Genomic DNA, 41,932 nt, shown 5'->3' on the forward strand with positions numbered 1-41,932 from the left:
GTCTGACGCGGGTTTCAGTCACACCGGCAACTCTGGCACCGAGACCGGCCCAATAGGCGTTGTCGCAAATCGACACCACCGGCGATATCACCGGCCCGGCGAATGACGCCGTGATATCGCATGTGGTCACAAAACGAAAAAGGAGAGCCCCTGCGGCGAGCGCTAGGCCCGCAGCCGCTCGCGGCGCAGCAATTCCACTTCGGGCAGATCCAGCGGCGCCATCTCGCCCACCACCTTGCTCAGCAGCAGGTCGGCGAACTCGGGATTGCGGGCCAAACACGGCCCATGCATGTATGTCGCGAACACGCTGCCCTGCACCGCACCGTCGATGCCGTCGCCGGCGCGGTTGCCCGCGCCCTTCTCCACCGCGCCGAGCGGTGACGCGGCATCACCGAGAACTGTTCCGCCGCGGTGGTTTTCGAAGCCGGTCAACGGCGCGGTCAACCCGATCAGCCGCGGCGCGGTGACGAGCTCGCCGATCGTGCGCGCCGACTGCGGCGCGGTGGTCAGGTCGAGCATTCCCACGCCGTCGACTCGTTCACCCGCCGACGTCTCGTACCACTGGCCGAGCACCTGGATGGCCGCGCAGATCGCCAGCACCGGTGCGCCGCGGCCGGCAGCCCGCTGCAGACCCGGGTACTGGATCAGGTGCTTGGTGGCCAGCCGCTGCGCATAGTCCTCGGCCCCGCCCAGCGTGTACAGGTCGAGGCTGTCGGGCACCGCATCGGCCAGCGTGATCTCGACGATCTCCGCGGCGATGCCCCGCAGCCGCAGGCGTTGCCGCAGCACCGCCGCATTGCCGCCGTCGCCGTAGGTGCCCATCACGTCCGGCAGCACCAACCCGATCCGCACCGCCGACTCAGCCATGACGGGCTAATCGACGTTGCAACTGCAGGAACGCGGTGTAGTTGGCAACCACCTCGACGGGTCCGGGCGGGCACGACGCGATCGCGGCCACCGTGTCGTGCACCAGGGTGTGCTGTACGTCGGCGTATCCGAGCCGCACCGCGAGGTCGGTGCCGCGTTCGCCGGCCGCCACGACGGCGGCGTTCTCGCGGTGCTGTTGCTCGCCGGATTCCCCTCGTGCCTCACGAGGCTCACCGGCGAGATGCTCGAAGCGAACATCCCACAGCCAGGACAGGTCCTCGCCGTCGGGCACCTGTCCGTTGACTGCGATCACCACCCCGGACGCATCCTTGTTCACCATCGACAGTGCTTCCTGCCAGCCGGCCGGGTTCTTGGCCAACAGCATTCGCACGGTGTGCCCGTCGACCTGGATGGTCCGGTATCGCCCGGCGACCTCGTCCACGCCGGACACCGCGGCCACCGCGGCGACCGGATCGGCGCCCAGCGCGACGGCGGCCGCCACCGCCTGGGCGGCGTTGCCCCGGTTCACCGCGCCGGGCAGCGCCAGACGCATCGGCAGCGCCAGGCCGTCCGGGCCGTAGAGCGTGTCCTTGTCGAACCACCACTGCGGGCTGGGCCGTTTGAAGTCGGCCCCGGTGGAATACCAGTGGCCCTGGTCGCGGACGATCACCTCGCCGCTGCGCGGGCAGCTGACCGAGTCGGCCGCCCAGCTGCCGCCGGCGGCCACCCAGACCACGTTGGTGTGGTCGTAGGCGGCCGAGGTCATCAGCACGTCGTCGCAGTTGGCGACGACGGCCACGTACGGGTGTACGGCCAGCCCGGCCCGCAGTCTGCGCTCGATCACGTTGATCTCACCGACGCGATCCAGCTGGTCGCGGGACAGGTTGAGCAGGATGACGACCGAAGGCTCGACGGCGTCTGCCACGTGCGGCACGTGCATTTCGTCGACCTCGAGAACCGCAAGCGCCGCGTCGCGGTCAGCGGCCAGCGCCGCAACCAGACCGGCGTCCATGTTCGCGCCCTCGGTGTTGGTGGCCACGCCGCCCAGCGTGCGCAGGGCCGCCGCGGTCATCCGGGTCGTCGTCGATTTGCCGTTGGTGCCGGTGACGACGACCGTGCGCCGACCCGTCCCGAGCTGGCTCAGAATCGACCGATCCAGGGTCATCGCCACCAGGCCGCCGATCATCGCGCCGGCCCCCCGGCCGGTCACCCGCGAGGCCCATCGCGCGCCGGCTCCGGCGGCCAGGGCGAGTCGTCCTCGGGCGGAGATCACCCGAGGAAGGTTATCTGCACGACACGACACGCAGCGACCCGGCGATGTCGGCTCGGCGTGAAATCCTCGCTTCATGCGGGACACCTCGACCACGATGCCGTGGGGTCGGCCGTCCACTGAGCCTGAGACCGGCTGGGCCGTCATCGACGTCGAGACCTCCGGTTTCCGGCCCGGCAGCGCCCGCGTCATCAGCCTTGCGGTGCTCGCACTCGACGCCGAAGGGCACGTCGAACAGTCCGTGGTCAGCCTGCTCAATCCGGGGGTCGATCCCGGACCTACCCACATCCACGGGCTGACCACGGAGATGCTCGAGGATCAGCCGCAATTCAGCGACATCGTCGGCGACGTCGTCGACCTCGTGCGCGGACGCACGCTGGTCGCCCACAACGTCGCCTTCGACTACGGGTTCTTGACTGCGGAGGCCGAGATGGCCGACGTCGAGCTGCCGATCGACAGCGTCATGTGCACGGTGGAGCTGGCTCGACGGCTGGAACTCGGTATCGACAACATGCGGTTGGAGACGCTGGCCGCGCACTGGGGCGTGACGCAGCGGCGGGCACACGACGCCTTCGATGACGCGGTCGTGCTGACCAACGTGCTGGCGGCCGCGTTGCAGCGGGCCCGCGAACGCGACGTCTGGCTGCCGGTGCGACCGGTCACCCGCCGGCACTGGCCCAGCGGCAGGGTCACCCACGACGAGCTGAGACCGCTGAAAGTGCTGGCCTCCCGGATGCGGTGCCCGTACCGCAATCCTGGCCCCTGGGTTCGCGGCGGACCGTTGGTGCAGGGCATGCGGATCGCGCTGGCGGCCGAGGTGCAGCGGACCCACGAAGAACTGGTCGAGCGGATCCTGCACGCCGGACTGGCCTATGCCGACCTGGTCGACCAAGAAACGTCGCTGGTGATCTGCAACGAACACCGCCCGGCCCAGGGCAAGGGCCGGCTGGCTGACCAGCTCGGCGTGCCGCTGGTTTCCGACGCGAAGTTCATGGATTGCATCGGGGCCGTGGTCGACGGCACGGGTGCCGACGACATAGTCGACGTGGCGTGCGCGGGCGAACAGTTCGCGCTGTTTTGATTGCCCGGCGCGTGTCGTCACGGCGGACGTGGGTCGCAGTCGCGGCTGCGGTCTTGGCGACGAGTGGATGCTCACACAACGGCGACACCGGCTCATCGGCCAAGCCCGGCGGCGTGCACGTTCCGGAGAATTTCTGCAGCTTGCTCAGCGCAGCCGAGATCAGTCGAGTGATGGGCAGCGCGTTTCCTGCGGCCGAAGGCAGCCAGTCTCCCAGCGAAGCGCAATGCACGTCGATCCCGACGGCGGGCAACGACGTCAGCTTCAAGCTGTACCGCAACAACGAGTACTGCATCGACGACAAACCCCCCGACAAGGAGTGCTTTGATTCGCAGTCCAAAGGGTTCCTCGCCAACAAGCAGTCCGCCGGCGAGGTCCAGAACATCCCGGGTCTGGGTGACCAGGCGTTCTGTTTTGTGGCGCCGCCCGCGACCGTTGACGTGCTCAAGGGGTGGATCTATCTGATTGTCGGCGCCGGCACCTGCGTGCAGGCCCAGACCTTGGCCGCAATGCTGTTGGCCAAGATCTCGGCTTGACGCCTCAGGTCCGTGCGGCCCTGTTGACCGCCGACACCACGGCGCGCAGCGACGCCGTGGTGATCGACGGCGCGATACCGACACCCCACACCGTCTTGCCGCCAACGGACGCCTCGACATACGCCGCGGCCTGGGCGTCCTCGCCGCCGCTCATTGCGTGCTCGGAGTAGTCCAGCACGGCCACGTCGAAGCCGATAGTTGCCAGCGCGTCGACGAACGCGGCGACAGGCCCATTGCCCGAGCCGCTGATCTCGGTCTCGACACCGTCGACCTTGACCGTCGCGGCGATCCGGGTGACGCCGCTGTCTTCTTCGGAGGCGTCGACCCGCTGCTTCATCCGTTCCAGCGGCCGGATCGGTGCCAGGTACTCGTCGTTGAACGCGTCCCACATTTCCTTGGAGCTGACCTCGCCGCCTTCGCCGGCTGTGCCCTCTGCAATCGTTTGGATCACTCCGGAGAACTCGATCTGCAGCCGCCGCGGCAGCGCCAGGCCGTGGTCGGCCTTCATGATGTAAGCCACCCCGCCCTTGCCGGACTGTGAGTTGACCCGGATCACCGCCTCGTAGGTGCGGCCCACGTCGCGCGGGTCGATCGGCAGATACGGGACCTGCCAGAGCATCTCGTCGACATCCGAATCCGCTTCGTCCGCAGCGACTTTCATCGCGTCCAGGCCCTTGTTGATTGCGTCCTGGTGGCTGCCGGAGAACGCGGTGTACACCAGATCGCCGCCATAGGGGTGGCGCTCGGGCACCGGCAGCTGGTTGCAGTACTCGACGGTGCGACGAATCTCGTCGATGTTGGAGAAATCGATCTGCGGATCGACGCCGCGGGAGAACTGGTTGAGCCCCAACGTCACCAGGCAGACGTTTCCGGTGCGTTCACCGTTGCCGAACAGGCAGCCCTCGATCCGGTCGGCGCCGGCCTGGTAGCCCAATTCGGCTGCGGCGACGGCAGTTCCACGGTCGTTGTGCGGATGCAGACTCAGGATGACCGAGTCGCGCCGGGCCAGGTTGCGGCTCATCCACTCGATCGAATCGGCGTAGACGTTCGGCGTGGCCATCTCGACGGTGGCCGGCAGGTTGAAGATGATCGGGTTGTCCGGTGTCGGCTTGATGATGTCACCGACCGCGTCGCACACCTGCTTGGCGTATTCGAGTTCGGTGCCGGTGTAGGACTCCGGGGAGTACTCGAAACGCCACTGCGTGCCCGGGTACTTGGCGGCCTCCTCGACGCACTTGCGGGCACCGTCGGTGGCGATCGCCTGTACGGCAGCCCGGTCGGCGCGAAACACCACGCGGCGCTGCAGGATTGACGTCGAGTTGTAGAAGTGCACGATCGCCCGGTGCACACCCGCACACGCCACGAACGTCCGCTCGATCAGCTCGGGCCGGCACTGGGTCAGTACCTGGATGGTCACGTCGTCGGGAATCGTGCCCTCGGTGACGATTTCGCGAACGAAGTCGAAGTCGGTTTGGCTGGCCGACGGGAATCCGACCTCGATCTCCTTGTAGCCCATCCGCACCAGCAGGTCGAACATGCGGCGCTTGCGCGCCGGGCTCATCGGGTCGATCAGCGCCTGGTTACCGTCGCGCAGGTCGACCGCGCACCACAGCGGGGCGCTTCGGATGACCCGCTCGGGCCAGGTGCGATCGGCCAGCCGGATCGGCTCGACCTCGTCGGCGAATGAGCGGTACCGGCCGACCGGCATCGACGACCCGCGCTGGGTGTTCCATGCGGGCTGGCCGTCGTTGGGCGGGCCCGCCGGTTTGGTAATCGTCCGGCTGGAGGTGAATGCATCGGGGTAGTCGCCCGACGGTTTGGAATAGCTGGTCACGGTGATTGCTCCGGGATTTCAGAAGGGCGCCCATGCGAGGCGGCGACCGGCGCATCGCGAACACCCGCGACGGGAAGCCGGCCTGGATCAGACCCCGTCGCGGCGTCCGAGAAGGAGCACCCGCTGCACGTTGAGTACTGTACCGCGCCTGCGGGGTTGCCCAAAACCCAGCTCGCTAGTTGGTGGCCGGGACGATCCGGACCGGGATGTCGGTGTTCTCGTCGGTGTGGTAGCTCGCGCAGACCCGGTGGTAGCCGTCGGCGATCTGCATCGCCACCCCGGTGTTGAGATCGCCGCGGACGGCCAGGATGGGCGACAGACGCTTGCCCTTCTTGATTTTCTTCAGATCCGCGCTCACGTGCGGGTTGTCTTCCGGCAGCAGCGCCAGGCGCGATGCGCGCAGCAGATCTTTGGCCTTTTTGTGCACGACCGGGGCTTGCTTGAGTGCCGCCACGATCTCGCTGATCTGCGCAGTCGTCGCGAGCAGGGCCAGATAGTCGGCGGCTGCCGGGTAGTCGTGCTCGTCGGGCTCGTCGCCCCACAGCACCCCGCTACCAGCCATCGTTTCCACCTCTCGTCGCCCTGTTTCGGCACCTCTGCATATCAAATGCGGCAAAGCGGCGGGTAAATGTCACCCGCGTATCCCACGTATTCTGTTTGTCGACCTCAAGACAGGCTGGAGCGGACCGGGAAAGGGCAACAGTGGCGCTCGTCGTGCAGAAGTACGGCGGATCGTCGGTGGCCGACGCCGACCGGATCCGCCGGGTCGCCGAACGCATCGTCGAGACCAAAAAACAGGGTAACGACGTCGTCGTGGTCGTCTCGGCGATGGGTGACACCACCGACAACCTGCTGGATCTCGCTCAGCAGGTGTGCCCGGCCCCGCCGGCCCGCGAGCTGGACATGCTGCTGACCGCCGGCGAGCGGATCTCCAACGCGCTGGTCGCGATGGCCATCGAATCGCTCGGGGCTCAGGCGCGCTCCTTCACCGGCTCGCAAGCCGGCGTCATCACCACCGGCACCCACGGCAAGGCCAAGATCATCGACGTCACCCCGGCGCGGCTGCAGTCCGCGCTCGACGAGGGGCGGATCGTGCTGGTCGCCGGATTCCAGGGCGTCAGCCAGGACACCCGCGACGTCACCACGCTGGGCCGCGGCGGCTCGGACACCACCGCGGTGGCGCTGGCCGCAGCATTGGACGCTGACGTCTGCGAGATCTACACCGATGTGGACGGGATCTTCAGCGCCGACCCGCGGATCGTCGCCAACGCCCGACGCCTGGACACCGTCACCTTCGAGGAGATGCTCGAGATGGCGGCCTGCGGCGCCAAGGTGCTGATGCTTCGCTGTGTGGAATACGCCCGCCGCTACAACATTCCGGTGCACGTCCGCTCGTCGTACTCGGACCGGCCGGGCACCGTCGTCACCGGATCGATCAAGGACATACCCATGGAAGAGCCCATTCTGACCGGCGTCGCACACGACCGCAGCGAGGCCAAGGTGACCGTCGTCGGCATCCCCGACCATCCTGGCTACGCCGCCAAGATCTTTCGTGCGGTCGCCGATGCCGATGTCAACATCGACATGGTGCTGCAAAACGTCTCCAAGATCGAGAATGGCAAGACCGACATCACCTTCACCTGCCCCCGCGACAGCGGTCCGGCCGCGGTGGAGAAGCTGGATGCACTCAAGGACGAAATCGGTTTCAGCCAAGTGCTTTACGACGATCACATCGGGAAGGTGTCGCTGATCGGCGCCGGGATGCGCAGCCATCCCGGGGTCACCGCCACGTTCTGCGAGGCGCTGGCGCAAGTCGGGGTCAACATCGATCTGATCTCCACCTCGGAGATCAGGATCTCGGTGCTGTGCCGCGACACTGAACTAGACAAGGCCGTTGTCGCGTTACACGAAGCATTCGGCCTCGGCGGCTCTGAAGAGGCCACAGTGTATGCGGGGACAGGACGATAACGTGGGCGCAACCGGTTTATCCATCGGTGTAGTGGGTGCCACCGGCCAGGTGGGCCAGGTGATGCGCAGGTTGCTGGATGAGCGCGACTTTCCGGCGACCAGCGTGCGGTTTTTCGCGTCGGCACGTTCGCAGGGCCGCAAGTTGGAGTTCCGCGGCCAGGAAATCGAAGTCGAGGATTCCGCGACCGCCGACCCGGCCGGTCTGGACATCGCGGTGTTCTCCGCGGGCGCGACGATGTCGCGAGTTCAGGCGCCGCGGTTCGCCGCGGCCGGGGTGACGGTGATCGACAATTCGTCGGCATGGCGCAAGGACCCCGACGTGCCGCTCGTCGTCTCCGAGGTGAACTTCGCGCGTGACGCGCATCGCCGGCCGAAGGGCATCATCGCCAACCCGAACTGCACGACGATGGCCGCGATGCCGGTGCTCAAGGTGCTACACGACGAGGCGCAACTGGTGCGTCTGGTGGTGTCGAGCTATCAAGCCGTGTCCGGCACCGGCCTGGCCGGGGTGGCCGAGCTGGCCGATCAGGCTCGAGCCGTCATCGACAACGCCGAGCAGTTGGTCCAGGACGGTAGCGCGCTGGAGTTCCCGGCGCCGAAGGCATACGTCGCGCCGATCGCGTTCAACGTGGTGCCGCTGGCCGGCAACCTGGTCGACGACGACTCCGGCGAAACCGACGAAGACCAGAAGCTGCGCAACGAGAGTCGCAAAATTCTGGGCATTCCGGAGTTGTTGGTCAGCGGTACCTGCGTGCGGGTCCCGGTATTCACCGGCCACTCGCTGTCGATCAATGCCGAGTTCGCCCAAGCACTTTCGCCCGAACGCGCCCGCGAGATCCTGGCCGGCGCCCCAGGGGTGAAGCTGGTTGACGTGCCGACGCCGTTGGCCGCCGCCGGTGTCGACGAATCCCTCGTCGGCCGGATCCGGCGCGACCCCGGTGTGCCCGACGGTCGCGGACTGGCGCTGTTCGTCTCGGGCGACAATCTGCGCAAAGGCGCGGCATTGAACACTATTCAGATCGCCGAGCTCCTCGCCGCTGAACTGTGACGCGCGGGTGAGCGCTGCCGGCCGGATCGCGCGTGCGTCACTGATCGCTGGTTTGCTTGCCCGGCAGGGGTTTTCGCCCGCATACGCCGACCCGCCGGCGCCGATGCCGCAGCCGGTCCTGCAGCCGCTGGCGCCCGGTGAGGTGATCCGGATCGGTCCGACGGCGGGCACCGGCACGCCCACCCGCGACTACGGCATCGGAGCCACCGACCTATGCGTGTTCATGGAGTTCCCGACCCAGGTGATGCAGGTCTGCGGAGACAGCTTCGCCGGTCAGGGAGTCGGCTTCGGCGGCTACTACTCGCCGATCGCGTTGCGGGTCGACACGTCGTCGGTCGACGATCCCGACGGTGTGAAATACACCGGGGTCACCGGCGTCAGCGAGCCGCTGCTGGCCGATCCGACGCCGTCGGGTGATTCGCAACTGCCGGCCGGCGTCGTGCGGATCAACCGGCAGAACTACTTGCTGGTCACTACCACCAAAGATCTGGCGCCGCAGAGTTCAAGACTCGTCAAAGCCGATCCGACACAAGGGCTTTGGCAGACGATTCCGGGATCGGTCCGTAACGCCGATTATGCGGGCGGCCAGCAGTCGCAGATCAGCGGCTACTACGACCCGATACCGACCGCGGAGTCGCAGACCGGCTGGGTGTACGTCGTCGCCGACAACTTCGACCGCAGTCAGCCGGCGGTGCTCTATCGCGTCGCGCCCGAGAACTTCGGCGATCGGTCCCGGTGGCAGGGCTGGGCGCCGGGCCCCGACGGCGGCTGGGGGAAACCACCAATACCGTTGTGGGGCGATATGGTTGGTGAGATCAGCTTCACCCAGATCGACGGCAAGGCGGTGCTCTCTTATTTCAACTCCAGCACCGGAAACATGGAGGTTCGGGTGGCCGACGACCCGATCTCGCTGAGCACCGCGCCGGTCACCACGGTCGTCCAGCACGACGAGTGGCCCGAGCCCGCGGAAAGCCTTCCGCCGCCGCACGACAACCGGCTGGCCCAGCCCTACGGCGGGTACATCTCGCCGGGTTCGACGCTGGACGAGTTGCGGGTGTTCGTCAGCCAGTGGCACAACAGCGATCCGCGGGCGCGTTCGCCGTATCGGGTCATCCAGTTCGCGGTCAACCCGTTCAAGCCCTGGTCGGAGCCCTGATCTCCAATCAGCAGATGCCCCTGGCTATGTCGGCATCACCTTGAGTTCTGCTCGGGCCTGGTCGATCTGGTCGTAGGCATAGGTCACCATCTCGGCGATGGTCAGCGCCTCACCCTTGCGGGCCAGCGATTCGTAGGTCGCCTCACCGAGCAGACTGCGAAGGTGCGTCATTGCGGTGACGTACGTTGCCAGGGCGGAGGCGACGGGAAATGCGGTGGCGAACCCGGCGAAGGTCGCCGCCGGCTCGTATCGTCCGAGCCGGTAGAAAACCGCGGCGAGTAAACCGAAGGGGGCGCGGAACATGTAGGTGTTGCCCGAGTCGTGATAGTTGCCGATGGCCACGGTGACGTAATCGAAGAAGGACAGCGCCTCACCATGTTCCGCTTGGACCAGGCACATATTGGCCGAAAGGTGTGTAACGGTGGCGCGGTTGCCGCTGTCGTGGGCGATCGAGATGCCCCGGCGCAGGGCAGCGAGTGACCCGGAGGGATCGGCGTCGTGGACGGCCCAGCCGTAGGAGTGCAGCGCGGATGCGATCACATACGGGTTGCCGGTCGCTTCGGCGGCATCGATCAGACCGTTCGCGGCCTCGATCGCCTGGTCAAAGGAACCGACCGCATCCAGTGCCATGACCAGGCACGACGTGGTGTACGCCTGGGCGTCCGAACCGCGTGCGAGCTGAGCGCGACACCGACTCGCCCACCGTTCCGGCTGGCCGCCGGCAACGTAGGGAGCGCCAACGAGTCCGTCGGCGCCGTACGGGATGTGGTCGCGTCCACCGCTGATCGCCTCCTGGGCGGCCTCGGTGTACCGAATGGCCGGTTCGATCCGTCCGGCCATGTAGCAGTTCGACGCCATCACATACAGGGCCGTGAGCAGGGGGTGGTCGACGGCGCGTGCCGGCTCGATGACCTCCTCGGCCCACGCGATCGGTTCGTAATTCTCGGTCAGATAGCCGAGCCATGCCGCATATGTTGCAATCGAGGCGGCGACGTCCAGATCGCCGTGGTCGGTGGCCCAACGGAATGCGGTGCGCAGGTTGGCCAGCTCGGTGCTGAACCAGTCGTAGGCCTCACGCTGGCGGGGGCCGTCCCACAGGGCCAGGATGTCAGTTTCCCGTCCAGCGAAGTACCGCGAGTGGGCGGCCCGAATCTCGGATGCTTCGCCGCGAGCGACGAGTTGTTCCTCGGCGAACTGGCGGATGGTCTCCAGCATCGAATACCGGGTGCGTCCGGCCGACCGGTCGGCGGCCAGCAGCGACTTGCGTACCAGCGTATCCAGCAGATCCAGGGTGGCGAAGTCATCGGCGTCGGCGAATCCTGCTACGGCACAGGCACTTTGCAGGTCGAATCCACCCGCGAACACCGAACAACGATCTAGCAGCGCCTTCTCCGTGTCGTCGAGGAGGTCATAGGACCACGCGACGGCGTGGCGCAGGGTGTGGTGGCGCTCCAGAGCGCGCCGCGAGCCCACCAGCAGCCGGAACCGCTGATCGAGCCGATCGCGCACCTCGCTGGCGGTCATCGCAGCCATCCGCGAGGCGGCCAGTTCGATGGCTAGCGGGATCCCGTCTAGGCGGCGGCAGATCTCCACCACCGCGGCCACCTCGCCATCGTCGGCTACGGTGAAGCGCGGTGAAACATGCTGCGCGCGTTCGACAAACAAGGCCACCGCGGCCGAGTCAACGCCTGCCCCGACACCCAGAGAGGGCACCGGCCACAGCTGCTCGTCGTTGATACCGAGTCCTTCACGGCTGGTAGCCATAATTTTGGTCGTTATTGACGCCGCGAGGATGGCCTCGATCAGATCTGCGGCGGCGTCGAGCACGTGTTCGCAGTTATCGAACACCAACAGCCGCACCCTGCCCTCCAACGCGGCGGCTACCGACTCGCTCACCGAGTTTCCCGGTTGCTGGGTGATGCCCAGCACCGATGCAACCGCGTCGGACACGGCCGTCGGATCGGCGACGGTGGCCAATTCGAAAACCCAGATACCGTCCGGGAATTCGTCGACCAGCCGCCCGGCCACTTCGAGCGCCAGTCGGGTTTTGCCGACCCCGCCCACCCCGGTCAACGTCACCAATCGATGCGCCTTGACCGCCGCTTGCACCTCGCCGGCCTCAGACTCCCTTCCGATGAAGCTCGTGGGCACCGGGCGCAGATTTCCCGGACTGGCATCCAGGGCGCGCAAGGATGGAAAATCCGTGCGCAGGCCCTCCGCTTGGACCTGCAACACCCCAACCGGCATCGGCAGATCCCGCAATCGCCGCGGCCCGAGATCGACGAGATCGACTCCGCTCAGTAGCCCGGCTGTTGAGTCTGCCAACAGGATTTGCCCGCCGTGACCGGCGGCCATCACACGTGCGGCCCGATTCAAAACCGTTCCGAAATAGTCGCCTTCGCGCAGCTCGGCCTCGCCGGTCGCCAGCCCCATCCGCACCGGCAACTCCAGCTTGCGCTGCGCGGCCACCGCGGCGTCAACCGCGGACTTGGGCGAGGCGAATGCCGCGCACACGCCGTCGCCGGTGTGCTTAAACAACCAGCCCCCGTGCGACTCGATCGCCGCACGCAATACTGCGTCATGTGCCGCCAGCGCCGCCCGCATCGCCTGGGCATCGGCCTCCCACCGACGGGTCGAACCCTCGACGTCGGTAAGCAGAAACGTCACCACTCCCGACGGGGGCACCGTCTGATCAGCGGACACTCCCGCAGAATCTCACAACCGATACCCCTCTACTTCGCACATCGGCGAAATCCGGTCTCCCGAACGCGCGTCGGCACCTCGCTCGTGAGATCGGTTCCAAACGCAGCTACTTCAGGCAGCTGCCCGCGTCGATCGGCAGAGCGACCCCGGTGATGAAGCGGGCTTCGTCGGACGCCAGGAACAGCACCGCGTTGCTGATGTCCTGCGCCTCCACCCACGGGATCGGCAGCGTGTGAAACGTCTGGCAAAACGGGGCTAAATCCTCGGGCCCAGGATTCTCCAGGTCGGGGCGAACCAACTTATAGAGGCCCTCGTTCAACACCATCGGAGTGTTCACAAATGTGGGATGCACCGAGTTGACGCGGACCATGTGCTGGCCCAGTTCGACCGCGAACGCCCGCATAAGTCCGACGACACCATGTTTGGTCGCCACGTAGTGACCGAGACGGGGAAAGGTGTAGGCCTTGAACCCGTTGACCGAGCTCGTCAGCACGATCGAGCCCCCGCGGCCGCCCGACAACATATGAGGCACACCGGCTTTCACGGTCTTCCACACGCCTGAGAGGTTCACGTCGACCATGTCCTGCCAGTCTTTTTCGCTGACTTTATCGAGTGTGTCGCCGTCGCCGCTGCCGGCGTTGCTGATCCCTGCATTGGCCACGATGACGTCCAGCCGGCCCAGCTGCTCAACCCCGCTATCGACTGTTGCTTTGAGGGCTTCGTAGTCACGCACGTCGATCTCGGCGGTGACTACGCGGCGATTGTGGCGCCGCACCAGGTCCGCGGTTTGGGCCAAGTCCTCCGATGTGGACGGCGGATTCAAGAATCCCTCGATCGGCGCACACACATCGATGGCGATGATGTCCGCGCCCTCTTGCGCCAACCGCACCGCATGTGCTCGGCCCTGACCGCGTGCGGCCCCGGTGATGAAAGCGACTTTGCCTTCGACTCGCCCACCCATGACTACTCAAGTCTCTCTTTCCCGCCGCCCCGAGCAGCGGGCGCCGCGCTGTTCAGGACCGATTCGGGCGCGTCTCATAGGTATTTCATAAGTTGTACCCAGCGGACCCTATCTGTAGCCCCCGCATCATTTCAGGTATGAGCGAAACACCTGACACCCCAACAACACCGACCACAGTCGCCACTGAGCCGGCGGCCGTGGCGGTCAAACCTTATTGGCTCTACCGATTCGCGGCCTGGGTCGTGATCGTGGCCGGCATTGTGTTCATCGTCTTGAGCGTCTTCTTTGCCGGCTTCAAAATCGCCCACCTGGGGCATCACGGATGCCATCACCATGGCTGGCATCACCACTCGATGGGTCAAGGAGGCCCGCACCACCACGGTCAGGGCGCCAAATTCCACGAGGGGATCGGCGGTCCGGGACCGTCGCACCTGCCGGAGTCCGTCGCTCCGTCGCTGGCTCCGGCGCACCCGTAGCCTGGAATTTCCTATCAGCCCGGCGTCCCCACGGGGCGCCGGGCTGCCCGTTCCCGGCCCATGTCAGGACGACGGACCGGTCGCGGACACCGCTGACCTGAGGCAGGATGCGGGGTATGAGCGAGACACCCCAGCCGTCTACCCCGCCCTACCCCGCCGCGCCGGTGCCGGTGACAGCCCCTACCCCGCACTCCGACCGGCTTTACCAGGTAGCGGCCTGGGTGGCCATCGTTGCCGGAGTCACGCTCATTGCCGTGGTCATCCTGAAATTCGCGTGGGTGCTCTGGTATTAGCGCACCCGTCGCCCGGGCAAACGCGTGTCGCATCCCGATTCGCGCGGGCATTCGGTTGATGCCCGGACCGTGCCTGGGCATGATCGACACATGAGCCAAGCACCCGAACCCCCGACCCAGACACCTGCGGGCCCGCCTCCGCCCGCCTACGCGGGTGCGCCCACCGACTCGGTCAGGCATTCCCGTCTCTATCGCGCTGCGGCGTGGGTGGTGATCGTGGCGGGCATCGTGTTCGTGCTGGCGGTGGTCTTCTTCGCCGGCGCCCGGTTCGCCGGGCACGGCCAGCCCTATCGCCACCACCATCACGGCATGTTCGGTCCGGACACCCCACCGCCCGACGGCCCGCCGTGGGTGGTGTTCCCCGGTGGACCGTTTGGGCCGGGGGCAGGCCCCGGTGGTCCGCCCTGGGTCGGTCCGTGGGGTCCGGGAATGGGGCCCGGCGGGCCCGGCGGCCCGGGTGGTCACGCGGGTCCCGGCGGCCACGGCGGTCCTGAGGAGCCGCCGCCGACATTCACGCCGTAACCCCGGCCGCGATCGCCATCGGTGCCTCGGTCGGTTGCATCGCGGCCACCTGCGCCGTACCGGTCGCCTGGGCTCGGCCGTCGGATCCCGGCGCGGTGAGCTACGCGGTTCTTGGCAAAGGCTCGGTCGGCAACATCGTCGGGGGGCCGATGCGCGACGAATCGCTGTTCACCCAGCCGTTCCAGGGCTACTTCGTCGACAACCCGGTGTGCAACAACTGGGCCGACGTCGGGTTGCCGGAGGTCTACAACGATCCCGATCTGGCGTCGTTCAACGGGGCGAGCACGCAGACCTCGCCGACCGACCAGACGCATTACGTCAAGCAGGCGGTCGGTGTGTTTGCCACGGCCGGCGCCGCCGGCGCGGCGTTTCACCGTGTAGTCGACCGAACGGTGGGTTGCGCCGGGCAGACCACGCCCATGCATCTGGACAACGGGACGATGCAAGTGTGGTCGTTCGACGGCGGTCCGGCCGCTGCCGCCGATGCGGCGTGGACCAAGCAGGAAGCCGGAACCGACCGACGATGTTTCACCCAGACCCGTCTCCGGGAAAACGTCCTGCTGCAAGCCAAAGTCTGTCAGTCCGGGAACGGTGGTCCGGCGGTGAATGTGCTGGCCGGTGCCATGGAGAACGCGCTGGGGCAATGACGCCCGGAGCCGACGGGAATATGTCGGTGCCGTCTGGAAGATGGAACCTTGTGACTATCGTTGGATAGCCGCGCGCAACCAGCGGTCCGCGACCGCCCGGGCCCGAAGGGATCGGAACATGGCCTTTGCCGTCGCGTCGCAGGTCGATCCCACGTGTATTTCCGACGGTGAACTTGCCGGCGCGTCGGCTGCGGCGCAGTACATCGCGGAGACCTGTTTGGCGCACGGCCCGGTAGGGCGCGTCGGTCTGGAGATCGAAGCGCATTGCTACGACCCGGCCGACCCGCATCGCCGCCCGACCTGGGATGAGATCACCGAGGTCCTGGCGTCGCTTCCGGCCATGCCTGGCGGCAGCGTGGTCACCGTCGAACCCGGTGGCGCAGTGGAGCTCTCCGGCCCGCCGCTACTCGGCGCGACGGCCGCGATCGAAGCGGTCGCCGATGACCAGGCGGTACTGCGCAAAGCCTTCGACGCCGCAGGGCTGGGCCTGGTGGCGCTGGGCGCGGATCCGCTGCGGCCGGCCCAGCGGATCAACCCGGGCCCGCGTTATCGCGCGATGGAACAGTTCTTCACAGCCAGCAACACCGGCGTCGCGGGCGCGGCGATGATGACGTCGACCGCGTCGATCCAGGTGAATCTCGATGCGGGGCCGCAAGCCGGGTGGGCCGACAGGGTGCGGCTGGCGCATGCTCTCGGGCCCGTGATGGTGGCCATCGCCGCGAATTCGCCACTGCTGAGCGGTCGGTTCTCCGGCTGGCGGTCGAGTCGGCAACGGGTGTGGAGTCAGCTCGACTCGGCGCGCTGCGGGCCCATCCTTACCGCCAGCGGCGAGGATCCCGGTACCGACTGGGCGCGTTACGCGCTCAAGGCACCGGTGATGCTGGTGCACACCCCCGCGGGAGGCGCTGCGGTGCCGGTCACTCACCGCGTACCCTTCGCCGATTGGGCCGACGGCCGCGAGCTGCTTGGCGGTCGCCGGCCAAACCGCTACGACCTGGACTACCACCTGACCACGCTGTTCCCGCCGGTGCGTCCACGGCAATGGCTGGAGATCCGCTACCTGGACAGCGTGCCGCGTGAGATCTGGCCGGCGGTGGTCTTCACGCTGGTGACGCTGCTCGACGATCCGGTCGCCGCGGCCATCGCCGCGGAAGCGGTCGAACCCGTCGCCACGGCCTGGGACACCGCGGCCCGGATCGGGCTCAACGATCCGCGAATCTTCACCGCGGCCAATCGGTGCGTGGCCCTCGCGGCCGAATGCGCACCCGCCGGACTCTCCAAGGGGATGCAGCGCCTGGTCGAGGCGGTCGAGCGGGGCCGTTGCCCGGCCGACGACATTTCCGACCGGGTGATCGAAAACGGCATCGCCGCCACCGTGACCGAGCTGGCGCTAGGGGAGCAGTGACCTCACGCGAAGCGCTGGTCCGCGATCTGCACCGGGCACGCGAAAGAACGCTGCGGCTGGTCGATTTCGACGATGCCGAACTCCGTCGCCAATACGACCCGATGATGAGCCCGCTGGTATGGGACTTGGCGCACATCGGCCAGCAGGAAGAACTGTGGCTGTTGCGCGGCGGTGACCCGGACCGGCCGGGACTCCTGTCCGATGCGGTGGAAAACCTCTACGACGCCTTCGTGCACTCCCGCGCCGACCGCGCCGACCTGCCGCTGCTGTCCCCGGCCCAGGCGCGGACCTATTGCCGCACCGTGCGGGCGGCGTCGCTGGATGCGCTCGATCAGCTGCCCGACGATCCGGGCCAGGACTTCGTCTACGGGCTGGTGGTCAGCCACGAGAACCAGCACGACGAAACGATGCTGCAGGCGTTGAATCTGCGCACCGGTGGGCCGCTGCTGCTCGAAACCCGCACACCGCCGCCGGGTCGGGCCGGGCTTGCCGGGACGTCGACCGTGGTACCCGGTGGCCCGTTCGTGTTGGGCGTCGACAGAACCGATGAGCCGTTCTCGCTCGACAACGAACGCCCGGCGCACGTGGTTGACATACCGACGTTCCGCATCGGCCGGGTGCCGGTCACCAACGGCGAATGGCGGCAGTTCATCGACGACGACGGCTACGCGCAGCCGCGATGGTGGTCGGCGCGGGGCTGGGAGCATCGTCAAACGGCGGAGCTGACCGCGCCACAGTTCTGGAACGCCGACGGGCACACCCGCACCCGGTTCGGCCTGGTCGAAGACATCCCCGCCGACGAGCCGGTCCAGCACGTCAGCTATTTCGAGGCGGAGGCCTACGCGGCATGGGCCGGAGCCCGGCTACCCACCGAACGCGAATGGGAGAAGGCGTGCGCGTGGGACCCGCAGCGGGGCGCGCGCCGGCGCTACCCCTGGGGCGCCGAAGAGCCGTCGCCGGCGCGTGCCAACCTCGGCGGCGGCGCGCTGCGGCCGGCGCCCGTCGGCGCGTACCCGTCCGGCGCGTCGGCCTACGGTGTCGAGCAGATGCTCGGCGACGTCTGGGAATGGACCAGCTCCGCACTCGAGCCGTGGCCGGGCTTCACGCCGATGATCTACCAGCGCTATTCACAGCCGTTCTTCGGCGGCGACTACCGGGTGCTGCGCGGCGGCGCGTGGGCGGTCGAGCCGGCCATCGTGCGGCCCAGCTTTCGCAACTGGGACCACCCGTACCGGCGGCAGATCTTCTCCGGTGTCCGGCTGGTGTGGTCCGTCGACAGCGACGCAGGGGGCCGCCGCTGATGTGCCGCCACCTGGGCTGGCTGGGACGAGAAACCTCGGTCTCCTCGCTGGTGCTCGACCCGCCGCACGGCCTGCGGGTGCAGTCGTACGCTCCGCGTCGGCAAAAGCACGGGCTGATGAACGCCGACGGTTGGGGCGTGGGCTTTTTCGACGGTGCGACGCCGCGGCGCTGGCGCAGTGCCGCACCGCTGTGGGGCGATGTCTCGTTCGATTCGGTGGCACCGGCGCTGCGCAGTCGCTGCGTGCTGGCGGCGGTGCGTTCGGCCACCGTCGGCATGCCCATCGAAGCCAGCGCGACCGCGCCGTTCACCGATGGGCAGTGGCTGTTGTCGCACAACGGAATCGTCGACCGGGACGTGCTTCCTGCCAGTGCTGCTGCCGAGTCAACCTGTGACAGCGCGGTTCTCGCCGCCCTGATATTCGCGCGCGGTCTTGACGAGTTGGGGCAGACCATCGCTGAGGTGGGTGCAGACGACCCGAATGCCCGACTGAATATGTTGGCGGCCAACGGTTCTCGACTACTTGCCACCACCTGGGGAGACACCCTGGCGATACTGCGCCGTGACGACGGCGTGGTGCTGGCCAGCGAGCCCTACGACGACCATCCCGGTTGGGAAGACGTCCCCGATCGCCAGCTCGTAGAGGTCACCGCCGAACATGTGACGTTGACCGCGCTGAACCCAACGAAGGGATATCGATGACGCTGACGTTGTCCAACCACCTGGCCGCGGACTCCGCGTACGAGGCGCTGTGCCGCGATGTGCGCGCCGGGCTGCAAGAGGCCCCGAAGTCGTTGCCGCCCAAGTGGTTCTATGACTCCGTTGGCAGCGATCTGTTCGACCAGATCACCCGGCTGCCGGAGTACTACCCAACCCGTGCCGAGGCGGAGATCCTGCGGGACCGCGCCGCCGAGATCGCGTCTGTCACCGGCGCCGACACATTGGTCGAATTGGGCAGCGGGACTTCGGAGAAGACCCGGGTGCTGCTGGACGCGCTGCATCACGGCGGCGCACTGCGCAGGTTCGTGCCGTTCGATGTCGACGCCGGCATGTTGTCGGCCGCCGCGACCGCTATACAGCGCGAATATCCCGGTATCGAAATCGCCGCTGTCTGTGGCGATTTCGAGGAGCACCTGGGCAAAATTCCGAACGGTGGCCGTCGGCTGTTCGTGTTCCTGGGCTCGACGATCGGGAACCTCGCCCCGGACGCACGAGCGGAGTTCCTGGCCGGACTGGCCGCGGGGCTCCGGCCCGGTGACAGCTTGCTCTTGGGCACCGACCTGGTCAAGGACGCCGACCGGCTCGTTCGAGCCTATGACGATAGCGCCGGGGTGACGGCGCAGTTCAACCGCAACGTGCTCGCGGTCATCAACCGAGAACTCAACGCCGACTTCGACGTCGACAGCTTCCGGCACGTCGCCACCTGGAACTCAGCCGACGAGCGAATGGAAATGTGGCTGCGGGCCGAGCGGGCGCAGCGGGTGCGCATCGGTGCGTTGAACCTGACCGTCGACTTCAGCGCCGGCGAACAGCTGCTCACCGAGGTGTCCTGCAAATTCCGCGCCGACGCGGTGGACGGCGAGTTGGCTCGGGCAGGCCTGCGGCGCACCCGGTGGTGGACCGATGCCGCCGGCGATTTCGGGTTGTCGCTGTCGGTCAAATGAAGGCCGGCCTGGCCGAAACCTGGCGGGCCGCAAGGCCGCCGGTCGCCGGGCTGCACCTGGACAGCGCCGCCTGCTCCCGGCAAAGCTTCGGCGTCCTCGACGCGACTGCCCGGCATGCGCGGCACGAGGCCGAGGTAGGTGGCTATGTCGCGGCCGAGGCGGCCAAACCCGCCCTGGACGCCGGCCGCGCCGCGGTGGCCGCGCTTGCGGGCATGGCCGATGCAGAGGTGGTGTTCACCACCGGGTCGCAGCATGCGCTGGACCTGCTGCTGTCAAGCTGGCCGCCCGGTGGCCGAACGCTGGCCTGCGTGCCGGGCGAATACGGACCCAACCTTGCCTTGATGGCCGCGCACGGCTTTGCCCGACGGCCGTTGCCCACCGATGCCGACGGCCGTGTCGTCGTCGAGGAGGCGGCGATCAGCCTGGCCGCCGACCCGCCGGAGCTGGTCCACCTGACCGTGGTGGCCAGCCACCGCGGAGTCGTGCAACCGCTGCAACAGCTGGCACGGCTGTGCAACGACCTGGGACTGCCGCTTATCGTCGACGCCGCCCAGGGTCTCGGGCAGGTGGACTGCTCGGTGGGCGGCGTCGATGCGGTCTATGCATCGTCGCGCAAATGGATGGCCGGGCCGCGCGGCGTCGGTGTGCTGGCGGTACGTCCAGCGCTGTTGCGGCGGCTGCGGCCGCGACTACCGCCGCCGGAATGGGTCTCATCGCTGTCGGTCGCACAACGACTCGAGCTCGGCGAGGCTAATATCGCTGCACGAGTGGGGTTTTCGGTGGCAATCGGCGAACACATCGCATGCGGGCCGGCCGCGGTGCAGGCCCGACTGAGGGAGGTAGGCCTCGCGAGCCGGACCGTCCTTGCCGAGGTACCCCGGTGGCGGGTGGTCGAGGCGGCCGACGAGCCGAGCGCCCTCACGACGCTGGCCCCCCTCGACGGCGCCGACCCGCAGAAGATCCGTGTATGGCTCATCGCCGAACGTGGCATCGTGACCACGTCGGCCGGCATCGAGCGCGCACCGCTGGAGTTGACAGGGCCGGTGCTGCGGATCTCGCCGCACGTGGACACCACAATCGACGACCTGACCACCTTCGCCGCGGCGCTCACCGAGGCGACGGTGGCGGTGTAGGTTCAGCCGGCCTTGTGCGCGCTGAGCAGATAGGCCGGTAGCTTCATCCGGCCCTTCTCGTCGCGGTCGTGCTCGGGCATCGGAACATCCGAATCCGCCGGCGCCGGTGGGATGTTCGCGTGGATGAATGCCGGCCGGATCTCGTCGACGTGCCAGTAGTTGCTCACCGCGGTGCGTAATTCGTCCTCGTCGACCTCGTTCGGCTTTTGCTCCCATTCCGCCGGGAAAGCGCCCTTGGCGAACACCAGCACGAAGTAGCCGGCCCCATCGGCGGCGGCACGATGCACCGCCTGCAGGTAACCGTCGCGGCCCTCGATCGGCAGCGAGTGGAACAGCGTGCTGTCCACCACGGTGTTGAACTGGCCGTCGTGACCGCTAAACGAGGTGATGTCGGCCTGTTCGAAGCTGGCGCCGCTCAGCCCACGCTCCTCGGCTGCTTTGGTGGCGGCCGCGACGGCGGTGGGCGTGAGGTCGACGCCGAGCACGGTGTAGCCCTCGGTAGCCAGGGCCAGCGACAGCTCGGCGTAACCGCATCCGGCGTCGAGCACCTCACTGCGAAACTTTCCTGCGGCGACCAGTGCGGCCAACTCGGGCTGCGGCTCACCGATGTTCCACGGTGGCGGGCCTTCGAAGCGGGCCTCCTGGCGGTATGCACCATCCCAGTCCATTACTTCATTTGCCATGTCTTTCAACCTACTCCGGTGTTTCCCAGCTGTGGACCGGCTCGTTGGTGTGCATGTGCTCGCAGTACAGCCGAAGCATCTCGGCCAGCGCCGCGGGCCGGGTCATCCCGCCCCGCTGCAGGGCCCGCACGGTTAAAACCTGCCATGCCGCGCCGTTGCGTCGCGCGCGCGCACGGCCTTCGATCACGCCGAGTAACCGGTCACGCACTTCTGCGGCGACACCCCAGCGGTCCAGCCCCTGGTGGGCCATCGGCAGCAGTTTTCCGAGCACCAGCTCCTCGGTGGTGACGGTGTCCAGTCCCGGCCAAAACAGCCTGGCCTGCATGCCGTGGCGAGCAGCCTCGTGAAAATTGTGGTGTGCCGCAGCGAATCTCATTTTCGTCCAGACCGGGCGATCCTCTTCGGACAGCGTGCGCAGCATGCCGTAGTAGAAGGCCGCGTTGGCCAGCATGTCGATGACCGTTGGCCCTGCCGGCAGCACGCGGTTCTCCACCCGCAGATGGGGCCGTCCGTCGACGACGTCGTACACCGGCCGGTTCCAGCGGTACACGGTGCCGTTGTGCAGGCGTAGCTCCGCCAGATGCGGGGTGCGCCCAGCGGCGAGCTCGGCGACCGGATCCTCGTCGGACACCTCGGGCAGCAGTGATGGAAAGTAGCGGACGTTCTCCTCGAACAGATCGAAGATCGAGGTGATCCAGCGTTCACCGAACCACACCCGCGGCCGCACCCCTTGCGTTTTCAGCTCGTCGGGCCGGGTGTCGGTGGACTGGGCGAACAGCTCGATGCGGGTTTCGGACCACAGCTGATGGCCGAAGAAATACGGAGAGTTGGCACCGAGCGCGAGCTGTGGCCCGGCCAGCACCTGTGCGGCGTTCCAATTGCTGGCGAAACCTTCGGGCGACACCTGCAGGTGCAACTGCATACTGGTGCAGGCTGATTCGGGAGCGATGGATGTCGACTTCATGCTGAGCGGCTCGGGTCCGCTGATGTCGATCTGGATGTCTTCGCCGCGGGCGTTGAAGATGGAGTCGTTGAGCGCCGCATACCGCGACGAGTCGCTCATCCACCCGCTCGCGAGGTGCTCGGGCATCAGCGTGGGCAGGATTCCGATCATGACGATGTGGGCTCCGCCTGCGTTGGCCCGGGTCTCGGCATTGTTCAAGCTGGCGCGCACTTCGTCTTCCAACCGAACCGCGGTGTGGCCGCCCAGTGGCCGGGGCGGGACGTTGAATTCGATGTTGTAGGCGCCTAATTCGGTCTGGTACGTCGGGTCGGCGATGGCGGCCAGGACGTTCTGGTTGGTCATCGCCGGCTGATAGGCGTCATCGACGAGGTTGCATTCGATTTCCATCCCGGTGAGTGTCCGCTCGAACTCGAAGCTGGACTGCGCGAGCATCGTTTCGAAGACGTCGAGGCACAGTTGCACCTTGCGCCGGTACTCCTGCCGGTCGACGCGCTCGTAGGTGGTCCGCTTGACGTCTTTGCCCACTACGCAGATGCAACCGTTTTACCCAGCGCGACGCAACAAATCGGACAAATGAACTGACGTGGACAGCGGGTGAATTGCCCGGCCGGCGGTATTGACGCTGGCGTTGAATTCTTGCGACAATCTCAGCTCAGCCTCATCGAATTAACAGGTAGATCGGGGTCGGGGAATGAGTCGCAGCCACCGCCGGATGGCCGGCGCCGTGGGCATCGCCCTGGGTGCACTGCTGGCGTCTCCGGCAATCGCGTTGCTGGCCGGCCCTGTCGCGAGCGCCGACACCGCGGATGACTTGGCGTCGATCGGGCCGGTCACGATCGACGGGTACACCGAAGCCCTCACCTATGACACCGGCACGGGGGCGTTCGACAATTTCCTCGTCGGGTCCTACGACTCCTACCCGTACGACCTCGACGTCTACTTCGACCCCTCCGGATCGAACAACGCCGAAGTCCTCCTCACGATCCCGTTCCTGTTTCAGGGCGGCTTCGAGGAGGTGGACGGGACGCTCACCCCAATCTTCTCGGTTGACCCGATTGACTTCGTCAGTCCCGACATCGGCCTGGTCGATCTCGGTGGTGCCGTCGCGCCCGGCGAAGGGGTCGTGACTTTCGGGCCGTTCCTGTTGGGCGGAGCCACGGACCTCTTCAGCGTCAACTCCGACACCCTGGCGTTCGACAACTATCTCGTCGGGGCCTACAACGCGTTGCCCTTCGACCTCGACTTTTTCACCGGGGCACCGGGATCGGATACCGCGGAGCTTCTCGTCACAATCCCTTCGCTGTTCCAATTCGGCTTCGACGATGTCGCCGGGACGATCACGCCGCTGTTCTCGATCGACCCGACCGACTTCATCAGTGCCGATATCGGCTTGAGCGCCATCGGCGGCCTCTGACAGACTGCCGCGCGCTGGTCCATGATGGACTTCAACCGCGGGAGGAGAACAATTGGCCGAGTTCGTCGCTTCGATCGACCAGGGCACCACCAGCACCCGCTGCATGATCTTCGACCGTGACGGCACCGCGGTGGGCCGCCATCAACTCGAGCACGAGCAGATCCTGCCGCGCGCCGGATGGGTCGAGCACAACCCGATCGAGATCTGGGAGCGCACCGGATCGGTTCTGATGTCGGCGCTGAATGCGACCAACTTGTCGTCGAAAGACATTGTCGCACTGGGAATCACGAACCAGCGTGAGACGACACTGGTGTGGAATCGGCACACTGGCCGGCCATACCACGGCGCGATCGTCTGGCAGGACACCCGCACCGACCGCATCGCATCGGCACTGGATCGCGACGGCCGCGGAGAAGTGATCCGGCACAAGGCAGGTCTGCCGCCGGCGACCTATTTCGCCGGCGGCAAATTGCAATGGATTCTGGAGAACGTCGAAGGTGTGCGCGCGGCAGCCGAGCATGGCGACGCGGTTTTCGGCACCATCGACAGTTGGCTGCTATGGAATTTGACCGGCGGTCCCCGCGGCGGGGTCCACGTCACCGACGTCACCAACGCCAGTCGGACCATGCTGATGGATCTGGAGACATTGGACTGGGACGACGAGTTGCTGTCCTTTTTCGACATCCCGCGCACGATGCTTCCGGCCATCGCGTCGTCGTCGCCACCTCAGCCGTACGGTGTCACGTCAGCGGACGGGCCCCTCGGCGGGGAGGTACCGATCACCGGAATCCTTGGCGACCAGCACGCGGCGATGGTCGGCCAGATCTGCTTGCAGCCCGGCGAGGCCAAAAACACCTACGGCACCGGCAACTTCCTGTTGCTCAACACCGGCGAACAAATCGTCCGGTCACACAACGGCCTGCTGACCACCGTCTGCTACCAGTTCGGCGACGCCAAACCTGTTTACGCCCTTGAAGGTTCGATCGCCGTCACCGGATCGGCCGTGCAATGGCTGCGGGATCAACTGGGCATCATCAGCGGGGCGGCCCAGAGCGAGGCGCTGGCCCGGCAGGTCGACGACAACGGCGGGGTGTATTTCGTTCCGGCGTTTTCGGGTTTGTTCGCACCGTATTGGCGCTCCGACGCCCGTGGCGCAATCGTCGGACTGTCGCGGTATAACACCAACGCACATCTGGCCCGCGCGACCTTGGAGTCGATCTGTTACCAGAGCCGCGATGTGGTCGACGCTATGCAGGCTGATTCTGGTGTGCGCCTTGAGATTCTGAAGGTCGACGGCGGGATCACCGCCAACAGCTTGTGCATGCAGATCCAGGCTGACGTGCTGGGCGTCGACGTGGTGCGTCCGGTGGTCGCCGAGACTACCGCGCTGGGCGCGGCCTACGCTGCGGGCCTGGCCGTTGGTTTCTGGGCCGACGCCGACGAGCTACGGACTAATTGGCGCGAAGGTGAGCGGTGGACGCCGGCGTGGAGCGACGAACAACGCTCGGCGGCCTACGCGGGATGGCGAAAAGCTGTGCAGCGCACGCTCGACTGGGTCGAGGTGTCCTGATTTCGGTGGCGAGCAGACGCAAAAGCCCCTCACACCTCGGCGTGTCGCGGGCTTTCGCGTCTGCTCGCCGGGGAAGCGTCAGTCGTCTTCGGCGAGAATCGTGTAGATCTCGCGGCGAGCGTTGTTGACGATCTCGATGATGCGCTGCTGCTGCTCGGTGCTGGCGGCGTGCGCGGATTGCGCTACGGCGCCGAACAATTGACCGACGGCCGCCCGCAGGTTGAGATGTGACGGGTCCACGCCGTCGGCGATCTCGTCCCACGGGGGTGTCGCGACTTTCTCGGCGGCTTCTTTGCCGGCGTCGGTCAACGCGAACAGCTTTTTGCTGCCTTCGGATTCCGAGCCGACAATCAGCCCCTCGTCGGCCAGCAATTGCAGCGTCGGGTACACCGAGCCGGGGCTGGGTCGCCACAAGTCCTGGCTGCGTTCGGCGATCTCCTGGATCATCTCGTAGCCGTGCATCGGTCGTTCGGCGAGCAGCACCAAGATGGCGGCACGGACGTCACCGCGGCGGCCACGCCGGCCGCGGGTGCCGCGTCGTCCACCGCGGGCAGCCGGGCCGAAGCCGGGGCCGAATCCGCCGGGCCCGAAGGCGCCGGGCCCGAAACCGCGGCCGAAACCGGGCCCGAACGGCCCGTCATGACGGGCGTCGTGCCCGCGGACGTGGTCGCGGAACTCGCGACGTGCTTGCCTGCGCTGTTCGTGAAGTGCGCGGCGGTCCTGGGGTCCGAAGCCGAAGCCCGAGGGCCCCGGCCCACCCGCGAATGGCCCGCCAACCTGGGGCGCGCCCGCTTGAAGCCCGCCCGCTTGGAAAAATGGGTTGTTCATACAGTTGTTCTCGTTTCTGGAAAAGCAGCGCGGGATGCGCTACCGATACGACGACGATATATCGGTAACTATCGTTACGCAAGGTCGGATTTCTGGCTCGTCGCATCCGGAGGCGGTTTGCGGCATCCATTGGCGGGGTAGCAACTATTCATGAGCCAGGAAAACGTTGACGTGAAGGGCGACGCGGGTGTTGGCCGCGGCGCGCCGTCGGCCGAGCCGGGCAGTCCCGATCGCAGTAAGCGCCGGCGATTGTGGGTGAACTGGGCGCTTGCACTGCTCACGGCGGTCGGCGCGGCTGTCGTGATGGCGGTCGCGTTGGGCGCTGTCATGAGCACCGCGGCCTGCAGCGACAAAGCATGCCCGAACCTGGGGCCCAAGGGGATCAGCTTCGACGTGCTGTATTACGGCGCCCCGGTAATCGCGGGGCTGACGATCCTTGTGTCCTTCTTCACCGCCCGACGGCCATGGGGATTCGTCGTTCCGGTGACCGCGCTCGCGCTGATGATCGCCGACATCGCCATCATCGCCATCACCGTCGCGCAGTAGCGACCGCAACCCTAATGGCGCGGGGAGAACCCGCGTAGCCGGCCGAGTTCCCTGCGGTGCCGTTCGGCAAGCACGGCGGCCAGTGCGAGCTGGGGCGGGGTGCCGGGCGGCGGCGGAGGGGCCACCCGACTGACCACGTCGCCGGCGATCCGGTGCGCCATCTGATCGCGCAGCTGTGGATCGAGTTGCATTGCACGCGAGAGGAATTGGCGCGCGACTTCAGCTTGTTCGGCACCTAGACCCGACAGCTGCAGCGACGCGGCCCACCACGCCAGCTGCGGAGGCATGGTGGGCGGCGGACCAGGCTTGGGCCCGCGCTCGCTGATCACCACCGTGCCGGCGAAGACGTCGCCGATCCGTTTGGCTCGCGGTGAGAGCATGCTGCAGATGACGGCGGGACTGCCCAACAATCCCCAGATCTCGACGATCGAGGCCAGTGCCCGAAACAGAGCCTGGCGGAAACGCTCCGGGCCGCCGTCGTCGGAGACGACTCGCAAACCCATCGCCATCTTGCCGAGCGTGCGACCGCGTGTCGCCGTCTCGAACACCAGCGGGTAGCCGACGAAGACCAGCACGGTGAAGATGATCATGATCGCCCCGGTCACCGCGTCGTCGAACTGGGTGAGCGCGCCCGCCCACAACATCAAGGCCACCAGGTAGCCGACCAGGATGACGGCGATGTCGATGAGCGCACTCAGCGCTCGCACCGGTAGTTGGGCGATCCGGACGTCGAGCACCACGGCGTCCCCGGTCACCACTTCCGACATACAGCGAACGCTACCTCGGTTTGACTAGTGTTTACTCGGTGGACGTCGACGCATTCGTGCTCGCACACCGCGACATGTGGGACCGCCTCGATCGATTGGTGAAAGACCGCCGCCGGCTCAATGGCGTCGAGGTCGACGAGCTGGTCGAGCTCTACCAACGGGCCTCGACGCATTTGTCGATGCTGCGCTCCGGATCGTCCGATTCGGCGCTGGTCGGCAGTCTTTCGAGCCTGGTGGCGCGGGCCCGGGCTGCGGTCACCGGCGCGCACGCACCGCTGTCCAGCGAGTTCATCCGGTTCTGGACGGTGTCCTTCCCGGTGGTTGCCTACCGCTCCTGGCGGTGGTGGCTGGCGACCGCCGTGGTGTTCTTCGCCGTCGTGGCGGCGGTCGCGCTGTGGGTCATCGGTAGCCCGGAGGTGCAGTCCACCATCGGAACACCAAGCGAGATCGACGAATTGGTCAATCACGATTTCTCCTCCTACTACAGCGAGCATGCCGCGGCCGCGTTCGCGCTGCACGTGTGGGTAAACAACTCCTGGGTGGCCGCGAAATGCATCGCATTTTCCGTCGTACTGGGCGTGCCCATACCGTTCGTGCTGTTCGCCAACGCCGCCAATGTCGGCGTCGTCGCCGGTCTGATGCTCCAGGCCGGCAAGGCCGACTTGCTGCTGGGCTTGCTGCTCCCGCATAGCCTGCTGGAGCTGACGGCGGTCTTCCTCGCGGGAGCGGCAGGCATGCGGCTGGGCTGGTCGGTGATCGCCCCGGGGGATCGTCCACGCGGGCAGGTGCTCGCCGAGCAGGGTCGGGCCGTGGTCTCAGTCGCCGTGGGTTTGGTTGTGGTGCTGCTTGTTTCGGGTGCCATCGAGGCCTTCGTCACCCCATCCGCGTTGCCGACCATCCTGCGAGTCGGCATCGGAATCCTGGCCGAGGCAGGCTTTTTGGCCTACGTCGGCTATTTCGGCAGCCGCGCGGTTCGGGCCGGCGACACCGGTGACATCGCCGACGCGCCAGATGTGGTCCCAACCCGGTGAGCTAGAGCCGGCCGGTGGCTTTCATCGCCAGATATCGGTCGGCCAATGCCAGAGCGACCTCGGTGGGCGGTGCGTCGACCACTTCCACTCCACTGTGGCGTAGTCGCGAGGCGATCGCCCACCGCTCGTTTCGGGACCGTTCGGCGGCCGCCGCGTCGTACACCGCGGCCGCGTCGGCACGGCCGTTGGCCAGTTGGTCGACGCGCGGGTCAGTGACCGCGACGACGATCACCCGGTGCCTGGCGGACAGCTGCGGAAGTACCGGCAACAAACCCTCGTCGAGAGCGCTCGCATTGAGGTCGGTCATCAGCACCACCAGCGCGCGGCGCCGAGTGCGACGCATGATGGCGGAAACCATTGCCCTGGCGTCCGATTCGACGAGCGCTGGTTTCAGTGCCGCCATCGCCTCGACCAGTCGAGCCAGCAACTCCGTGCGCGACGCGCCGAACACGCCGGCCTGAGTCGTCCGGTCGTGAGCGAGGAAGTCGACATGGTCACCCGCTCGCGAAGCGAGTGCGGCCAGTAGCAGAGCGGCGTCCATCGACCAGTCCAGCCGCGGCCAGCCGCCGGGGTCACCGGCGGTGGGGTCCACCCCGACGCGACCGGCGGACGTACGTCCGGTGTCGAGTGCGATGAGCACTCGCCGGTCGCGTTCGGGCCGCCAGGTCCGGACCACGACGTCGGCCCGTCGAGCGGTCGCCCGCCAGTCGATTGAGCGCACGTCGTCGCCGACCACATACTCTCGTAGCGAGTCGAATTCGGTTCCCTGGCCGCGGGTCAGGGTCGGCAGCAGCCCGTCGATCTCGCGGAGCCTGGCCAGCCGCGACGGCAGATGCTTGCGGGACAGGAACGGTGGCAGCACCCGCACCTGCCCGGGCACTGGGCGTGATCTCTGCCGGCCGGCCAACCCCAGCGGGCCGATTGAACGGGCGGTCACCACCGCCGATTGCTGATCGCCGCGGCGAACCGGCCGTAGCCAGGTGTCGACCCGGCGCACCTGCTCGGCAACGATGTCGACGGAATGAGTTGGCGGCTCGGCCCGCGTGCTGGGTGGCCAGGCATCGCGAACCTGGCCGCGGAACCCTCGCCGACCGCCGTTATAGATCAGCAGACCGAGACCCACCGTCTCACCGAGCCGAACCGACCCACTCGGTAACCGGGAGTACTGCAGCCGGGACGGGCTGGCGGCCAAACCGACGTCAGCGAGGACCGCGACCGCCAGCAGCGCCAGCAGCAAGCCGAAAGACGCTGCCGGCCGGGGCGATAGCGCAATCGGTAACGCGCACAGCAGTGCGAGCAGGCCGGCGCGCCCGGTCAAGATCACTAGCGGGGCACCGGAACCGAGGCCAAGATGCCGTCCAGCACGCCGTCGGTGGTGGCGCCTTCCAGTTCTGCCTCCGGCCGGAGCAGCATCCGGTGACGCAGCGTCGGGCGGGCCATCGCCTTCACGTCGTCGGGAGTCACATAGGCACGCCCGGACAGCCACGCCCATGACCGTGCCGTGGCCAGCAAAGCAGTTGCACCGCGCGGTGAAACGCCCAATTGCAGCGCCGGCGAATGGCGGGTCGCGCCGACGATGTCGACGATGTAGCCCAGCACTTCGTCGGCCACCCGCACCCGACGCATCGCGTCGCGGCCCGCCGCCAACTCAGCCGCTCCGGCAACCGGCCGGATCGCCGACAGGTCGCGCGGGTCGAAGCCGTGTGCGTGCCGGCCGAGAATGGCGATTTCGGCATCACGCGGCGGCAGCGGCACATCCAGCTTCAGCAGAAACCGGTCAAGCTGGGCCTCGGGCAACTGGTAGGTGCCTTCGTATTCGATCGGGTTCTGCGTCGCCGCAACGATAAACGGATCGGGCAGCAGCCTGGGCTCGCCGTCCACGCTGACCTGACGCTCCTCCATCGCCTCCAGCAGGGCGGCCTGCGTCTTCGGCGGCGTGCGGTTGATTTCGTCAGCGAGCAGGAGATTGGTGAAAACCGGGCCGCTGCGGAACGCGAACGCCGCGGTGCGGGTGTCGTAGACCAGCGATCCGGTGATGTCGCCGGGCATCAGGTCCGGCGTGAACTGGACGCGCTTGAAGTCCAACCGCAGTGCGGCGGCCAAAGAACGAACCAGCAGCGTCTTGGCCACGCCCGGAACACCTTCGAGTAGAACGTGACCGCGGCAGAGCAGCGCGATCACCAGCCCGGTGATCACCGCGTCCTGCCCCACCACGGCCTTGCCGATCTCGGCGCGCAGCGCCAGTAACGCATGGCGCGCTGCCTGCGCCGGCGGGGCTGAAGCGGAGCTGGGAGGTGGCTGATTCATAGGTGGGCGACCTGCCTTTCGATGTCATCGAGTGCGCGGGTGAGCTGTACCAGGTCGGCATCGGTGGCCGGCGGCGAGCCAAACAGGATATGCCGCAACGTCTCCGGATCGGACCTGCTCCGCTGGGCGATGGCGAGCGCCACCGCCGGTGGCGGGGTGTCGGCACCCAGGCCGAGGCGGGGCAGCATTCGCTGTAGGGCGGCGCTGCGCAATGCTTGCGCGGCCCGATCGCGGGCCCGCCGCGATCGGTACAGCCGGCCGCGGCCTTCGACCGTCTCCGACGCCCGAACCACGACCGGCAGATGCTCGGCGACCAACGGCCCGATCCGTCGACCCTTCCATGATGCGATCAGCGCCACCGCCAGCCACAACTGCACGACCATCCAGCCGACGCCGTCGGGGATCAGATCGAAAAGCTTTGCCTTACCTGATGATCCACCTTCGATGTGTTGCGGTGCGTACCACACCAGACGGGAATGTCCACCGACAAGGTTCATCGCCAGCGCCGCGTTGCCGGCCCGCAGCAGGCCGCTGTTGGTCATGAAGTCCGTGCTGCCGAGCACTGTCACCGCGCGTCCGCCCTCGCGGTAGCGGACCAATGCTCCACCATAGCAGCTGGTCACCGCTGTATCGCCGACGGCCCGGAACGTGTTCGACACCCCGAAATCCACCGACCCTGCCTGATTCGCCTCTCGCAGAACACAATCCGGCTTGGTGTCCGACGCGCTGGCACCGCCGCTTCGGATACCTGCAGCGAGCGCGGCCCGGGCGTGCGAGGTCGGTTCGACCAGCAGCAGATCGCTCGGCACGTCGGCCAGTCGTTTCAGCAGTGGCTCGTCGGTGACGCGCTGGGTTTCCGCGAACAACAGCAGTGTTCCGGGACGTACTGCGGTCGCGGCGTCGTCGATGCTGTTGGCGACGACGACGGTGACGCCACGGTCACGCAGCAGTGCTACCAGCGCGTGGGCGCCGGCGGGGCCGGTCGAGCCGGGGTCCATGTGCCCACCCCGCCGCGGCGCGGTCAGGTAGGTGCCGATCGCGGCCACGGCGAAGATGGCGAGCAATGCGGCCAGGGCCGACCGCCACGGCCGTCGCCGCACCGGCCGGGGTTCCTGTGCGACCGTCACCGAACCGGGGTCCATGAGTGGGCTGCGGTCCGCTTGGAAGACCCGGATTGGACGGCCGCAGAATGGAATCGAAGATGGTTGTCGAGATCCACGATCATCCGGTACGCAACCGCAGTGCCCGGTCGCTCGCCATAGGTGACGTCGTTGAATGTGGTTGCCGATCGCGACAATTCGGCGGCCAACGCGGGTATACGTTCGGCCGCGTCCGCGGCCAGCTCGTTGGCGGTCCGACCAGGCGCCGGGTCCAAGGTCCCGTTCTCTTCGAGGCCGCGTGCCACCGCGCGCAGTCGATGCCGAATAGCTGAGGCCCAATCTCCCTCCGCGGCAAACTGTTCGGCGATGGCGCGGTGCTGGGCGGCGCTGAGCTGACCGACGTCGAACAATTGGTAGTCGGCGGCTTTGCGGGTACGGATGGTTCGTCGCGCGATGCGAATGGCGGCAACTACCGCGACGACCAGCAGGGTGACCAGCACGCTGATGGTCAGCCACCCGCCCGGAACCGAGGAGCCTTGCTCGATCAGGCGGTACAGCAGCTCGTGGATCCATTCGTGAACCCGTTGCGCCACCGAGCCTTTGGGGTAGATCGGCTTGTCGAGTTCGCGCTGGGCAGCCTGGTGGGCGGTATCGCGGTCGATGTCGATAGTGGGCATCCTCGGCTCGTCCCTACGCCGGCCGAGTCAACCAGAGGTAGTCGATGGACGCGATCGCCGCTGGGCCTCCGGCGGCGCCGGTCCGCAGCACCAGGTCGAACGCCTCGCCGCGGATCCGGCGGTCGGTGTAGAGCAGAGCGACCACGCCCGCGCTGAACGGTGCAGTGATGATTCGGCCGATCGCCGATCCGACGGCCCCCACCGTCAAGCCAAGCAGCTCCGGGCCTCCGGGGCCGCCCAGCAGGTGACCGAGGAAGTCGAACGGGACAGCGATGGCACCGGCGACCAAAGTGATCACCAACCAGGTCAGCACGCGGATAGCGAGAACTCGCCAGAAGCTGTTGCGTATCAGCGCAAATGATCGCGTCACCGCATCGATCACTGGCAGCCGCTCGAGCACGATCAGCACCGGCGCGAACGTCAGCGCCGCGTACAGATAGACCACCGCCGCGATCGACGTCAGCACCAGCGGGAAGCCGAGGATGATCGCCGCTGCCGGGTTGCCGGCCGCAGCGATGGCCCCGATGATCAATCCCACCAGGCCGCAAAGCAGTAGCAGCCCGGCACATTCCAGCGCCACCAGCCCGATCAGCGCGGGCAGCCGTCCCCGAATTCTGGCCCACGCTTCGCCGGCGTTGATTGTCGAACCGAACACCGCCCGGCCGACGACGACCGCGAGCATTCCGGTCAGCAGGGTCCCGGCCAGCCAACCGACGAGGCCGCTGAGCGCTCCCGCGCCCATCCAGGCCCCCACGTCACCTCCGGTGAGTTCGTCTGGCGGGGCTGTTCTCAGTCGGCTGGCTGCAGCCAATGGTCCGAGGGTCGCGATGAGGGTGACGACTTGCGTGATCACCACGACGACGGCCGTTAGCCCCAGCGTGGCCCTGGGATTGGCGCGGATGTAGACGGCCGCGCCGTTGAAGATGTCGCTGAGGCTCAACGGTCGCAACGGGATGATCCCCGGCGCCCATCTTCGGCGAACCTGCGGCGGCGGAACGCCGTAGCCGGGCTGCGGGGCATAGGCGGCCTGCGGAGCGTAGCCCGGCGGGGGCGGGTAGCTGGGGTATGGACCTTGATAGCCGGGCGGCGGATAGCCAGGCGGCGGGTAACCCATGGGCGGATAGCCGGGCGGCGGATACCCGGCGGGGCGGTAACCGATCGGAGGGTAACCGCTATAGGGGTAATCCGGATCCGGGTAAATCGGATAATCCGGCGGCGGCGTGCTCACCAGGCGGAGCCACCGGTCCGGTCGATCATCAAGCGTCGCTCCTCAGTATCGCTTCGCTCTGCATTGTCGCCGTCGCGCATGGCTCCATACTGTCGAGCACCCGGGCATTTCTCAATGTGCCTCGGCGTCTGCGGGCCTCGAGCCCCGGTGCTGGTGCGGCGCGTAGCCTCTCGCTCATGGCGGAACTGAAGTCCCGGTTGCGGACGGACCTGACCGACGCGATGAAGGCGAAGGACAAGCTGCGCACCGCGACGCTGCGGATGCTGCTGGCCGCGATCCAGACCGAGGAGGTCGCCGGCAGCCAGGCACGAGAACTCTCCGACGACGAGGTGCTCAAGGTGCTGGCCAAGGAGTCCCGCAAGCGTGGCGAGGCAGCTCAGATCTACACCCAGAACGGCCGCGGCGAGCTCGCGGCCAATGAGCACGCTGAAGGCCGAGTCATCGACGAGTATCTGCCGACCCCGCTGACCGACGCCGAGTTGGCCGACGTCGCCGATACCGCAATCGCGCAGGTTGCCGAAGAGCTGGGCGAGCGCCCGGGCATGAAGCAGATGGGCATGGTGATGAAGGCGGGCACCGCGCTGGCTGCGGGCAAGGCGGACGGAGCGCGTCTGTCGAAAGCGGTCAAAGACCGTCTTTAGTGCGGTTTATCGGCGCCGGAGCTCGATGGGTCGTTTGCCTCAGCGGGGCGCGGGTACCCAAATCGGATGACACGGTTTGGCTATACCCTGATGACCGAACAAAACGGCCCCAAAGACCTTGTCCGGTATGCGATTTCGGCTGAACACCAAGGATTCGACTTCGAGGTTACCAGCGATCACTATTCGCCATGGCTGGCTTCTCAAGGCCACGCGCCCAACGCGTGGGCGGTGCTGGGAGCCGTTGCTCAGCTCACCCAACACGTCGACCTCTATACCTACGTGACCTGCCCGACCATGCGTTATCACCCCGCGGTCGTCGCGCAGCAAGCCGCGACCGTACAGATCCTCGCCGACGGGCGGTTCACCCTGGGTCTGGGCAGCGGCGAAAACCTCAACGAGCACGTGGTCGGAAGGGGCTGGCCCGCGATCACGCAGCGGCAGGACATGCTGCGCGAAGCGATCGAGATCATTCGCGCGCTGTTCGGCGGCGATCTGGTCGACTGGCGGGGCGACCATTACCAGGTCGACTCCGCGCGACTGTGGGACCTGCCCGACGTGCCGGTCGGCATCGGCGTGGCGATGGGCGGGAAGAAGGCGATCGAGAAGTTCGGTGTTCTCGCCGACCACCTGATCACGGTGGAACCCGACGGGGATCTCGTGCACGAGTGGCATTCCGCACGGCAGGCCAACGGAATGGCCGGCGGTGGCCGGATCATCGGGCAGATCCCGATCTGTTGGGACGCCGATCGCGATGCGGCCGTCCGACGTGCGCACGACCAATTCCGCTGGTTCGGCGGTGGCTGGAAGGTGAACGCCGACTTGCCCACCCCGGCGGGCTTTGCCGGTGCGACGCAGTTCGTCCGCCCCGAGGATGTCGCTGACAGCATCCCCTGCGGCCCGGATCTGGATGCCATCGTCGACGCGGTTCGCCCCTTCTGGGAGGCGGGCTTCACCGACATCGCGCTGCTGCAGATCGGCGGCGACAGCCAAGAACCGTTCCTCAAAGAAGCCGCCGAACCGCTGCTGGCGGCTCTGCGGACGGCAGCGGGCGCCGATCACGATGACTGATCTCGCCGCACACACGACCACCACGACCCTGGTCAAAGGCTTGGGCGGGGCCAGCCTCGGACTCGGGCTCAGCGAGCTTCTGGCGCCCACCAAGGTCGCCGCCATAGCGGGTATCAACGACACCAGCCGATCCCGGGTGGTGATCAGGGCGCTGGGAATGCGGGAATGCGGGCACGCCGCAGCTGTGCTGTCCGGACCGAGCGAGCTGGTGTGGACCCGGGTCGCCGGCGATGTGCTGGATCTCGCTTTGCTGGGTTCTGCGCTGGCGAGAAGCAACCACCGGCGGCGACGTCAACGCGGGACGGCCTCGGCGCTGGCTCTCGTCGTTATCGGTGCCGTCGACCTCTATACGGCGTTGCGCACCACTGGAAGCAACGGTCCGATCAACCCTTGAAGGAGATTACCGATGTCAAACTCGTTGCACGACAGGAAGGTAGCCATTTTGGCTGCCGACGGCGTGGAGAAGGTCGAACTCGAGCAGCCGCGGGCGGCGCTGCGTGAGAACGGCGCACAGGTTGAGTTGCTCTCGCTGAAAACCGATGACATCCAAGCGCGTAACCACGACCTGGAGCCGGCCGGCACATTCGCCGTCGATCGAGCAGTATCCGAAGCATCCGTCGATGAGTTCGACGCGTTGGTTCTGCCTGGCGGCACGGTGAATCCTGACAAGCTGAGACTGGATAGTTCGGCGGTATCGTTCGTGCGCGATTTCGTGAATTCCGGCAAGCCGGTCGCCGCCATCTGCCACGGACCCTGGACTCTGGTGGAGGCGGGCGTGGTCGCCGGGCGAACGTTGACCTCGTATCCGAGCATCCGCACCGATTTGCGCAATGCCGGCGCCAAAGTGATCGACGAGGAGGTTGTCGTCGATCGAAATCTGATCACCAGCCGGTCACCGGCTGACCTCCCGGCATTCTGCGCCAGCATCGTCAAGCACCTCGAGCAAGCTCCGGCGCACAGCTGATTACTTCGCCGACGAATCGGTTTCGGGACCGTGGATTGTGGGCATCAATCCCTCAAGTGACCAACACGGCGATCAACTGCTCGAAAGGCCGAAGTGACCATCGCTTATCCCGCACCGGGAAATTCGCTCGATACCGACGGTGTTTATCCTCCCCAACATGACTCGCAACTGCTGATCGACAGCCTGCAAAAGTCCGAGTTGGCGCCGGGGCGGCGGGTATTGGACCTGTGTACGGGAAGCGGCGTGGTCGCGATCGCCGCCGCCGAACTCGGCGCGGCCGGCGTGATCGCGTTCGACATCTGCCCGCGCGCGGTGCATTGCTCGCGGGGCAATGCCGTCTACACCGGCGTCGACATCGATGTTCGTGAAGGATCATGGTCCGGCGCTTTGGATTTCGCGCCCTTCGACCTGATCGTGTCGAATCCCCCTTACGTGCCTACCCCGCCGTCCGGCGACACTGTCGTCATCCCGATCACTGCGGGTCCCGCACGAGCCTGGGACGCGGGTGTCGACGGGCGGATGGTGCTTGATCCGTTGTGCGAATCAGCCGCCGGGCTACTGGACGCGGGTGGCTCCATGTTGCTGGTGCAGTCGACGCTATCCGGCGTCGGAAAATCGGTGGAATCGCTACGGTCGACCGGATTGCACGCTGAAGTCATTGCTCGCCGGTTCATTCCGTTCGGCCCAGTGCTCTCGGCGCGGGCCGGCTGGCTGGAAGTCACCGGCCAGATCAAGCGGGGATGCCGGACAGAAGAACTAGTGGTGATCCGAGCGGACAAGCCGTGACCGAACGCATGCGGGTACAGGTGATACCGAACGGCCCGGTGCTGATACCCGGGCCGGTGCGCATCGAGACGCCGGGCGGCGGTGTCGTCGAATCCGACCGATTCCTGGTCGCGGTATGCACGTGCCGCCGAAGTAAGAACTACCCGATGTGCGACACCAGTCACCGGCGATGTCGCCCCGCCCGGGCTCGCCTTGTCGGTGATGATGCGACGCAAGCGAATTCAGTCAAGCGGCCGTCGTAGCGACGTCTCGTCGGCCTTCCATGACGTCATGATGACGTCGGCCAGCCTGTCCTCGACGGCGGCGTGTGCGCGGATGCCGAACACTACATCGTGGTCCAGGTGAGGTTCTCGGGTGACGAGATCGCCCACTACGTCATTGCGCACCACCTGCTCGTGCACCGCGTCGGCCTCGACGTGTTCCCGGTAGAACGCAACGCATTCCGGCGGTGCGCCCAATCGCTCCAACGCCTCGACCAACCGGCGTGAACCGGGCGACGAGGTGATCTCCGTCGACGCGAAATGTCCGACGGCGGCTCCACGGAACTCGCGATGCAAGCCGAACAGCGACATCAGATTCACCACCGCCAGCGATTCGGCGGGAACGATGTCGAGGTATGCCAGATACGTCGCATCCAGTTCGGCCGCGGTCAACAGGTCGGCGAACAGCTGTTGATGGACTCGTGCGCCGTGCCCTGCTCCGTATTCGTCGAATTCGACCGCTACGAACGACGCTTTGGCCTGACCGTGAAGACGGGGGATGGCCCAGGCGTGCGGATCACCCTCCTTGAGGTGGTACAGCGATCGATGCACAAAATATTCGCGCATCTGCTGCCATGATCCGTTGTCGCGCAGCCAGTAGGAAGGACCGGACCCGTCGCCGGATTCGATTGAAAGATCGTCCATTTCGGCTTGCGCGGTGCGGCCGGATTCGATGGTGCCCACGTCGCGGCGCACACCGGCCAGAAACGCACGCTCCAATTGTCCACGCAGATGGAGCAATCCGGCATTCCATTCCCACGTCGGGTCCACGCCGGCGAAGCCGCGGTAATGCAGTTCGTAGCACATGTACAGCGCAAGCTGCAGATCCAGCCCGTACGGATCGGAGTCGCTGACCGATGCGCCTATTCGGATCAGTTGATCGCGGGGTGCCGGCTCGGTGAGGCTGCGTCGTACGGCCATCGACAGCGGACCGTGCGCAGCGGGCAAGGCAGGTTCAACCGTCGACTGAGTCACGGGGGTGTTTACCCGCGCATCGGCACCCGTCAAACGGGCCAGTCGCAGCCGGTCAGCTCGACAGACACGTCCCATAGCCGCCGGGCCATCGCGGGGTCAAGAGCTTTGGCGCGCAGCCTGGTGACCTTCGGCCGGCCCCACTGGTTGAAGCGCGGGGCGAGGTAGCTGCCGCTGGGCAGGTCGGTGGTGACGGCCTGGATGGTGGACCGTGCGCCGGTGGCGGCGCTGTGGGCGGGAAACCGGCGGAAGGTGTGTTCACGGACCCACGGCAACACACCGGTGGTATCCCGGGTGATGTCGGTATCGGTCGCGCCCGGATCGCTCAGGTACGTCCGCACCCCCCGGCCGCTCAGTTCGTGGTTGAACAGCATCACGGCCAATTTCGATTCGCCGTAGGCCGACCATTTTGAGTACTTGCGGTTATGCCAGTTCAAATCGTCGAGGTGAAGACGGCTGAAGGCATAAGCGGAGCTGACCACCGAGAGCACCCGATCCCTGATCCTGTCGCCGAGCAGGCACGTCAACGCGAAATGACCAAGGTAATTCGTGCCCATGTGGGCTTCGAATCCATCTGCCGTGCGCGTCAGTGGCAGGCCCAGCACCCCGGCGTTGTTGATCAGCACGTCAACGCCATCCACCGAGTCGGCGAACTTTCGGACGCTGGCCAGATCGGCCAGGTCGAGGTGGGCGACCGTGACGTCGCCGCTCATCGCCGCGGCGGCCCGCTCGGCTTTCGGGATGGTGCGGCAGGCGATGACGACGCGGTGACCGGCAGCCGCGAGCGTGGCCGCGATCTCCGCGCCGATGCCACTGTTGCCGCCCGTGACGATGATGTCCACCGGGCGATCATGCAGTGTTTTCGACAGTCGCGCAGTGGATTTGGGCGAAAAGATCGATCTTGAACGGTTACTTGTGTGCGGTTATTGCACGCGGTCGGCGATCCGGCCCGACCGCCACATCGAACGAGCGGGGATTCGGGCCCGAGGCGGCCAAAAGGCGGGCAAATCACCCCAGTTCACGGTCGACGTTGCTCACCGCTGGCTACCATCGGTTAGTTCGGATGGTTAAGCCATGGCAGCCGTTTGTGCAGGATATTCACGTCTGTGGTTAATAAAACCTTGTGTGAAGGCAAATATTTTTCATTCCGGGCTCTTCAAGATCACCCTCAAGGTACGCTCTACACTTCGGATTTGTTGCACGTCGGTGCAATAACCATAGGGGGCTCCAATGTTGGAACATCGTCGTCTTCTCTTGGCAATTGGCGCGGCGGCCGGCGGCCTCGCCGCTGCTGCGGTCGTCCCTATCGCACTCGCGCACGCCGATGACGGAATTAGCGACGACGACCTTACCTTGGTGTCCGCTGGCCCACACGTGCCCTACACGGCGCTCGGCCCAGACGGGTATGTCGGGTTCCAGCCGTATTTCACCGAGTGGCAGCAGTATCAGCCGACCAATGTGGAAATAGGTGGTACGACCGTCGGCAGTTACGACGTGTTCGAGTCTGACTATGCAACGCCGTGGACTGATGAGTCGATCTATAACTTCGGCGCAGCCACTAGTGGTGGTACCGACCCCGGTGGCCTGGCCGGTGCGACGGTGACCGATTCCGCGTTCTACCCCAGCTTCAACGCCGCCACCGAGCAGTGGCCGCCGGCCGACGTCACCGCCGCGCTCCATGACATCCACGTGACGTTAGGCAACGGCGAAGTGGAGAATCTCCTCGCCATGGCCTCGGGTACCTACTATTCCTTTGATGACCCAGGGGTTGGCTCAGCTCTCTGGTTTGAAGCACCCGGGTCTACCGACGCTTCCCTGATATGGAGTGGGTTGGCTGACACGTCAGCGGCGCTGGCGGCCGTCGAGAATCTGTCTAGCCTATTGCCGCCCGATTTGTGGTACCCCGGAATCTGAAGTGGCCGGGCAGCGCTGATACGGCTATGAAGATCGTGGTGATTGGCGGCACGGGTGTCCTGGGATCGAAAGTGGTAGGGACGCTGCGGGATCGAGGCCACGACACGGTCGCGGCGTCGCGTTCCACGGGCGTCAACGCCCTTACCGGGGAAGGTCTCACGGAAGTTTTGACCGATGCCGCTGTGGTCGTGGATGTGGCCAATGCACCCAACTTCGAGGACGATCCGGTGATGGAGTTCTTCACGACATCGACCAAGAATTTGTCTGCCGCGGCCAAGAGTGCGGGCGTCGGACACTATGTCGCAGTGTCGATCGTTGGTTGCGACCAGTTGCCTGAGAGCGGTTACCTGCGCGCCAAGGTGGCCCAGGAGGAGCTCGTCGAGCACGCGGGGATTCCCTACTCGATCGTGCGTGCTACCCAGTTCATGGAGTTCACGGATGCCATCACGGCATCGTTGACGGTCGGCGACGAGGTGCGTGTGCCCGACGCGCTGATCCAGCCGATCGCCACCGGCGACCTGGCCGGTGAGGTCGCGCGGGTGGCGGAAGCTGCGCCACTGAACGGCATCGAAAACGTCGGAGGGCCCGACAAGATCACCTTCGAGCAGATGGCGCGCGACGCCCTGGCCAAGCAGGGTGAATCCAAGAGCGTCGTGGTCGATCCGGGCGCGACCTACTTCGGGACGCCGCTCGCGATGAACAGCCTGGTTACCCCGTAGGACGCGGGGGCCTTTACGTCAAAGCCGGCCGCGGGGTCGGACTTTAAACTGCTGCAACATGAGTCGGGGTGGCGGGATTCGAACCCACGACCTCTTCGTCCCGAACGAAGCGCGCTACCAAGCTGCGCCACACCCCGCGTGAAGCCACGACAGCGTATCGCACCGCCCCGGCGATCCGCTAAAGCGGATAGCCCAGCCAACAACCGGCGCCGTCGCGGGGCGGATCACATCCGTTCTGGGTACCGATATGCGCCACAATCCGGCGTGGAATAACCGGGAATCGGGTGCTCTTAAATAGACTGAACAGCGCACGACCGTGCGACGGAAGCGAGTAATCATGACGGTGTTAGGCGCCGTGGTGTTCGGCGGATTACTGACCCTCGGGGTGCTGTGGCTGCTGGTAACCGCTCCGGGCAGCGATGTCGATCAGGCGTGGAGCCCACCGATTGAGGGCTCGGACTCGGCCGGCGTCGCCTTGATCCAGTCGTCGCACAACTGATATGTAGAGAAATTTGTCAAGAGGGCAAGGTGAGGCGCCGCCGGGAAGCTACCCCGACGGCGCCTCTTTGCTTCCCCGGCGAGTCTGTGTGGTGAGCGTGTCGGTTGGCGACGCGCGGTCAGACTGATATACG

43 protein-coding genes, 1 tRNA gene and 1 pseudogene are annotated in these 41,932 nt (G+C 66.6%); 27 read left to right on the forward strand and 18 right to left on the reverse strand.

Translation table 11 applies throughout. The annotated features are described in order from the left end of the window. Window positions 1–162 precede the first annotated feature (162 nt). Window positions 163–867 (reverse strand): type 1 glutamine amidotransferase, encoded by a 705-nt coding sequence (locus VGG53_RS02725; RefSeq protein WP_331516457.1) that lies wholly within the window; start codon window positions 865–867, stop codon window positions 163–165. Further along, the gene (locus tag VGG53_RS02730) at window positions 860–2,140 is read right to left on the reverse strand and encodes a Mur ligase family protein (RefSeq protein WP_331516458.1); all 1,281 of its coding nucleotides are present in this window, start codon (window positions 2,138–2,140) and stop codon (window positions 860–862) included. The genes VGG53_RS02725 and VGG53_RS02730 overlap by 8 nt, the downstream gene beginning before the upstream one ends. Window positions 2,141–2,234: 94 nt before the next feature. Here VGG53_RS02730 and VGG53_RS02735 point away from each other — a divergent pair, with 94 nt between their 5' ends. Continuing rightward, on the forward strand, window positions 2,235–3,218 hold the full coding sequence (locus VGG53_RS02735) for a DEDDh family exonuclease (RefSeq protein WP_331516497.1): 984 nt from the start codon (window positions 2,235–2,237) through the stop codon (window positions 3,216–3,218). 53 nt (window positions 3,219–3,271) lie between these two features. Beyond that, on the forward strand, window positions 3,272–3,751 hold the full coding sequence (locus tag VGG53_RS02740) for a hypothetical protein (protein WP_331516459.1): 480 nt from the start codon (window positions 3,272–3,274) through the stop codon (window positions 3,749–3,751). Between the two features lie 4 nt (window positions 3,752–3,755). Here VGG53_RS02740 and leuA read toward each other — a convergent pair whose 3' ends face one another. After that, window positions 3,756–5,585, reverse strand: a complete 1,830-nt coding sequence (gene leuA / locus VGG53_RS02745) for a 2-isopropylmalate synthase (protein ID WP_331516460.1) — start codon at window positions 5,583–5,585, stop codon at window positions 3,756–3,758. A 175-nt stretch (window positions 5,586–5,760) separates the two neighbouring features. Continuing rightward, window positions 5,761–6,147 carry a hypothetical protein gene (locus VGG53_RS02750; RefSeq protein WP_331516461.1) on the reverse strand — a complete coding sequence of 129 codons (387 nt, stop codon included), beginning with the start codon at window positions 6,145–6,147 and terminating at the stop codon, window positions 5,761–5,763. 140 nt (window positions 6,148–6,287) lie between these two features. On the opposite strand from VGG53_RS02750, the gene VGG53_RS02755 reads away from it, so the two are divergent. The 3 genes from VGG53_RS02755 (at window position 6,288) to VGG53_RS02765 (ending at window position 9,757) form a co-directional block, all read left to right on the forward strand. Further along, a complete protein-coding gene (locus VGG53_RS02755; protein ID WP_331516462.1) occupies window positions 6,288–7,553 on the forward strand; it encodes an aspartate kinase in 1,266 nt (421 codons plus the stop codon). After that, window positions 7,534–8,601 (forward strand): aspartate-semialdehyde dehydrogenase, encoded by a 1,068-nt coding sequence (locus VGG53_RS02760; RefSeq protein ID WP_414688864.1) that lies wholly within the window; start codon window positions 7,534–7,536, stop codon window positions 8,599–8,601. Before VGG53_RS02755 ends, VGG53_RS02760 begins: the two co-directional genes overlap by 20 nt. 103 nt (window positions 8,602–8,704) lie before the next feature. Beyond that, window positions 8,705–9,757, forward strand: coding sequence for a DUF4185 domain-containing protein (locus VGG53_RS02765; protein ID WP_414688866.1), 1,053 nt, complete (start codon window positions 8,705–8,707; stop codon window positions 9,755–9,757). Window positions 9,758–9,781: 24 nt separating this feature from the next. Here VGG53_RS02765 and VGG53_RS02770 read toward each other — a convergent pair whose 3' ends face one another. Together VGG53_RS02770 and VGG53_RS02775 are read right to left on the reverse strand one after the other, a co-directional pair. Then, complete coding sequence (locus VGG53_RS02770) at window positions 9,782–12,460, reverse strand: adenylate/guanylate cyclase domain-containing protein (RefSeq protein ID WP_331516465.1); 2,679 nt, start codon at window positions 12,458–12,460, stop codon at window positions 9,782–9,784. Window positions 12,461–12,566: 106 nt separating this feature from the next. After that, complete coding sequence (locus VGG53_RS02775) at window positions 12,567–13,421, reverse strand: mycofactocin-coupled SDR family oxidoreductase (RefSeq protein ID WP_331516466.1); 855 nt, start codon at window positions 13,419–13,421, stop codon at window positions 12,567–12,569. Between the two features lie 137 nt (window positions 13,422–13,558). On the opposite strand from VGG53_RS02775, the gene VGG53_RS02780 reads away from it, so the two are divergent. From VGG53_RS02780 to egtE, 9 genes are all read left to right on the forward strand, one after another. Beyond that, window positions 13,559–13,897, forward strand: a complete 339-nt coding sequence (locus tag VGG53_RS02780; RefSeq protein WP_331516467.1) for a hypothetical protein — start codon at window positions 13,559–13,561, stop codon at window positions 13,895–13,897. A gap of 116 nt (window positions 13,898–14,013) precedes the next feature. After that, the gene (locus VGG53_RS02785) at window positions 14,014–14,190 is read left to right on the forward strand and encodes a hypothetical protein (protein WP_331516468.1); all 177 of its coding nucleotides are present in this window, start codon (window positions 14,014–14,016) and stop codon (window positions 14,188–14,190) included. Window positions 14,191–14,280: 90 nt separating this feature from the next. Continuing rightward, on the forward strand, window positions 14,281–14,712 hold the full coding sequence (locus VGG53_RS02790) for a hypothetical protein (protein ID WP_331516469.1): 432 nt from the start codon (window positions 14,281–14,283) through the stop codon (window positions 14,710–14,712). Between the two features lie 11 nt (window positions 14,713–14,723). Continuing rightward, window positions 14,724–15,359 (forward strand): sensor domain-containing protein, encoded by a 636-nt coding sequence (locus tag VGG53_RS02795; protein ID WP_414688867.1) that lies wholly within the window; start codon window positions 14,724–14,726, stop codon window positions 15,357–15,359. Between the two features lie 118 nt (window positions 15,360–15,477). Next, window positions 15,478–16,764, forward strand: a complete 1,287-nt coding sequence (gene egtA / locus VGG53_RS02800; RefSeq protein ID WP_331516470.1) for an ergothioneine biosynthesis glutamate--cysteine ligase EgtA — start codon at window positions 15,478–15,480, stop codon at window positions 16,762–16,764. After that, complete coding sequence (egtB, locus tag VGG53_RS02805; protein ID WP_331516471.1) at window positions 16,761–18,065, forward strand: ergothioneine biosynthesis protein EgtB; 1,305 nt, start codon at window positions 16,761–16,763, stop codon at window positions 18,063–18,065. Before egtA ends, egtB begins: the two co-directional genes overlap by 4 nt. Further along, window positions 18,065–18,766, forward strand: coding sequence for an ergothioneine biosynthesis protein EgtC (gene egtC, locus VGG53_RS02810; RefSeq protein WP_331516472.1), 702 nt, complete (start codon window positions 18,065–18,067; stop codon window positions 18,764–18,766). The genes egtB and egtC overlap by 1 nt, the downstream gene beginning before the upstream one ends. Further along, on the forward strand, window positions 18,763–19,728 hold the full coding sequence (gene egtD / locus VGG53_RS02815; RefSeq protein WP_331516473.1) for an L-histidine N(alpha)-methyltransferase: 966 nt from the start codon (window positions 18,763–18,765) through the stop codon (window positions 19,726–19,728). The genes egtC and egtD overlap by 4 nt, the downstream gene beginning before the upstream one ends. Further along, window positions 19,725–20,861 carry an ergothioneine biosynthesis PLP-dependent enzyme EgtE gene (egtE, locus tag VGG53_RS02820; protein WP_331516474.1) on the forward strand — a complete coding sequence of 379 codons (1,137 nt, stop codon included), beginning with the start codon at window positions 19,725–19,727 and terminating at the stop codon, window positions 20,859–20,861. The genes egtD and egtE overlap by 4 nt, the downstream gene beginning before the upstream one ends. 2 nt (window positions 20,862–20,863) lie before the next feature. On the opposite strand, the gene VGG53_RS02825 is transcribed toward egtE, so the two are convergent. After that, window positions 20,864–21,544, reverse strand: a complete 681-nt coding sequence (locus VGG53_RS02825) for a class I SAM-dependent methyltransferase (RefSeq protein WP_331516475.1) — start codon at window positions 21,542–21,544, stop codon at window positions 20,864–20,866. A 10-nt stretch (window positions 21,545–21,554) separates the two neighbouring features. Beyond that, window positions 21,555–23,033: a glutamate--cysteine ligase gene (locus tag VGG53_RS02830; RefSeq protein ID WP_331516476.1), complete on the reverse strand. Its 1,479-nt coding sequence runs from the start codon at window positions 23,031–23,033 to the stop codon at window positions 21,555–21,557. Between the two features lie 166 nt (window positions 23,034–23,199). Here VGG53_RS02830 and VGG53_RS02835 point away from each other — a divergent pair, with 166 nt between their 5' ends. Both VGG53_RS02835 and glpK read left to right on the forward strand, forming a co-directional pair. Next, a complete protein-coding gene (locus tag VGG53_RS02835) occupies window positions 23,200–23,922 on the forward strand; it encodes a hypothetical protein (protein ID WP_331516477.1) in 723 nt (240 codons plus the stop codon). Window positions 23,923–23,974: 52 nt separating this feature from the next. After that, window positions 23,975–25,492, forward strand: coding sequence for a glycerol kinase GlpK (gene glpK / locus VGG53_RS02840; RefSeq protein ID WP_331516478.1), 1,518 nt, complete (start codon window positions 23,975–23,977; stop codon window positions 25,490–25,492). Window positions 25,493–25,570: 78 nt separating this feature from the next. Here the strand turns inward: glpK and VGG53_RS02845 are convergent, their stop codons facing one another. Continuing rightward, the gene (locus VGG53_RS02845; protein WP_331516479.1) at window positions 25,571–26,320 is read right to left on the reverse strand and encodes a PadR family transcriptional regulator; all 750 of its coding nucleotides are present in this window, start codon (window positions 26,318–26,320) and stop codon (window positions 25,571–25,573) included. 150 nt (window positions 26,321–26,470) lie between these two features. Between VGG53_RS02845 and VGG53_RS02850 the strand changes: the two genes are divergently transcribed. Further along, a complete protein-coding gene (locus VGG53_RS02850) occupies window positions 26,471–26,866 on the forward strand; it encodes a hypothetical protein (RefSeq protein WP_331516480.1) in 396 nt (131 codons plus the stop codon). A 20-nt stretch (window positions 26,867–26,886) separates the two neighbouring features. Here the strand turns inward: VGG53_RS02850 and VGG53_RS02855 are convergent. Next, a pseudogene (locus tag VGG53_RS02855) lies at window positions 26,887–27,633 on the reverse strand (RDD family protein); the annotation flags it as partial. A 38-nt stretch (window positions 27,634–27,671) separates the two neighbouring features. On the opposite strand from VGG53_RS02855, the gene VGG53_RS02860 reads away from it, so the two are divergent. Next, window positions 27,672–28,664 carry a stage II sporulation protein M gene (locus tag VGG53_RS02860; protein ID WP_331516481.1) on the forward strand — a complete coding sequence of 331 codons (993 nt, stop codon included), beginning with the start codon at window positions 27,672–27,674 and terminating at the stop codon, window positions 28,662–28,664. A gap of 1 nt (window position 28,665) precedes the next feature. Here VGG53_RS02860 and VGG53_RS02865 read toward each other — a convergent pair whose 3' ends face one another. Genes VGG53_RS02865 through VGG53_RS02885 form a run of 5 tightly spaced genes read right to left on the reverse strand, consistent with a single transcriptional unit; the run spans window position 28,666 to window position 33,976 of the window. After that, the gene (locus VGG53_RS02865) at window positions 28,666–29,988 is read right to left on the reverse strand and encodes a DUF58 domain-containing protein (RefSeq protein WP_331516482.1); all 1,323 of its coding nucleotides are present in this window, start codon (window positions 29,986–29,988) and stop codon (window positions 28,666–28,668) included. After that, window positions 29,988–30,971, reverse strand: a complete 984-nt coding sequence (locus VGG53_RS02870; RefSeq protein ID WP_331516483.1) for a MoxR family ATPase — start codon at window positions 30,969–30,971, stop codon at window positions 29,988–29,990. The genes VGG53_RS02865 and VGG53_RS02870 overlap by 1 nt, the downstream gene beginning before the upstream one ends. Continuing rightward, entirely contained in the window at window positions 30,968–32,113 is a 1,146-nt protein-coding gene (locus tag VGG53_RS02875) for a DUF4350 domain-containing protein (RefSeq protein WP_414688865.1), read from the reverse strand. The genes VGG53_RS02870 and VGG53_RS02875 overlap by 4 nt, the downstream gene beginning before the upstream one ends. Further along, on the reverse strand, window positions 32,095–32,748 hold the full coding sequence (locus tag VGG53_RS02880) for a DUF4129 domain-containing protein (RefSeq protein WP_331516485.1): 654 nt from the start codon (window positions 32,746–32,748) through the stop codon (window positions 32,095–32,097). Before VGG53_RS02880 ends, VGG53_RS02875 begins: the two co-directional genes overlap by 19 nt. A 13-nt stretch (window positions 32,749–32,761) precedes the next feature. Beyond that, complete coding sequence (locus VGG53_RS02885) at window positions 32,762–33,976, reverse strand: hypothetical protein (protein ID WP_331516486.1); 1,215 nt, start codon at window positions 33,974–33,976, stop codon at window positions 32,762–32,764. 176 nt (window positions 33,977–34,152) lie between these two features. On the opposite strand from VGG53_RS02885, the gene VGG53_RS02890 reads away from it, so the two are divergent. From VGG53_RS02890 to VGG53_RS02915, 6 genes are all read left to right on the forward strand, one after another. Next, window positions 34,153–34,617, forward strand: a complete 465-nt coding sequence (locus VGG53_RS02890) for a GatB/YqeY domain-containing protein (protein WP_331516487.1) — start codon at window positions 34,153–34,155, stop codon at window positions 34,615–34,617. 66 nt (window positions 34,618–34,683) lie between these two features. Next, window positions 34,684–35,685 carry an LLM class F420-dependent oxidoreductase gene (locus VGG53_RS02895; RefSeq protein WP_331516488.1) on the forward strand — a complete coding sequence of 334 codons (1,002 nt, stop codon included), beginning with the start codon at window positions 34,684–34,686 and terminating at the stop codon, window positions 35,683–35,685. Further along, a complete protein-coding gene (locus tag VGG53_RS02900; protein ID WP_331516489.1) occupies window positions 35,678–36,079 on the forward strand; it encodes a malate dehydrogenase in 402 nt (133 codons plus the stop codon). Before VGG53_RS02895 ends, VGG53_RS02900 begins: the two co-directional genes overlap by 8 nt. A 12-nt stretch (window positions 36,080–36,091) precedes the next feature. Beyond that, complete coding sequence (locus VGG53_RS02905) at window positions 36,092–36,649, forward strand: type 1 glutamine amidotransferase domain-containing protein (RefSeq protein ID WP_331516490.1); 558 nt, start codon at window positions 36,092–36,094, stop codon at window positions 36,647–36,649. A gap of 93 nt (window positions 36,650–36,742) precedes the next feature. After that, complete coding sequence (locus VGG53_RS02910) at window positions 36,743–37,435, forward strand: HemK2/MTQ2 family protein methyltransferase (protein WP_331516491.1); 693 nt, start codon at window positions 36,743–36,745, stop codon at window positions 37,433–37,435. Window positions 37,436–37,443: 8 nt separating this feature from the next. Further along, a complete protein-coding gene (locus VGG53_RS02915) occupies window positions 37,444–37,677 on the forward strand; it encodes a CDGSH iron-sulfur domain-containing protein (RefSeq protein ID WP_331516499.1) in 234 nt (77 codons plus the stop codon). Here the strand turns inward: VGG53_RS02915 and VGG53_RS02920 are convergent. Beyond that, the gene (locus tag VGG53_RS02920; RefSeq protein ID WP_331516492.1) at window positions 37,657–38,616 is read right to left on the reverse strand and encodes an iron-containing redox enzyme family protein; all 960 of its coding nucleotides are present in this window, start codon (window positions 38,614–38,616) and stop codon (window positions 37,657–37,659) included. The two genes, VGG53_RS02915 and VGG53_RS02920, sit on opposite strands and share 21 nt — an antisense overlap. Window positions 38,617–38,699: 83 nt before the next feature. Further along, window positions 38,700–39,509 (reverse strand): SDR family NAD(P)-dependent oxidoreductase, encoded by an 810-nt coding sequence (locus VGG53_RS02925; RefSeq protein ID WP_331516493.1) that lies wholly within the window; start codon window positions 39,507–39,509, stop codon window positions 38,700–38,702. 412 nt (window positions 39,510–39,921) lie between these two features. Between VGG53_RS02925 and VGG53_RS02930 the strand changes: the two genes are divergently transcribed. Both VGG53_RS02930 and VGG53_RS02935 read left to right on the forward strand, forming a co-directional pair. Further along, entirely contained in the window at window positions 39,922–40,581 is a 660-nt protein-coding gene (locus VGG53_RS02930) for a hypothetical protein (RefSeq protein ID WP_331516494.1), read from the forward strand. A gap of 26 nt (window positions 40,582–40,607) precedes the next feature. Beyond that, a complete protein-coding gene (locus VGG53_RS02935) occupies window positions 40,608–41,300 on the forward strand; it encodes an SDR family oxidoreductase (protein WP_331516495.1) in 693 nt (230 codons plus the stop codon). 63 nt (window positions 41,301–41,363) lie between these two features. On the opposite strand, the gene VGG53_RS02940 is transcribed toward VGG53_RS02935, so the two are convergent. Further along, window positions 41,364–41,437: transfer RNA gene (locus VGG53_RS02940), tRNA-Pro, on the reverse strand. Window positions 41,438–41,637: 200 nt separating this feature from the next. Here VGG53_RS02940 and VGG53_RS02945 point away from each other — a divergent pair. Next, on the forward strand, window positions 41,638–41,799 hold the full coding sequence (locus tag VGG53_RS02945; protein ID WP_331516496.1) for a hypothetical protein: 162 nt from the start codon (window positions 41,638–41,640) through the stop codon (window positions 41,797–41,799). Window positions 41,800–41,932 lie beyond the last annotated feature (133 nt).

The organism is Mycobacterium sp. (genome assembly GCF_036490025.1).
GTDB lineage: Bacteria > Actinomycetota > Actinomycetes > Mycobacteriales > Mycobacteriaceae > Mycobacterium.

Excerpts from the sequence above, each read along its gene's own strand:
- VGG53_RS02900 (WP_331516489.1), top strand. The coding sequence starts at position 35,678 with ATGACTGATCTCGCCGCACACACGACCACCACGACCCTGGTCAAAGGC.
- VGG53_RS02875 (WP_414688865.1), bottom strand. The coding sequence starts at position 32,113 with ATGGACCCCGGTTCGGTGACGGTCGCACAGGAACCCCGGCCGGTGCGG.
- VGG53_RS02920 (WP_331516492.1), bottom strand. The coding sequence starts at position 38,616 with ATGGCCGTACGACGCAGCCTCACCGAGCCGGCACCCCGCGATCAACTG.
- egtD (WP_331516473.1), top strand. The coding sequence starts at position 18,763 with ATGACGCTGACGTTGTCCAACCACCTGGCCGCGGACTCCGCGTACGAG.
- VGG53_RS02880 (WP_331516485.1), bottom strand. The coding sequence starts at position 32,748 with ATGCCCACTATCGACATCGACCGCGATACCGCCCACCAGGCTGCCCAG.
- VGG53_RS02850 (WP_331516480.1), top strand. The coding sequence starts at position 26,471 with ATGAGCCAGGAAAACGTTGACGTGAAGGGCGACGCGGGTGTTGGCCGC.
- egtE (WP_331516474.1), top strand. The coding sequence starts at position 19,725 with ATGAAGGCCGGCCTGGCCGAAACCTGGCGGGCCGCAAGGCCGCCGGTC.
- VGG53_RS02890 (WP_331516487.1), top strand. The coding sequence starts at position 34,153 with ATGGCGGAACTGAAGTCCCGGTTGCGGACGGACCTGACCGACGCGATG.
- egtA (WP_331516470.1), top strand. The coding sequence starts at position 15,478 with ATGGCCTTTGCCGTCGCGTCGCAGGTCGATCCCACGTGTATTTCCGAC.
- VGG53_RS02780 (WP_331516467.1), top strand. The coding sequence starts at position 13,559 with ATGAGCGAAACACCTGACACCCCAACAACACCGACCACAGTCGCCACT.
- VGG53_RS02835 (WP_331516477.1), top strand. The coding sequence starts at position 23,200 with ATGAGTCGCAGCCACCGCCGGATGGCCGGCGCCGTGGGCATCGCCCTG.
- VGG53_RS02945 (WP_331516496.1), top strand. The coding sequence starts at position 41,638 with ATGACGGTGTTAGGCGCCGTGGTGTTCGGCGGATTACTGACCCTCGGG.
- VGG53_RS02760 (WP_414688864.1), top strand. The coding sequence starts at position 7,534 with ATGCGGGGACAGGACGATAACGTGGGCGCAACCGGTTTATCCATCGGT.
- VGG53_RS02870 (WP_331516483.1), bottom strand. The coding sequence starts at position 30,971 with ATGAATCAGCCACCTCCCAGCTCCGCTTCAGCCCCGCCGGCGCAGGCA.
- VGG53_RS02845 (WP_331516479.1), bottom strand. The coding sequence starts at position 26,320 with ATGAACAACCCATTTTTCCAAGCGGGCGGGCTTCAAGCGGGCGCGCCC.
- VGG53_RS02790 (WP_331516469.1), top strand. The coding sequence starts at position 14,281 with ATGAGCCAAGCACCCGAACCCCCGACCCAGACACCTGCGGGCCCGCCT.
- VGG53_RS02905 (WP_331516490.1), top strand. The coding sequence starts at position 36,092 with ATGTCAAACTCGTTGCACGACAGGAAGGTAGCCATTTTGGCTGCCGAC.
- VGG53_RS02775 (WP_331516466.1), bottom strand. The coding sequence starts at position 13,421 with ATGGGTGGGCGAGTCGAAGGCAAAGTCGCTTTCATCACCGGGGCCGCA.
- VGG53_RS02735 (WP_331516497.1), top strand. The coding sequence starts at position 2,235 with ATGCCGTGGGGTCGGCCGTCCACTGAGCCTGAGACCGGCTGGGCCGTC.
- VGG53_RS02765 (WP_414688866.1), top strand. The coding sequence starts at position 8,705 with ATGCCGCAGCCGGTCCTGCAGCCGCTGGCGCCCGGTGAGGTGATCCGG.
- VGG53_RS02825 (WP_331516475.1), bottom strand. The coding sequence starts at position 21,544 with ATGGCAAATGAAGTAATGGACTGGGATGGTGCATACCGCCAGGAGGCC.
- VGG53_RS02750 (WP_331516461.1), bottom strand. The coding sequence starts at position 6,147 with ATGGCTGGTAGCGGGGTGCTGTGGGGCGACGAGCCCGACGAGCACGAC.
- VGG53_RS02935 (WP_331516495.1), top strand. The coding sequence starts at position 40,608 with ATGAAGATCGTGGTGATTGGCGGCACGGGTGTCCTGGGATCGAAAGTG.
- VGG53_RS02895 (WP_331516488.1), top strand. The coding sequence starts at position 34,684 with ATGACACGGTTTGGCTATACCCTGATGACCGAACAAAACGGCCCCAAA.
- VGG53_RS02785 (WP_331516468.1), top strand. The coding sequence starts at position 14,014 with ATGAGCGAGACACCCCAGCCGTCTACCCCGCCCTACCCCGCCGCGCCG.
- VGG53_RS02725 (WP_331516457.1), bottom strand. The coding sequence starts at position 867 with ATGGCTGAGTCGGCGGTGCGGATCGGGTTGGTGCTGCCGGACGTGATG.
- egtC (WP_331516472.1), top strand. The coding sequence starts at position 18,065 with ATGTGCCGCCACCTGGGCTGGCTGGGACGAGAAACCTCGGTCTCCTCG.
- VGG53_RS02915 (WP_331516499.1), top strand. The coding sequence starts at position 37,444 with ATGCGGGTACAGGTGATACCGAACGGCCCGGTGCTGATACCCGGGCCG.